At 66.9% G+C, this 55,985-nt stretch carries 53 protein-coding genes and 1 tRNA gene (2 of these 54 running past the window's edge); 35 read left to right on the top strand and 19 right to left on the bottom strand.

From position 1 onward, the window contains the following. From EYS42_RS06585 to EYS42_RS06525, 13 genes are all read left to right on the top strand, one after another. A protein-coding gene (locus EYS42_RS06585) for a response regulator (protein WP_130967043.1) crosses the window boundary here: on the top strand, positions 1-761 show its final stretch. Its footprint begins 1,072 nt before the window's first position; only the last 761 of its 1,833 coding nucleotides appear in the window; its start codon lies beyond the left edge, outside the window; its stop codon occupies positions 759-761. A 135-nt stretch (positions 762-896) separates the two neighbouring features. Continuing rightward, positions 897-1,451, top strand: coding sequence for a chemotaxis protein CheW (locus tag EYS42_RS06580; RefSeq protein ID WP_130967042.1), 555 nt, complete (start codon positions 897-899; stop codon positions 1,449-1,451). 10 nt (positions 1,452-1,461) lie between these two features. After that, positions 1,462-2,463: a methyl-accepting chemotaxis protein gene (locus EYS42_RS06575; RefSeq protein WP_130967041.1), complete on the top strand. Its 1,002-nt coding sequence runs from the start codon at positions 1,462-1,464 to the stop codon at positions 2,461-2,463. 17 nt (positions 2,464-2,480) lie between these two features. Continuing rightward, complete coding sequence (locus EYS42_RS06570) at positions 2,481-2,849, top strand: response regulator (protein WP_130967040.1); 369 nt, start codon at positions 2,481-2,483, stop codon at positions 2,847-2,849. Next, complete coding sequence (locus tag EYS42_RS06565; RefSeq protein ID WP_130967039.1) at positions 2,846-3,193, top strand: STAS domain-containing protein; 348 nt, start codon at positions 2,846-2,848, stop codon at positions 3,191-3,193. Before EYS42_RS06570 ends, EYS42_RS06565 begins: the two co-directional genes overlap by 4 nt. Further along, positions 3,190-5,436 (top strand): chemotaxis protein CheA, encoded by a 2,247-nt coding sequence (locus tag EYS42_RS06560; protein ID WP_130967038.1) that lies wholly within the window; start codon positions 3,190-3,192, stop codon positions 5,434-5,436. Before EYS42_RS06565 ends, EYS42_RS06560 begins: the two co-directional genes overlap by 4 nt. 18 nt (positions 5,437-5,454) lie before the next feature. Further along, positions 5,455-7,578 carry a methyl-accepting chemotaxis protein gene (locus EYS42_RS06555; protein ID WP_130967037.1) on the top strand — a complete coding sequence of 708 codons (2,124 nt, stop codon included), beginning with the start codon at positions 5,455-5,457 and terminating at the stop codon, positions 7,576-7,578. Positions 7,579-7,609: 31 nt separating this feature from the next. Continuing rightward, positions 7,610-10,225, top strand: coding sequence for a methyl-accepting chemotaxis protein (locus EYS42_RS17270; RefSeq protein ID WP_130967036.1), 2,616 nt, complete (start codon positions 7,610-7,612; stop codon positions 10,223-10,225). Between the two features lie 19 nt (positions 10,226-10,244). Further along, the gene (locus EYS42_RS06545) at positions 10,245-11,057 is read left to right on the top strand and encodes a CheR family methyltransferase (RefSeq protein ID WP_130967035.1); all 813 of its coding nucleotides are present in this window, start codon (positions 10,245-10,247) and stop codon (positions 11,055-11,057) included. Positions 11,058-11,064: 7 nt separating this feature from the next. Further along, positions 11,065-11,625, top strand: coding sequence for a chemotaxis protein CheD (locus tag EYS42_RS06540; protein WP_165456647.1), 561 nt, complete (start codon positions 11,065-11,067; stop codon positions 11,623-11,625). Between the two features lies 1 nt (position 11,626). After that, positions 11,627-12,757, top strand: a complete 1,131-nt coding sequence (locus EYS42_RS06535) for a protein-glutamate methylesterase/protein-glutamine glutaminase (RefSeq protein WP_130967033.1) — start codon at positions 11,627-11,629, stop codon at positions 12,755-12,757. Positions 12,758-12,902: 145 nt separating this feature from the next. After that, positions 12,903-13,244, top strand: coding sequence for a hypothetical protein (locus tag EYS42_RS06530; protein WP_130967032.1), 342 nt, complete (start codon positions 12,903-12,905; stop codon positions 13,242-13,244). Between the two features lie 87 nt (positions 13,245-13,331). Next, entirely contained in the window at positions 13,332-14,309 is a 978-nt protein-coding gene (locus tag EYS42_RS06525) for a DHH family phosphoesterase (RefSeq protein WP_130967031.1), read from the top strand. 3 nt (positions 14,310-14,312) lie between these two features. On the opposite strand, the gene EYS42_RS06520 is transcribed toward EYS42_RS06525, so the two are convergent. Beyond that, on the bottom strand, positions 14,313-15,218 hold the full coding sequence (locus tag EYS42_RS06520) for an alpha/beta fold hydrolase (RefSeq protein WP_130967030.1): 906 nt from the start codon (positions 15,216-15,218) through the stop codon (positions 14,313-14,315). Between the two features lie 163 nt (positions 15,219-15,381). Here EYS42_RS06520 and EYS42_RS06515 point away from each other — a divergent pair, with 163 nt between their 5' ends. The 4 genes from EYS42_RS06515 (at position 15,382) to EYS42_RS06500 (ending at position 22,094) form a co-directional block, all read left to right on the top strand. Further along, positions 15,382-16,557, top strand: coding sequence for an efflux RND transporter periplasmic adaptor subunit (locus EYS42_RS06515; RefSeq protein WP_245503531.1), 1,176 nt, complete (start codon positions 15,382-15,384; stop codon positions 16,555-16,557). A 10-nt stretch (positions 16,558-16,567) separates the two neighbouring features. Then, on the top strand, positions 16,568-19,654 hold the full coding sequence (locus EYS42_RS06510) for an efflux RND transporter permease subunit (protein ID WP_130967029.1): 3,087 nt from the start codon (positions 16,568-16,570) through the stop codon (positions 19,652-19,654). Positions 19,655-19,819: 165 nt separating this feature from the next. Continuing rightward, positions 19,820-20,980, top strand: coding sequence for a fatty acid desaturase family protein (locus tag EYS42_RS06505; protein WP_165456646.1), 1,161 nt, complete (start codon positions 19,820-19,822; stop codon positions 20,978-20,980). Beyond that, positions 20,973-22,094 carry a flavin reductase family protein gene (locus EYS42_RS06500; protein ID WP_165456645.1) on the top strand — a complete coding sequence of 374 codons (1,122 nt, stop codon included), beginning with the start codon at positions 20,973-20,975 and terminating at the stop codon, positions 22,092-22,094. The genes EYS42_RS06505 and EYS42_RS06500 overlap by 8 nt, the downstream gene beginning before the upstream one ends. An 87-nt stretch (positions 22,095-22,181) precedes the next feature. On the opposite strand, the gene EYS42_RS06495 is transcribed toward EYS42_RS06500, so the two are convergent. Further along, the gene (locus EYS42_RS06495) at positions 22,182-23,366 is read right to left on the bottom strand and encodes an acetyl-CoA C-acyltransferase family protein (protein WP_130967026.1); all 1,185 of its coding nucleotides are present in this window, start codon (positions 23,364-23,366) and stop codon (positions 22,182-22,184) included. Positions 23,367-23,508: 142 nt separating this feature from the next. On the opposite strand from EYS42_RS06495, the gene pgl reads away from it, so the two are divergent. Beyond that, entirely contained in the window at positions 23,509-24,270 is a 762-nt protein-coding gene (gene pgl, locus EYS42_RS06490; RefSeq protein WP_130967025.1) for a 6-phosphogluconolactonase, read from the top strand. Positions 24,271-24,291: 21 nt separating this feature from the next. Here pgl and EYS42_RS06485 read toward each other — a convergent pair whose 3' ends face one another. After that, on the bottom strand, positions 24,292-25,590 hold the full coding sequence (locus EYS42_RS06485; RefSeq protein WP_130967024.1) for a hemolysin family protein: 1,299 nt from the start codon (positions 25,588-25,590) through the stop codon (positions 24,292-24,294). A 72-nt stretch (positions 25,591-25,662) separates the two neighbouring features. On the opposite strand from EYS42_RS06485, the gene EYS42_RS06480 reads away from it, so the two are divergent. Together EYS42_RS06480 and EYS42_RS06475 are read left to right on the top strand one after the other, a co-directional pair. Continuing rightward, a complete protein-coding gene (locus tag EYS42_RS06480; protein WP_130967023.1) occupies positions 25,663-26,490 on the top strand; it encodes a symmetrical bis(5'-nucleosyl)-tetraphosphatase in 828 nt (275 codons plus the stop codon). 50 nt (positions 26,491-26,540) lie between these two features. Next, a tRNA-Ser gene (locus EYS42_RS06475) sits at positions 26,541-26,630 on the top strand. A gap of 60 nt (positions 26,631-26,690) precedes the next feature. Here EYS42_RS06475 and EYS42_RS06470 read toward each other — a convergent pair. Together EYS42_RS06470 and EYS42_RS06465 are read right to left on the bottom strand one after the other, a co-directional pair. Then, complete coding sequence (locus tag EYS42_RS06470; RefSeq protein ID WP_130967022.1) at positions 26,691-26,891, bottom strand: hypothetical protein; 201 nt, start codon at positions 26,889-26,891, stop codon at positions 26,691-26,693. A 96-nt stretch (positions 26,892-26,987) separates the two neighbouring features. Beyond that, positions 26,988-27,173: a hypothetical protein gene (locus EYS42_RS06465; protein ID WP_130967021.1), complete on the bottom strand. Its 186-nt coding sequence runs from the start codon at positions 27,171-27,173 to the stop codon at positions 26,988-26,990. A gap of 98 nt (positions 27,174-27,271) precedes the next feature. Here EYS42_RS06465 and EYS42_RS06460 point away from each other — a divergent pair, with 98 nt between their 5' ends. After that, positions 27,272-27,685, top strand: coding sequence for a hypothetical protein (locus EYS42_RS06460; RefSeq protein WP_130967020.1), 414 nt, complete (start codon positions 27,272-27,274; stop codon positions 27,683-27,685). Here EYS42_RS06460 and EYS42_RS06455 read toward each other — a convergent pair. Next, positions 27,625-28,842 (bottom strand): MFS transporter, encoded by a 1,218-nt coding sequence (locus tag EYS42_RS06455; RefSeq protein WP_165456644.1) that lies wholly within the window; start codon positions 28,840-28,842, stop codon positions 27,625-27,627. The two genes, EYS42_RS06460 and EYS42_RS06455, sit on opposite strands and share 61 nt — an antisense overlap. A 117-nt stretch (positions 28,843-28,959) precedes the next feature. Here EYS42_RS06455 and EYS42_RS06450 point away from each other — a divergent pair, with 117 nt between their 5' ends. Next, a complete protein-coding gene (locus EYS42_RS06450; protein ID WP_130967374.1) occupies positions 28,960-29,862 on the top strand; it encodes a LysR family transcriptional regulator in 903 nt (300 codons plus the stop codon). A 91-nt stretch (positions 29,863-29,953) separates the two neighbouring features. Here the strand turns inward: EYS42_RS06450 and EYS42_RS06445 are convergent, their stop codons facing one another. Further along, positions 29,954-30,682, bottom strand: coding sequence for a TetR/AcrR family transcriptional regulator (locus tag EYS42_RS06445; RefSeq protein ID WP_130967018.1), 729 nt, complete (start codon positions 30,680-30,682; stop codon positions 29,954-29,956). A gap of 134 nt (positions 30,683-30,816) precedes the next feature. On the opposite strand from EYS42_RS06445, the gene EYS42_RS06440 reads away from it, so the two are divergent. Further along, complete coding sequence (locus EYS42_RS06440) at positions 30,817-32,274, top strand: flavin-containing monooxygenase (protein WP_130967017.1); 1,458 nt, start codon at positions 30,817-30,819, stop codon at positions 32,272-32,274. A 14-nt stretch (positions 32,275-32,288) separates the two neighbouring features. Beyond that, positions 32,289-33,104 carry an SDR family NAD(P)-dependent oxidoreductase gene (locus EYS42_RS06435; RefSeq protein WP_130967016.1) on the top strand — a complete coding sequence of 272 codons (816 nt, stop codon included), beginning with the start codon at positions 32,289-32,291 and terminating at the stop codon, positions 33,102-33,104. Here the strand turns inward: EYS42_RS06435 and EYS42_RS06430 are convergent, their stop codons facing one another. The 9 genes from EYS42_RS06430 to EYS42_RS06390 form a co-directional block, all read right to left on the bottom strand. Beyond that, a complete protein-coding gene (locus EYS42_RS06430) occupies positions 33,105-34,400 on the bottom strand; it encodes an AMP-binding enzyme (RefSeq protein WP_130967015.1) in 1,296 nt (431 codons plus the stop codon). A 10-nt stretch (positions 34,401-34,410) separates the two neighbouring features. Then, positions 34,411-34,869: a hypothetical protein gene (locus EYS42_RS06425; protein WP_130967014.1), complete on the bottom strand. Its 459-nt coding sequence runs from the start codon at positions 34,867-34,869 to the stop codon at positions 34,411-34,413. 23 nt (positions 34,870-34,892) lie between these two features. Next, a complete protein-coding gene (locus EYS42_RS06420) occupies positions 34,893-35,279 on the bottom strand; it encodes a PAS domain-containing protein (RefSeq protein ID WP_245503529.1) in 387 nt (128 codons plus the stop codon). Between the two features lie 14 nt (positions 35,280-35,293). Beyond that, complete coding sequence (locus tag EYS42_RS06415; protein WP_130967013.1) at positions 35,294-37,138, bottom strand: ATP-binding protein; 1,845 nt, start codon at positions 37,136-37,138, stop codon at positions 35,294-35,296. 79 nt (positions 37,139-37,217) lie between these two features. Beyond that, a complete protein-coding gene (locus EYS42_RS06410) occupies positions 37,218-37,850 on the bottom strand; it encodes an FABP family protein (protein ID WP_130967012.1) in 633 nt (210 codons plus the stop codon). Positions 37,851-37,888: 38 nt separating this feature from the next. Beyond that, positions 37,889-40,183, bottom strand: coding sequence for an ATP-dependent DNA helicase (locus tag EYS42_RS06405; protein ID WP_130967011.1), 2,295 nt, complete (start codon positions 40,181-40,183; stop codon positions 37,889-37,891). A 41-nt stretch (positions 40,184-40,224) separates the two neighbouring features. Then, a complete protein-coding gene (locus tag EYS42_RS06400; protein ID WP_130967010.1) occupies positions 40,225-40,920 on the bottom strand; it encodes a general secretion pathway protein GspB in 696 nt (231 codons plus the stop codon). Continuing rightward, on the bottom strand, positions 40,904-42,682 hold the full coding sequence (locus EYS42_RS06395; RefSeq protein ID WP_245503528.1) for an ExeA family protein: 1,779 nt from the start codon (positions 42,680-42,682) through the stop codon (positions 40,904-40,906). The genes EYS42_RS06400 and EYS42_RS06395 overlap by 17 nt, the downstream gene beginning before the upstream one ends. 30 nt (positions 42,683-42,712) lie before the next feature. Further along, positions 42,713-43,933: a M20 aminoacylase family protein gene (locus EYS42_RS06390; protein ID WP_130967009.1), complete on the bottom strand. Its 1,221-nt coding sequence runs from the start codon at positions 43,931-43,933 to the stop codon at positions 42,713-42,715. Between the two features lie 304 nt (positions 43,934-44,237). On the opposite strand from EYS42_RS06390, the gene EYS42_RS06385 reads away from it, so the two are divergent. The 3 genes from EYS42_RS06385 to EYS42_RS06375 are packed head-to-tail and all read left to right on the top strand — an operon-like array spanning position 44,238 to position 46,590. Continuing rightward, a complete protein-coding gene (locus tag EYS42_RS06385; RefSeq protein ID WP_130967008.1) occupies positions 44,238-45,506 on the top strand; it encodes an ammonium transporter in 1,269 nt (422 codons plus the stop codon). Further along, entirely contained in the window at positions 45,484-46,230 is a 747-nt protein-coding gene (locus EYS42_RS06380; protein WP_130967007.1) for a hypothetical protein, read from the top strand. The genes EYS42_RS06385 and EYS42_RS06380 overlap by 23 nt, the downstream gene beginning before the upstream one ends. Positions 46,231-46,284: 54 nt before the next feature. Then, positions 46,285-46,590 (top strand): polyhydroxyalkanoic acid system family protein, encoded by a 306-nt coding sequence (locus EYS42_RS06375; protein ID WP_130967006.1) that lies wholly within the window; start codon positions 46,285-46,287, stop codon positions 46,588-46,590. A gap of 99 nt (positions 46,591-46,689) precedes the next feature. Here EYS42_RS06375 and EYS42_RS06370 read toward each other — a convergent pair whose 3' ends face one another. Beyond that, entirely contained in the window at positions 46,690-46,959 is a 270-nt protein-coding gene (locus tag EYS42_RS06370; RefSeq protein WP_130967005.1) for an acyl-CoA-binding protein, read from the bottom strand. A 48-nt stretch (positions 46,960-47,007) separates the two neighbouring features. Further along, positions 47,008-47,745, bottom strand: coding sequence for a TetR/AcrR family transcriptional regulator (locus EYS42_RS06365; protein ID WP_130967004.1), 738 nt, complete (start codon positions 47,743-47,745; stop codon positions 47,008-47,010). Positions 47,746-47,785: 40 nt separating this feature from the next. On the opposite strand from EYS42_RS06365, the gene EYS42_RS06360 reads away from it, so the two are divergent. The 7 genes from EYS42_RS06360 to EYS42_RS06330 all read left to right on the top strand — a co-directional run bounded on the left by EYS42_RS06360 (position 47,786) and on the right by EYS42_RS06330 (position 54,454). Continuing rightward, positions 47,786-48,694, top strand: coding sequence for an ABC transporter ATP-binding protein (locus tag EYS42_RS06360; RefSeq protein WP_130967003.1), 909 nt, complete (start codon positions 47,786-47,788; stop codon positions 48,692-48,694). Next, complete coding sequence (locus tag EYS42_RS06355; RefSeq protein WP_245503527.1) at positions 48,691-49,464, top strand: ABC transporter permease; 774 nt, start codon at positions 48,691-48,693, stop codon at positions 49,462-49,464. Before EYS42_RS06360 ends, EYS42_RS06355 begins: the two co-directional genes overlap by 4 nt. A gap of 56 nt (positions 49,465-49,520) precedes the next feature. Further along, on the top strand, positions 49,521-49,772 hold the full coding sequence (locus tag EYS42_RS06350) for a BolA family protein (protein ID WP_130967002.1): 252 nt from the start codon (positions 49,521-49,523) through the stop codon (positions 49,770-49,772). An 89-nt stretch (positions 49,773-49,861) separates the two neighbouring features. Next, on the top strand, positions 49,862-51,172 hold the full coding sequence (murA, locus tag EYS42_RS06345; protein ID WP_130967001.1) for a UDP-N-acetylglucosamine 1-carboxyvinyltransferase: 1,311 nt from the start codon (positions 49,862-49,864) through the stop codon (positions 51,170-51,172). Between the two features lie 5 nt (positions 51,173-51,177). Then, the gene (gene hisG, locus EYS42_RS06340; RefSeq protein WP_130967000.1) at positions 51,178-51,816 is read left to right on the top strand and encodes an ATP phosphoribosyltransferase; all 639 of its coding nucleotides are present in this window, start codon (positions 51,178-51,180) and stop codon (positions 51,814-51,816) included. Between the two features lie 67 nt (positions 51,817-51,883). After that, positions 51,884-53,197 (top strand): histidinol dehydrogenase, encoded by a 1,314-nt coding sequence (gene hisD, locus EYS42_RS06335; RefSeq protein WP_130966999.1) that lies wholly within the window; start codon positions 51,884-51,886, stop codon positions 53,195-53,197. A 177-nt stretch (positions 53,198-53,374) separates the two neighbouring features. Then, the gene (locus EYS42_RS06330) at positions 53,375-54,454 is read left to right on the top strand and encodes a helix-turn-helix transcriptional regulator (RefSeq protein ID WP_130966998.1); all 1,080 of its coding nucleotides are present in this window, start codon (positions 53,375-53,377) and stop codon (positions 54,452-54,454) included. Positions 54,455-54,519: 65 nt separating this feature from the next. Here the strand turns inward: EYS42_RS06330 and EYS42_RS06325 are convergent, their stop codons facing one another. Beyond that, positions 54,520-54,861 carry a hypothetical protein gene (locus EYS42_RS06325; RefSeq protein ID WP_130966997.1) on the bottom strand — a complete coding sequence of 114 codons (342 nt, stop codon included), beginning with the start codon at positions 54,859-54,861 and terminating at the stop codon, positions 54,520-54,522. A gap of 291 nt (positions 54,862-55,152) precedes the next feature. Between EYS42_RS06325 and hisC the strand changes: the two genes are divergently transcribed. Beyond that, on the top strand, positions 55,153-55,985 hold the 5' portion of the coding sequence (gene hisC / locus EYS42_RS06320; protein WP_130966996.1) for a histidinol-phosphate transaminase. It continues 280 nt past the right edge of the window; the window shows 833 of its 1,113 coding nt (coding positions 1-833); it begins with the start codon at positions 55,153-55,155; the stop codon falls past the right edge of the window.

The raw sequence follows: 55,985 nt of genomic DNA, 5'->3' as shown, positions 1-55,985 counted from the left end.
CGGTGTTGGGCTCGCCCCAGGCCCTGCGTTTGCAGCTGGACCCGGCCTTGCAGGGGCTGCGGGTGCTGGTGGTCGAAGACAACCTGCTGAACCAGGAAGTGGTGCGTGACCAGTTGCGTCGCATGGGCGCCGAGGCCAGCACGGCAGGCAGCTGTGGCGAGGCCCGGGCCATGCTGGTGCACGGCCCCTTTGATGTGGTGCTGGCCGACATGCAGCTGCCTGACGACACGGGCCTGGGCCTGGGCCGCTGGCTGCGTGAGCACCCGCGCCTGGCCGCACAACCGTTCATATTGCTCAGTGCCCACCTCTCGGCCGACGACCGGCAGGCGGCTCGGGCCCTGGGTGCGCTGGGCTGCCTGCTCAAGCCGCACGACCCGCTGGAACTGCAGGCCTTGCTGAGGCAACTGCCGGCACGCCGGCCGCAGGGGGCGGGCAGCACCACCCCGGCAGGCTCAGGCATCGAGCGTGCCCAGGCCGGCTTGCGGGCCTTGTCGGGGCTGGACCTCAAACTGCTGTTTCGCAGCGAATGGCCGGCCTTGCGCCTGGCTTTGCAGCGGGCCCAGGGCGCGGCTGAGCAACGCAAGGCCGTGCATGCCATCCGAGGCTCGCTGGCGGTGCTCGGCCATTCGCCCGAGTTGCTGGCGGCCCGCGCCCTGGAAGAGCAGTTGCTGGCCGGGCAGGCTTTGCAGTCGCCACAGCTGCAGTCTTTCCTGAACCAGATCGAAGTGATGCTGGGCCTGTGGCCACCCCATCCCGGGTGACGACCCGGGATCGGCCCCGGGCAGCAGCCCGATTCAATTTCCTGGCTGCATTGCCGAAAATTTGTCCAACGATTGCATGTTTTCGCCTTCTGGGCGGGGCATGCCCCCCACCCAGACCGTGTTGCCGGAGGCACCATGCATGTCGCAGACACCGGGCTTGATCGCCCCGCTCAGGTGGCCAAGGAGGCCCTGAGCAACCGCCGTACCGTTCAGGCGGGCACGGCGCAGTACCTCACGTTCCACTCCGCAGGGGCCACCTATGCCATGGGCATCGTGGCCATCAAGGAGATCATCGAGTACGGCGCCATCACCACCATCCCCTTGATGCCCGTGTTCATCCGCGGCGTCATCAACCTGCGGGGCGCGGTGGTGCCCGTGATCGACCTGTCGGCCCGGCTGGGCTTCGAGCCCGCCCAGCCGCATCGGCGCACCTGCATCGTCATTGTCGAGATGCGCCATGAAGACGAGATCTTCGAGATGGGCGTGGTGGTCGATGGCGTCAGCGAAGTCATCGAGCTGTCCGAGGCTGATCTGGAGCCACCGCCCACCTTTGGCGCCAACATCCGCAGCGACTTCATCCAGGCCATGGCCCGCATCCGCGGTCAGTTCGTGATCGTGATGAACCTGGGGCAGGTGTTGTCGATCGACGAGGTCTCGCACCTGGCCCGCATGGGGCAGGGCAGCGCTTGAGGGCCCGGCCATGAACATGTTTGCACGACGCACGCTCGATGCACTGGGCTGGCACCACAGCGAAGCGGCTGCGGCCCACATGGCCCAGCCTGATGGGCGCGAGCCCCTGGTCGAACTGATCGATGTGTGGTGCCGCCAGATCGACGCGGCCACCACGCATGGCACCAAGTCGGTTGACAGCCTCACGCAGGTGTTTGCCCAGATCGAGCGACAGCTGGCCGAGGCCATCGACATGACACAGTCGGCCGCCCAGGCCATGGGTGGGACAGGCGGCGGCATCGGCGGAGCAGCCGAACAGGCCCGCCACCGGCTGGAGCACGTGATCGGCCTGATCGAAGGCGCGGTGTCGGCCAACCACCAATTGTTCGACGCGGTGACCGAAGCCGTGCAGGCCGTGCGTGAGCTCAACGAGACCGCCGCCTCGGTGGAAAAGATCTCGCAGATGACCACGCTGCTGTCCATCAATGCCCGCATCGAAGCAGCCCGCGCTGGCGAGGCTGGCCAGGGCTTCTCGGTGGTGGCCGACGAGGTGCGCCGCCTGGCCGCGCAGTCGCGGCAGGAGTCGCAGACCATCATGGCCCGCGTGGCCCGCATCGAAAGCGTGATCCAGGACACGGCCAGCAAGGCCGAGGCCCTGCGCAAGCGCGACACCGAGCTGATCGAGCAAAGCCGCCAGGACATGGTGCAGATCCTCGATGAGCTCAATGCCCCGGTGCAGGGGGTGATGGACGCGGCCGATGCGCTGTGCCAGATCGGCCAGAGTACCCGCATGTCGGTCAGTGACGCGCTGGTGCAGTTCCAGTTCATGGACCGCATCGGCCAGCGCCTGGCCCACGTGCACTCCAGCCTGGCCTTGCTGGGCCAGGAGCTGCACACCGACTGGCCGCAAGCCCACCAGGTGGCCGAGCTGGACCGCCAGCTGCTGGCCTCCTACACCATGCAGGAAGAAAAGCGCACCCACCGCAACGAACCCGAACCAGCCGACGACAACGACGGCCTGGTGATGTTCTGACGCGCACGGAGGACCCTATGGCCAAATGCATCCTGATCGTTGACGACTCGTCGTCTGTCCGCACCGTGGTGGGCATTGCCCTGCGCGGCGCCGGCTACGAAGTGGTCGAGGCCGGAGACGGCGCCCAAGCCTTGCAGCAGCTCAATGGCCGCAAGGTGAACCTGATCATCAGCGACGTGAACATGCCGGTGATGGACGGGCTGACCTTCCTCAAGGAGGTCAAGAAGAGCGCGGCCCACAAGTTCGTGCCCGTGATGATGCTGACCACCGAATCGGCCGAAGAGAAGATGGCCATCGGCCGGGCCGAAGGGGCCCGCGCCTGGATGACCAAGCCCTTCAAGCCCGAGCAGATGCTGGCCGCTGTCCAGAAGCTGGTGCTGCCATGAGCGACGTGCGCCACCACCACGACGGGCAACAGCACCAGCTGGCGCTGATCGGCCCTCTGACCATTGCCGAAGCCGCGGAAACGCGCCAGGCCCTGCTGGCCACGCTCGATGCGGCCGAGCGCCAGGGCGATGTGGCCGTTGACCTCAGTGGCATCACCGACTTCGACACCGCTGGCGCGCAACTGCTGGTGGCCACCTCGCGCTGGTTGCGCCAGCGCGGACAGATTCCCCAGCTGAACGCGGCCTCGCCTTCGGTGCTGGCCGTGGCCCAGGCCCTGGGCGCTTCGGCCCCTGATCTGGTGTGCGGCTTTGGCCGCACCCCCACCCCGGGAGGTGTGCAATGAGCATGGACATGCAAGCCGCCGTGCAGGCCTTTCTGGTGGAGGGCCGCGAGCTGGCCCAGGAGCTTGAGCAGGGCCTGCTGAGCCTGGAACAAGGCCACGACCCGAACGATGCCAACCTGATCAACGCCATGTTCCGGGCGGCCCACACCATCAAGGGCTCGGCCGGCATCGTGGGCATCGACAGCCTGACCCGCTTCACGCACAAGGTCGAGACCCTGCTGGACCGCGTGCGCTCGGGCGAGCCGCTGCTCGATGGCGGCATGATCACCCAGCTGCTGCGTTGCTGTGACCACATCAACCGCCTGCTGGACCTGGCCGAGCGCGGTGACCCGCTGGGGCAGGAAGCCTCGGGCGACGAAGCGGCCTTGCTGGCCGGGCTCGATCCGGCCGCACCGGGGCAGCCCGCCGCGTCGGCCACAGTGTCGACGGGCGCCTCGCCTGCCGCACCCACCACGGCAGGCGCTGATGCCGCCCAGGGCTTTCGCCTGTGGGCCGTGTTCGGCCGCGACAGCCTGCGCGACGGCATGGACCCGGCCTCGGCCCTGATCTACCTGAGCGAGCGCGTGCACATCCAGCGCAGCGCGCTGGTCACGCCGCATGTGCCGCCGCTGGACAAGCTCGACGCCGAGGACTGCTGGGTGGCCCTGGCCCTGGAGGCCGACAGTGGCGTCATCGACGATGCGCGTGAAGCCTTCGAATTCTTCCTCGACCGCACGGTCATGGTGATGTTGCCGCTTGGTGCATCGCTGACCGAGGTGCACGAGGCCCTGGCCCCGGTGCGCGAGGCGCTGGGCGATGTGGCACCCACCGAATGGCTGGACAGCGGGCTGCTCAAGGCCGGTGAATGGGCCGCGTTGCCGGCCTTGCCAACCCCTGCCGCTGCATCCGCCGGTGGTTGGGAGCCTCATGCGCCCGCCACAGCGGCCACCACGGCGCCCACCACGGTGCCCACCAGCACGGCCACTTCGGCGACCCCATCAGCCACCTCGGGCGCCAGCGCCTCCCCGGCTGGCGGCAGCGCCCGCTTCGTGCGTGTGCCCGCCGAACGGCTGGACGAGCTGATCGTGCAGGTGGGCGAACTGGTGATCGCCAGTGCCGGGGTGGACGTGCTGGCGCGCGACACCCGCAACACCCGCCTGCAGGAAGCCGTGAGCGCCCTGATGCAGCTGGTCGATGGCATCCAGTCGGGCACGCTGCAGCTGCGCATGGTGCCCATTGGCGAGACCTTCAGCCGCTTCCAGCGCGTGGTGCGCGATGTTTCACGTGAGCTGGGCAAGTCCATCCAGCTGGAGATCGTGGGCGGTGACACCGAACTCGACAAGGCCATGGTCGAACGCATCGGTGACCCGCTGATGCACCTGGTGCGCAACGCCATGGACCACGGCCTGGAAACCCCCGAAGAGCGCCGCCGCACCGGCAAGCCCGAGATGGGCACGCTGCGGCTGCGCGCCTTCCACGAATCAGGCAATGTGGTGGTCGAGGTCAGTGACGACGGCCGCGGCCTGGACCGCGACCGCATCCTCCACAAGGCCTTGCAGAAGGGCCTGATCACCACCGCCGAGGGCCTGACCGACCCCGAGGTGTTCCAGCTGATCTTCGAGCCCGGGTTCTCCACCGCCGAGCAGGTCACCAACCTGTCGGGCCGTGGCGTGGGCATGGACGTGGTCAAGAAGAGCATCGAAGCGCTGCGTGGTGCCATCACGCTCAACTCCCGCAAGGGCGAAGGCACCTTGCTGCAGATGCGCCTGCCGCTCACCTTGGCCATCATCGACGGCTTCATGGTGGGCGTGGACCATGAGCGCTTCATCGTGCCGCTGGATGTGGTGGTGGAGTGCATCGAGCTGCCACCCGATGCCCTGGTGCCCGAGCGGCCCATGTACCTGAACCTGCGCGGCGAGGTGCTGCCTTATGTCAGCTTGCGCCAGACCTTCCAGATCGGCGGCGAGGTGACCCGCCGACCCAGCGTGGTCGTGGTGCGCTCAGGCGAGTTCAAGACCGGCATCCTGGTCGACACCTTGCACGGCGAGATCCAGACCGTGATCAAGCCCATGAGCGGCATCTTCAAGCACATGAAGTCAATTTGTGGCACCAGCATCCTGGGCACGGGCGACATCGCGCTCATTCTCGATGTGAACCAGCTGGTGCAGGGATCGGTCGACAAGGCCACCCGGATGGCTGCCGCGGCCGCCAGTGCCAGCACGCCCGCTGCCAGTGTGGCCGCGGCCAGCACCCACCACCTCTGAAGTACGAGGAGACCCCCCATGAGCATTCTGGACTTGCTTGCCAGTGGCACCCACCGCGAGGTGCAACAACGTTCGCGTCGCGCCCTTCAGGCCATTCAGGCCCACGAAGCCGCACCGACCCTGGACGCCGACGAGATCAGCGGCACAGCGGGCGATTACGCGGGCCTGCTGCGCCAGTGGCACGACATGGCCCATGCCCTGGACCAGCGCGTGCTGGCCTTGGCCGACGAGGTGCAGTGCCTGAAGCAGTCACAAGCTGCGGTCAGCGCCGAGAAGGCTTCGCTCGAGGCGGAACTGCAGGCCCTGGGTCGCTCTCAGGCCCTGATCAGCTTCGACCCGCATGGGATGGTGCTGGATGCCAACGAGAACTTCTGCAAGGTGTCGGGCTACACGGTCGATGAGATCCGCGGCAAGCACCACAGCCTGTTCATCTGCACTGCCGAGCGAGAAAGCCCGGAGTACCGCGAATTCTGGGCACGGCTGTCGCAAGGGCGGTTCGACGCCGGGCGCTACAAGCGCATCGGCAAGGGCGGGCGCGAGTTCTGGATCCAGGCCAGCTACAACCCCGTCATGGGCCCTGATGGCCATGTGATCAAGGTGGTCAAGATCGCCTCGGACATCACCGAGCACCGCATGCGCCAGGCCGACATGCAAGGACAGCTGGCGGCCATCAGTCGGTCGCAGGCGGTCATCGAGTTCGACCTCAAGGGCAACATCTTGACGGCCAATGACAACTTCCTGGCCACGGTGGGGTACAGCCTCGACGAAATCAAGGGGCGCCACCACAGCATGTTCGCTGAGCCTGCTTACCGCGATTCGCAGGACTACCGTGCCTTCTGGGAGCGACTGGGCGCAGGGCATTTCGACACAGGTCGCTACCTGCGCTTGGGCAAGGGCGGTCGACCGATCTGGATCCAGGCCACCTACAACCCGATCTTCGACCCCGACGGCCGGCCCGTGAAGGTGGTCAAGTTCGCCACCGACATCACCGAGCAGACCCTGGCCCAGCAGCGTTTCGAGGCCGATCTGGCCGCCGTGATCGACCGTGCGGCTCGCGGTGATTTCGCTGCACGCATGGAGTTGGCCGGTCGCACAGGCTTCTTCGAGCAGATGGGCCGCGCCACCAACGGCCTGCTCGACACGGTGGACCAAAGCCTGCAGAGCCTTCGCCGCTCACTGGCGGCCCTCTCGGAGGGCCACCTGGACCACGTCATGGAAGAGCAGTTCGAGGGCGTGTTTGCCGAGTTGAAGACATCGTTCAACAGCACGGTGCAGCAGCTGGCCCAGATCATTTCCGAGGTGCGCGGCAACGCAGAGGCGCTGGCCTCTGCCGCAACCCAGGTGTCAGGCACTTCGCAGAGCCTGGCCCAGGGCGCCAACGAGCAGGCCGCCAGCGTGGAAGAAACCTCGGCCGCGATGGAGGAGATGTCGCAGTCGATCTCGCAGAACGCCGACAACGCCAAGATCACCGATGGCATGGCCCGCAAGGCCGCGGGCGAGGCCAATGAAGGCGGGTCCGCTGTGGGCGCCACGGTCGATGCCATGAAGAGCATCGCCAACAAGATTGGCATCATCGACGACATCGCCTACCAGACCAACCTGCTGGCCCTGAACGCGGCCATCGAAGCGGCCCGTGCAGGCGAGCACGGCAAGGGCTTCGCGGTGGTGGCCGCCGAAGTGCGCAAGCTGGCCGAGCGCAGCCAGGTGGCCGCTCAGGAGATCGGCGAGCTGGCCACAGGCAGCGTGAAGACCGCCGAACGTGCAGGCACCTTGCTGGGCGAGATCGTGCCAGCCATCCGGCGCACCAGTGACCTGGTGCAGGAGATCACGGCCGCCAGCGACGAGCAGTCCACGGGCGTCGGCCAGATCAACACCGCCATGGCCCAACTCAGCCAGCTGACCCAGCAGAACGCAGCAGGCAGTGAAGAATTGGCCGCCACGGCCGAAGAGATGACGGCCCAGGCGGAGAAGCTGCGTCAGCTGATGGGCTTCTTCCTGTTGCCTGCGCAGATGCAGGGGACCATGCCTGGCTCCAGCCTCGAGCGCACACCATCGCCCTCGGCGGGGTGGCGCGCACCCGGGGCCCGACGAATCGAAACGGGTGCGACGCCCGATGACATGAAGTTCCGTCGCATGCAGTGAGACCGACCAACTGATTGCTAAGGGGCACCACATGGGCACGATCGACTTCTTCCTGTCACGCCATCACGAACAACTGGCCGCCTGGTCACGCGACGCGATGGGCAAGATCAAAGCGGGCCAGGAGGCCACAGCCCTCGACCTGAGCGCCTACCAGGGCTCGACACTGGTGTATGCGCAGCAGTTCGAGGCCTGGCGCGCGCTGGCAGTGCAACAGGCGAGCGAGTCTGCTGCGAAGCAGGCCACCGATGCACAACAGATCGTGGCCGCGCACGCCTGCCTGTCGGAGCGCGAGGCCACGCTGGACGCCATCAAGCGCTCGCAGGCCGTGATCGAGTTCGATCCCCACGGCACCATCGTCGATGCCAACCCGCTGTTCTGCCAGGCACTGGGTTACGCCCTTGACGAGATCCGGGGCAAGCACCACAGCCTGTTTGTCGAGCCCGCCTACCGCGACTCGGCTGCCTACCGCAGCTTCTGGGAGCGCCTGGGCAGTGGCACCTTCGATGCAGGTCAGTACAAGCGGATCGCCAAGGGAGGCCGCGAGGTCTGGATCCAGGCCAGCTACAACCCGGTCATGGGGCCTGACGGCAAGGTGGCCAAGGTGATCAAGGTGGCGGCCGACATCACAGCCGACAAGCTGCGCAATGCCGACTACGAAGGCCAGCTGGCCGCCATCGGCAAGTCGCAGGCCGTGATCGAGTTCGATCTGCAGGGCAACATCCTGCATGCCAACGACAACTTCTGCCGCACCCTGGGCTACAAGCTCGACGACATCAAGGGCCGGCACCACAGCCTGTTTGTCGAGCCGGCCTACCGTGAAAGCAACGAGTACCGCGCTTTCTGGGACCGCCTGGGGGCCGGCCAGTACGATTCAGGTCAGTACAAGCGCATCGGGCAAGGTGGGCGCGAGGTCTGGATCCAGGCCAGCTACAACCCCATCTTCGACATGAACGGCAAGCCGTTCAAGGTGGTCAAGTTCGCCACCGACATCACGGCAGAAAAGCTCAAGCAGGCCGATTTCCAGGGGCAGCTGGCCGCCATCGGTCGCTCGCAGGCCGTCATCGAGTTCGACCTCAAGGGCAACATCCTGCACGCCAACGAGAACTTCTGCCGCACGGTGGGGTACGCGCTGGACGAGATCCGTGGCAAGCACCACAGCCTGTTCGTCGACGCAGCCCACCGTGACAGCCTGGAGTACCGCAACTTCTGGGAGCGCCTGGGCAATGGCCAGTTCGAGGCCGGGCTGTTCCGTCGCGTGGGGCAGGGCGGCAAGGAGATCTGGATCCAGGCCAGCTACAACCCCATCCTGGACATGAACGGCAAGCCGTTCAAGGTGGTCAAGTACGCCAGCGATGTCACGGCCGCCACGGTGTCGACCCGCAACTTCGAGAAGGAGCTCGAACGCGTGGTGGGCGAAGCCAGCCAGGGCGACTTCGACCAGCGCTTCGAGGTCGAGAACAAGGACGGCGTGCAGCGCATGACCGCCGAAGGCATCAACCGCCTGCTTGAAGCCAGCCAGCAAGGGTTGCGTGAAGTGCAACGCCTCACGCAGCGCGCCGTGGCGGGTGATTTCTCGGCCCGCATTCCGCTGCAGGGGCGCAGTGGCTTCTTCCTCGAGATGGGGCAGGGCACCAACGACCTGATGGAAGTGGTCGAAAACGGCTTGCAGGCGGTCAACACCGCCCTCGATGCCTTGGCACGGGGCAACCTGGAACACACCATCGACGACGATTTCCAGGGCACCTTCGACGACCTCAAGCAGGCCTTCAACGACACGGTGTCCAAGCTGCGGCACATCATCAGCGAGGTGCGCAGCAACGCCGACGCGCTGGCCTCGGCCGCCACGCAGATCTCGGGCACTTCGCAGAGCCTGGCCCAGGGCGCCAACGAACAAGCCGCCAGCGTGGAAGAAACCTCGGCGGCCATGGAAGAAATGTCGGCCTCTATCGCCCAGAACGCCGACAACGCCAAGGTCACTGACGGCATGGCCCGCAAGGCCGCAGGTGAAGCCAACGAAGGCGGTGCGGCTGTGGGCGCGACGGTCGATGCCATGAAGAGCATCGCCAACAAGATCGGCATCATCGATGACATCGCCTACCAGACCAACCTGCTGGCCCTGAACGCCGCCATCGAGGCTGCGCGCGCGGGCGAGCACGGCAAGGGCTTCGCGGTGGTGGCCGCTGAAGTGCGCAAGCTGGCCGAGCGAAGCCAGGTGGCCGCACAGGAAATTGGCGAGCTGGCCGCTGGCAGCGTGAAGACGGCCGAGCGGGCTGGCTCCTTGCTGGGCGAGATCGTGCCAGCCATCCGCAAGACCAGCGACCTGGTGCAGGAAATCACGGCCGCCAGTGACGAGCAATCGACCGGCGTCAGCCAGATCAACACCGCCATGAGCCAGCTCACACAGCTCACGCAGCAAAACGCTGCCGGCAGTGAAGAGCTGGCCGCCACGGCCGAGGAAATGACGGCACAGGCCGAGAAGCTGCGCCAGACCATGGGCTTCTTCCAGGTGGGGCAGGCCGCGCTCGACGGTGCCGTGATGCCGATGTCGCCCCGAGGCGGCGCGTTCAGGGCCCCCGAGCCTCGCCGCAGCATGCCGGTGGACGACCACGGCGACGAAGGCAAGTTCCGCCGCATGACGGTGCGCTGATCCAAATCGGGGGCACACCATGCTGGGCGCAACCATCTCTGACAACGAGTTCGATCGGCTGCGGCGCTTTTTCGAAGGGGCCTCGGGCATCAAGCTGGCCGACAGCAAGAAAGTGCTGGTGTGCGGGCGCCTGTCCAAGCGCCTGCGCCACTGGGGCTTGCAGACCTACCGCGAGTACATCGACTTCATCGAGGCCAAAGGCCATGAAGACGAGCGACAGACCGCGGTCGATCTGCTCACCACCAACGAGACCCACTTCTTCCGTGAGCCCAAGCACTTCGACTTCCTGCGCGAAGAGCTGGCGCGCATGCAGCGCACGGGTCTCAAAGGGTCTTTGCGCTTGTGGAGTGCGGCCAGCTCCACCGGGGAAGAGGCCTACAGCCTGGCCATGACCCTGGCCGAAACGCTGGGCGATCGGCCCTGGCAGATCTTCGCTTCCGACCTCTCCACCAAAGTGCTGGACGATGCGCGGCGGGCCATCTACCCGGCCGTGCGGGCCGACGAAGTGCCGCGCCCCCTGGCCGTGAAGTACCTGCTGGAGGGCTTTGACGAGTACGAGGGCTACTACCGTGTCGAGCCCGGCCTGCGCAAGCGGGTCAGCTTCGCGCAGGTGAACCTGATGGAGCCCTTGCCTGCGATGGAGCCCTTCGACATGATCTTCCTGCGCAACGTGTTGATCTACTTCGACAACGCAGGCAAGAAGAAGATCGTCGAGTCACTGGTCAGGCGCCTCAAGCCCGGCGGGTTGCTTTTCATCGGCCACTCTGAAACCCTCGGAGGCATCACCGATGTCGTCAAGCCCGTGGTGCCCACCATCTACCGGCTCCCTTGAGCAGCCGGTGACCCGCAGGCGCCAGCCCTCTGATTCAGGGCAGGGCACGCGGGCACGTTCTTTCGAGACCACCGGCATGGTGGACGAAGGCCTCAATGGGCAGGCCTCGGTGTTCCTGAGGCCCGGTGACTGGTTCTTCGGGGCCGGCCCACACAAGGTCAGCACCATGCTGGGCTCGTGCGTGTCGGTGGTGATGTGGTCGCCCCGGCTCAGCCTGGGGGCCATGTGCCACTGCCTGCTGCCGACACGGCCTTTGCCGCGTGCAGTGCCCGCCATGTCGGCCGGGCATTACGTGGACGAGGCCCTTGACTGGATGGCACAGCACTTTCATGCCCACCACTGCCCCATGCGCAGCCTGGACATCGCCTTGGTGGGCGGGGCCACCGCGCACGACTCGTCGATCGGGGCGTCCAATGTGCGCAAAGCCCAGGCATGGCTGGACGCGCACGGTGTGAACCCCATGCAGATGGATGTCGGGGGGCGTGTGGTGCGCCGCCTGAGTTTCGGGCTGGCAGACGGCGCCCTCAACATTGCCCACGGCGGCCGCCTGGGCCCTTCGGAGGTGTGACATGCGAAGCGGACGCATCAAGGCCATGGTGGTCGACGACTCGGCGGTGGTCCGCCAGGTGGTGGGCGGCCTGCTGCAGGCCGACCCTGCCATCGAATTGCTGGGCACGTATTCGGACCCGCTGTTTGCCATGCGCGCCATGGAGCAGCATTGGCCCGACGTGATCGTGCTGGATGTGGAAATGCCACGCATGGACGGCATCACCTTCCTGCGCCAGATCATGGGCAAACGGCCCACGCCGGTGGTGATCTGCTCCACATTGACCACCAAAGGTGCGCCCACCACGCTGGAGGCGCTGCAGGCCGGTGCCTTCGAGATCGTGGAAAAGCCGACCACCGGCCTGAAGGACCACCTGCAAAGCAGCGGGCAGCACCTGGTCAACACCGTCAAGGCGGCTGCGGGCGCCAACATGACCGCGCTGTCGCGCAGGGCGTCTGCCCCTGCGGCGCCGGCGCCCGTGCCAACCGCGCGCCATGCGGACCCTGCGGGCCAGACCGTGCACGCCGCAGCCCTGCTGGGCACGCCCGTGCAGCGCGCCATGGTCGAGACCACCGAACGCATCGTGGCCATCGGCACCTCGACCGGGGGCACACAGGCCCTGGAGGTGCTGCTGGGGCGCCTGCCCCTGAACTGCCCGGGCGTGGTGGTGGTGCAGCACATGCCCGAACAGTTCACCCAGGCCTTTGCTTCACGGCTGGATTCGGTGTGCCAGATCCGTGTGAAACAGGCCGACGACGGCGACCGTGTGCTGCCCGGCCAGGCCTTGATCGCACCGGGCGGGCGCCACCTGCAGGTGCGCCGGCAAGGGGCCTACTACTACGCCGTCATCAAGGACGGCCCGCCCGTGTCGCGCCACCGCCCCAGCGTGAACGTGCTGTTCACCTCGGTGGCCCAGTGCGCTGGCCGCAACGCCACCGGCATCATCATGACCGGCATGGGCGACGACGGCGCACGGGGCCTGCTCGAGATGCACCAGGCCGGCGCCATCACCTATGCGCAAGACGAAGCCAGCTGCGTGGTGTTCGGCATGCCCAAGGAGGCCATCAAGCTCGGTGCAGCCGACCACGTCATGCCGCTCGACCAATTGCATGAGGCGGTGCTGGGCAAGGTGCCGCAGCGTGCACGGGCCTGAACGCAAGCGCCTGAACGCAAAGACCTGATTCAGGGGGGCTCCCCCCCGTCCTGGGGCACTCGCCAGCGGGGGTTACAAGAGGTTGCGATTTCTCTAACATCCGTGTGACGTTCAGAGACACGCACACCTTGTTCAGGTTCACCCCATGACCCACGCCTTTGCCCCCTTGCAGCTCGTGAGCCACCTGGCTCGCAAGCTCGTGGCCGGCCGACAGGCGAGCCCCGACACCCTGGGGCGCTGGTCGGTCCTTTACATCGACCCCAACGGCCAGCTGCAGAAAGTGGTGGCCGATGTGCAGGGCTATGCCCCGCACGACCGAACCGTGCTGCTGCAGGCTGCGCCGCGTGGCGACGGTCAGGGTGGCCAGGGGCTGCTGCGTGTCAAGCTCAACCGGATCGCCGAGGCGGTCGAGGTGCACAGCGGCCGCCGCGTGCTGCTCGATCGCTGGGTGAGTTTCGTGATGCAGCGCCGCGCCCTGGCGGCCTGATTGCGCTTATCCTTGAAGGTTGCGGGGCCCATGCGGCCCCTTCCTGCGTTCTGTCGGCTTCGTGCCGGCCTCAACCTTCGGCGCACCATGAGCACTGGTCTTTTCACCTCCCTGCCCGGGCTGGCGGTTCAGCCGTCCCGCGATGACCCCAACCCCCTGGTGCTGTATCACGGCAAGTGCCCCGATGGTTTTGGCGCTGCGCTGGCCGCCTGGTTGTATTTCGACGGGCAGGGCGAGTACGTGGGCGTGAGCCACGGCAAGGTCGGCAGCCTCGAAGACCTGCCCCCGGTGCAGGGCCGTGCGGTGTACATCCTCGACTTCTCGTTCGAGACTGGCATCATGCAGGCGCTCGACGAGCAGGCCGCCAAACTGGTCATGCTCGACCACCACAAGAGCGCCTACGACAAGCTGGGCCAGTTCCAGTGCCGATGCGGCGCGATCCACTTCGACATGAACCAGTCGGGGGCCATGCTGGCCTGGAAGTTCTTCTTCCCCGAGCGGGCCGTCCCCGATCTGGTGCGCTTCATCCAGGACCGCGACCTCTGGACCTGGGCTTTCCCCGACAGCGCAGCCTTCCTGGCCGCACTTGACCTGGAGCCCAACGAGTTCGAGCGCTGGGCCCAGATCGCCGCCTTCACCCCGGAAGAGTCGGCCGCCTTCACCCAGCGCGGCACGGCCATGAACGAGAAGTTCCTGGCCCTGTGCAAGGACATCTCCGAGGGGGCAGCCCCGTTGGTCTTCGACGGCCACACCGGCGTGATGGTGAACTGCCCCGGCGCCTTCACCAGTGAAGTGGGCAACATGCTGTCGGCGCAGTGCGGCACCTTTGCCCTGCTGTGGAGCGTCTCGAAAGACGGCACCGTGAAGGTGGGCCTGCGTGCCCAGGCCCCGTTCAATGCCATCCCGCTGGCCGAGGCCATGGGCGGTGGCGGGCACCCGCTGGCCTGCGGTTTCCGCATGGGCAAGGAGCGCCTGCCCGAATTGCTGTCGGGCACCTTCTGGTCCAATTCCGCGCGTGGGGCCGAGCAGGCCAGCCAGGCCGCGGCCGACCTGGCCCAGAGCTGAGTTTCAGCGGGCCTCGTTGAACCAGACCTGCAGCCGTCGGGCTGCAGCGTCCGGGTCGCACTGCATGAAACAGTGGTTGCCCGGAAACTCTTCCACCGTGACCTGCCGGTTGCTGGCGCCTAACTGGCGCGCCGACGGCAGGATGAATGGGAAGCTGTCGCTGGCGTGCAGCAGCAGCGTGGGCGTGTTCACGCGGCGCAGGGCCGACCACAGGCCCACCGGCGCACTGGCGAACACCTCGGCCTCTCGGCTGGGCGGGCATTTCAACTCCACCCCTTCGCCGTTGGCGGCTGGGCGCAGGGCGTGCTCGCCGAAGGCGGCCAGCGCCTCGTCGCTCCAGCCCTTGTAGGTGCCGCGGCCTCGCAGGCTGTCGATGGCGTCTTGCCGGCTGGGCCATTGGTGGCGGCGCTTGCGGGCCGCGCGGGCCAGCGGGCTGTGTTGCGCCATGCCGGTGGCTTCGGCCATCGTCATGGCCAGGGCCATGGCCGCCGGGAAGATCACCGGGTCCATCACGGCGGCGCGCTGGAACAGGGCGGGGCGCTCGGCCATCATCAGCAGGGTGAGCACGCCCCCGAAGCTGTGGCCCAGCGCGATGCGCGGCACGGCCCCGAAGGGCTTGCGCAGCGTCTCGAAGGCGTCGGCCGCCAGGGCCGCATTGAGGTTCCAGCCCTTGAAGCGCCCGCCCAGGTCGGTGTCGCCGTGGCCCTGCACGTCACACAGCCACAGGTCGACATGGGCCGACAACCGGCGCAGCAAGGGCTCGTACACCCGTCCGCAAAAGCTGTTGCCGTGCAGAACGTGCAGCAAAGGTTTGCCGCTGGGCACCGAGTGCCAGCCCCGCAGGGTGAAATCGTGCCCGGTGTCCCAGGCCCAGGGTTGCAGATCCAGCGGGCGGTTGGTGGCGGTCATGGGTGAGGGCCTGCAGACCCCAGAGGGTCGGCGATGAGTGCACATGCACTACCATCTTGCCACGCGCACCACCGCGGTGCTGACGCAGCCGCCGCATGTCGTCCGGGAACCCCAGTCTGTGCGGTATGGTGGCGGGCTGCCCCATTTTCACCTTCAGGGAACCATGTCGAAGCCCTCGTTCTGCAAACGCATGAAGCCTGTGTTCACCTTCGCCTGCACCGGCGCCTTGGCTGTTTGGCTCTCGGCTTGCGGTTCAGACACCTCGGCCCCGGCGGGCGCTGCCAGCGCCGCATCGGCGGCCAAGGCGGCGCTCACGGTGCAGACCGTGCGGCCCGAACGCAGCGAGTGGGTGGCCCAGTTGTCGGCCCATGGCGCAGTAGCTCCCTGGCAGGAAGTCATCGTGGGCGCCGAGGTGGGTGGCGTGCGCCTGACCGACGTGCTGGTCAATGTGGGTGACGTGGTGCGCAAGGGCCAGTTGCTCGCCGTGCTGCGGCAGGACGGGCTGCAGGCTGAACTGCTGGCGCTGCGTGCCCAGGTCAGCGAAGCGCAGGCCCTGCAGTTCGAGGCTCAGGCCAATGCCGAGCGTTCGCGCACCTTGCGCGACAGCGATGCCGTCAGCGCCCAGGAGTTGCAGCGCGCCTTGACGGCCCTGCAGACTGCCCAGGCCCGTGTCGAGGCCCTGAAAGCCCAGGTGGCCGCCCAGGAACTGCGCCTGGGGCAAAGCCGCATCGTGGCCCCTGACGATGGCCTGATTTCCAGCCGTGCAGCCACCGCCGGCAGCACCGCCCAACCCGGGCAGGAGCTGTTCCGCCTGATCCGTCAGGCCCGCCTGGAGTGGCGGGCTGAAGTGCCGTCGGCCGATCTGGCACGCATTCGCCCGGGCATGGACGTGGTATTGCAAGGCCCTGCCGGTGCGCCGGTGACGGGCCGGGTGCGGGCTGTGGCCCCGACGGTCGACGCCAGCACGCGCAACGGCATGGTGCAGGTCGACCTGCCCGTGGCAGCCACCCAGGCCAGCGGCCTGAAGGCCGGCATGTTCGCCAGCGGCCGCTTCGAGATCACCCGCAGCGCCGCGTTGCACCTGCCGCAGACGGCCGTGCTGCTCAAAGATGGGTTCGCCTACGTCTTCGTGGTGCGCGACGGTGTGGCCCAGCAGGCCAAGGTGCAGGTCGGTCGCCGCCAGGGTGATCGCGTCGAAGTGGTGCAGGGCCTGGAGGCCAACACCGATGTGGTGGCCGCCGGCGTGGGCTTCCTGGTCGATGGTGACCCGGTGCGCGTGGTGGGTTCTGCTCAGGGGGCTGCATCGGCTGCATCGGCCACCGCCGCCGCTGCCCGCTGAAAGGTCGCGCATGAACGTTTCGACCTGGTCGATCCGGAACCCGATTCCGGCCATCCTGCTGTTCATCGTGCTGTCGCTCGTGGGCCTGCTGGGCTTCGAGCGCATGAAGATCCAGAACTTCCCCGACATCGACCTGCCCACCGTGGTGGTCACGGCTTCGCTGCCCGGGGCTGCGCCGGCCCAGCTCGAAACCGAGGTGGCCCGCAAGATCGAGAACTCGATCGCCACGCTGCAGGGCGTCAAGCACATCTACACCAAGGTGCAAGATGGAGTGGCCACCGTGTCGGCCGAATTCCGCCTGGAAAAGCCCACGCAGGAAGCGGTCGACGACGTGCGCGACGCGGTGTCCCGCATCCGCGCCGACCTGCCTGGTGACCTGCGCGACCCGGTCATCACCAAGATGAACCTGGCCGGCACGCCGGTGCTGACCTACACGCTGGCCTCACCTCGCATGGACGAAGAGGCCCTGTCCTGGTTCATCGACAACACCCTCACCAAGCAGATGCTCACCGTCAAGGGCGTGGGCAGCGTGTCTCGGGTGGGTGGGGTCACGCGGGAGGTGCGCGTGGCGCTCGACCCCGCCCGCATGCTGGCCCTGCAGGTGACGGCGGCCGACATATCCCGCCAGTTGCGCAGCATCCAGCAGGACGCCTCGGGCGGCCGCATGGACCTGGCGCGTGGCGAACAGGCCGTGCGCACCGTGGGCACGGTGTCGTCGGCCGAAGAGCTGGCGCGCCTGGACATCACCCTGGCCGACGGGCGCCGTGTGCGCCTGGGCGACGTGGCCGATGTGCAGGACACCGTGGCCGAACGCCGCACCACCGCCCAGCTCGACGGCAAGCCCGTGGTGGCCTTCGAGATCGTGCGCGCCCTCAAGGCCGGCGAGGTCGATGTGGCCCAGGGCGTGGCCGCCCGGCTGGACGAGATCCGCAAGGCCCATCCCGACCTGGTCATCACCGAGGCCTTCAACTTCGTCACCCCGGTCGAAGAAAACTACGAAGGCTCGATGTACCTGCTGTACGAAGGCGCTTTCCTGGCCATCGTGGTGGTGTGGTTCTTCCTGCGTGACTGGCGGGCCACGCTGGTGTCGGCCACGGCCTTGCCCTTGTCGGTGCTGCCGGCTTTCGGCGTCATGTATTTCTCGGGCTTCAGCATCAACGTGGTGACGCTGCTGTCGCTGTCGCTGGTGGTGGGCATCCTGGTCGACGACGCCATCGTCGAGATCGAAAACATCATGCGCCACCTGCGCATGGGCAAGACGCCACTGGAAGCCGCACGCGAGGCGGCCGACGAGATCGGTCTGGCCGTGATCGCCACCACCTTCACCCTGATCGCCGTGTTCCTGCCCACCGCCTTCATGAGCGGCGTGGCCGGCAAGTTCTTCGTGCAGTTCGGCTGGACGGCGGCCATTGCCGTGTTCTTCTCGCTGGTGGTCGCCCGCATGCTCACGCCCATGATGGCGGCCTACCTGCTCAAGCCACCGCGCCATGAGGAAAGCGAGCCCCGCTGGATGAGCATCTACCTGGTCTGGGCCGCCTGGTGCCTCAAGCACCGGCTGCTGACCATGCTGGCCGTGGTGGGCTTCACCGTGGGCAGCTTCTTCCTGGTCACCCAGCTTCCCACGGGCTTCATCCCGCCCGACGACCTGTCGCAAACCCAGGTCACACTGACGCTGCCGCCGGGTAGCACGCTGGCGCAGACCCAGGCCGTGGCCGAGCAGGCCCGCCAGGTGGTGTCGCGCCACCCACAGGTGAAGATGGTGTACACCACCATCGGCGGCGGTGCCGCGGGCTCTGACCCCTTCATGTCGATGGGCGTGTCGGAAGTGCGCAAGGCCGTGCTGACGCTGAACATGACCCACCGCAACGAGCGCCCGGGCATCAGCAAGCAGGACATCGAAGGCGACCTGCGCAAGGCCCTGGTCGACCTGCCGGGTGTGCGCGTGAACATCGGCTTTGGCGGCTCGGCCGAAAAGTACGTGCTGGTGCTGGCCAGCGAAGACGGCGAGGCGCTGGGGCGCCATGCCGAAGTGGTGGCGCGCGAGTTGCGCACCATCCCCGGCATCGGCAATGTCACCAGCACCTCCAGCCTGGTGCGCCCTGAACTGATCATCCGCCCTGACCCGGCCCGTGCTGCCGATCTGGGTGTCAGCACCGCGGCCATGGCCGATGCCATCCGTGTGGCCACCCTGGGCGATTTCGACCAGTCGCTGGCCAAGCTCAACCTCAGCCAGCGTCAGGTGCCGATCGTGGTGCGCCTGAAAGACGAGGCCCGCACCGACCTGGAGCTGCTCTCGCGCCTGCCCGTGCCCGGCGCGCGCGGCCCTGTGCCGCTGGGCAATGTGGCCGACCTGTCGCTGGGCAGTGGCCCGGCCCAGATCGACCGCTACGACCGGCAGCGCAACATCAACTTCGAGGTCGAGCTGAACCAGCAGCCCCTGGGCGAGGTCGAGCGTCAGGCCCTGGCCTTGCCCAGCCTGAAAAAGCTGCCCCCCGGCGTGATGGTCACGGCCGTGGGCGATGCCGAGGCCATGGGCGAGCTGTTCGCCAGCTTCATGCTGGCCATTGGCACCGGCGTGCTGTGCATCTACATCGTGCTGGTGTTGCTGTTCAAGGGTTTCGTGCAGCCGCTCACCATCCTGGTGGCGCTGGTGCTGTCGGTGCCTGGCGCCTTCCTGGCGCTGTACGTCACGCACACGGCCTTCAGCATGCCCGCCATGATCGGCATGATCATGCTGATGGGCATCGCCACCAAGAACTCCATCTTGCTGGTCGATTACGTGCTGATCGCTCGGCACGAGCATGGCCTGAGCCGCTGGGAAGCCGTGATCGACGGGTGCCGCAAGCGCGCCCGCCCCATCGTCATGACCACCATCGCCATGGGTGCCGGCATGATGCCGATCGCCCTGGGCATTGGCGTCGACCCCAGCTTCCGGGCGCCCATGGCCATCGTCGTGATCGGCGGCCTGATCACCTCGACCTTCCTGAGCCTGCTGGTGATCCCGGTGGTGTTCACGCTGGTCGATGACCTGGTGGGCCTGCTCAACCGCCGCCGCGCTTTGCCAGCGGCTGGCCCGGAGCTTCGCCAGACGCCTTGAACCCTCGAATCGGTGCCTCCGGCTGGCGGTTTTCCAACCGTCTGTTGCAGGGGGGCTAGGGGATAGTCATTGGCCGGTATATTCCGGCGGCCTGTTACGCTCGCGCGCCAGACAACTGCTTGGTTGTCATGGCAGATGGCCCCCGCTCGCTTTCGCATTCCAAACATGAATCAACATCCCACTGAACAGGCTGCTGTGGCCAGTGCCCAGCTGGCCCTGTACGACCAGATCGAGGCCGAATTCGAGGCCATCAAGCGCAAGTACCGCGAGCAGCTGGGCCCTGACGATGTGGCGTACATCAAGGGGTTGCGCAGCTGGTCGCGCCGCTTCGAGGTGCTAGGGCGTGGCCTGCTGTGGGTCAGCAAAGAGCCCATCATGTTCTCGCTGGGCGTGTTCTTCGTCTGGTTGCACCGCAACATCGAAGCCATCGAAATCGGGCACAACGTGCTGCATGGGCAGTACGACGGCTTCCCCGAGATCCCGCAGTTCCACTCGCGCAATTTCAAGTGGAAGGCTCCGGTGGACGAAGAGGGCTGGCGCCGCGAACACAACGCGCTGCACCATGTGCACACCAATGTGTTCGAGAAGGACCCCGACCTGAACCACGGCATCCTGCGCATGAACGACCAGACGCCGTGGAACCCCATTCACCGCTGGCAGGTGCCCATCTACCTGCTGTGGGTGTACCCGCAGATTTTGTACGGGTTCAACAACCAGAACCTGGGGTTCGGCCAGCGTGACCGTGCCAGGAAGTTCCCCGAGGGCAACAAGGGCTACGCCACGGTCGACCACCCGGGCCAGACGGTGGCCGATCTTGAAAAGCGCCGCTGGCGCTCGGTGCTGCGCGTGACCTTCAAGGAATACCTGGTGTTCCCCTTGCTGGCTCTCGCCACGGGGTTCTCGTTCTGGAAGGTGTTCCTGGGCAACATGCTGGCCGATGGCATCAACAATTACTGGATCGCGATGACCATCCAGGCCACCCACTTCACGGCACCCCTGCAACCTGAAGAGGCCTTGAAGCACCGCGGCCACTGGTACATCAGCCAGCTCGATTCGTCGGTCAACTTCAAGGGCTCGCGCCGCATGAGCATCTTGTGGGGCCACCTGAATTACCAGGTCGAGCACCACCTGTTCCCCGACATCCCGTCGCGCCATTACCCGGCCATGTCGAAAGACGTGCGTGCCGTGTGCCAGAAGTACGGTCTGAACTACCAGGTCAACAAGACCTGGGGCCATGCCATTCGCAACTACGTGGCGCACATGTGGAAGTTCTCGAAGAAGCCCGAGGCCGACACGGGCCTGGGCGCTGGGGCTCGCCATGCTTGAGCGCACCCTGAACGCGGCCAGCCGCTGGGCCCTCGACCGTGTGGGCCACGAGCGCGTGGACTATGTGGTCAGCAACACCATGACCGAGTTCAACCGCAAGGTCATGCCCTTTTTGTGGACCTACGAGCTCAAGGCCGTGGTCGAGCAGGTGCTCGATGAAGCCACCGACGTGAAGACCTTCGTGCTGCGCCCGAACCAGCACTGGCAGGGCATGCTGGCCGGCCAGCACATCGAGGTACATGCCGAACTGAACGGGCAGGTGCACCACCGCTGCTACAGCCCCTCGGCCCGACCCGATGGCCGCATCTCGATCACCGTCAAGCGCCAGCCGGGCGGTGTGGTGTCGGAGTGGCTGCACACGCAGGTGCGTGCCGGCCAGGTGCTGAACCTGGGCAAGCCGCGAGGCCGATTCACCCTGGGCGATCAGCCCAAGGTGCTGATGCTGGCGGCCGGTTCGGGCATCACGCCCATCCATTCGATGATCACGCACCTGCTGTCGCGCCCGCTGGCGCAACGGCCCGACGTGAAGGTGATGGCGCAGTTCCGCCATGCCGACGACATCGTCTTCCAGCCCGACCTGCGTGACTGGGGCGCCCTGGGCCTGCCCGTGACGGTGGCTCTGAGCCAGCCGCAGGGCGTGACCGAAACCGATGGCCTGAAGGTGGTCACCCGCCTGGACGCCACCCAGATCATCCGCCGCTGCCCCGACGTGGCCCAGCGCCACGTGTACCTGTGCGGGCCTGACGGTTTCATGCAGCAGATGCTGGCCACGCTGGCCGAACTGGGCGTGCCGCAACGGAACATCCACACCGAGCGCTTCGAGATCGCCACCGCGGTTCAGCCCCCGGGCACCGACATCGACCTGGAAGGTGCCGAGGTGGTGTTCGAGCACATCAACATGGCCATCACCTTGAGCAAGGCCGACCAGGGCAAGACCTTGCTGCAGCTGGCCAACGAGCATGGCCTGCACCTGGAGCAAGGCTGTGGCAAGGGGGCCTGCGGCACCTGCAAGCTCACGGTGCACGAAGGCGAGGTCTGTGGCAACGTGCTGGGCAGCAGCGTGTACCTGTGCACCAGCTTCCCGGCCTCGCGCACGCTGGTGCTGGGCGCCTGACACGCTCTTTCACACCTGTCAGGGCTTGCGCCCAGGCCATGAAAAAGGGCTCCCGAGGGAGCCCTTTGCTTCGTCAGCGCGCCAGGATCACAGGCGTTCGATGACCATGGCAATGCCCTGGCCGCCACCAATGCACATGGTGATCAGCGCGTAGCGACCGCCGGTGCGTTGCAGTTCATAGATGGCCTTGGTGGTCAGGATGGCGCCGGTGGCACCCACAGGGTGGCCCAGCGAGATGCCCGAACCGTTGGGGTTGGTCTTGTCGGCGGGGAAACCCATTTCCTTGGACACGGCGCAGGCCTGGGCTGCAAAGGCTTCGTTCGACTCGATCAGGTCCAGGTCGGACACCTTCAGACCGGCCTTTTCCAGGGCCAGCTTCGAAGCGGGCACCGGGCCGATGCCCATGTACTCGGGCTCGACGCCAGCGTGGGCGTAGGACACCAGGCGGGCCAGGGGCTTGAGGCCCAGGGCCTTGGCCTTCTCGGCGCTGGCCATGACCACGGCGGCGGCACCGTCGTTCAGGGTCGAGGCATTGCCGGCCGTGACCGTGCCTTCTTCCTTCTTGAAGGCGGGTTTCATCTTGCCCAGCGCTTCGGTGGTGGTGTCGGCCTTCACGCCTTCGTCGGTGTCGAACAGCACCACGCCCTTGCGGGTCTTCAGTTCCACCGGAACGATCTGGTCCTTGAACAGGCCAGCGGCAATGGCCTTGGCGGCACGGGCTTGCGACTCGGTGGCGTAGGCGTCCTGCTGTTCGCGGCTGATGCCGTGGCGGGCGGCCACGTTTTCAGCGGTGATGCCCATGTGGATGTGCAGGCGGGGGTCATGCAGGGCGCCCAGCATGAAGTCCAGCATCTTGACGTCGCCCATGCGAGCGCCCCAGCGGTTGCTGGTGACCAGGTAAGCGCCACGGCTCATGGATTCGGCACCGGCGCCGATGGCCACGTCGCAGTCACCCAGCAGGATGGCCTGGGCGGCCGACACCACGGCCTGCAGGCCCGAACCGCACAGGCGGTTCACGTTGAAGGCGGGGGCCTCTTGCGGCACACCGGCGTTCAGGGCCGCCACACGGCTGATGTAGGCGTCTTGCGGCACGGTGGGGATCACGCTGCCCATGACGACATGGCCGACGTCCTGGGGCTTCACACCTGCACGCTCCAGCGCGGTCTTGATGACCAGGGCACCCAGGTCGGCCGGGGGGATGTCCTTGAGCGAGCCACCGAAAGAGCCAATGGCGGTGCGGGCTGCGCCCACGAAGACGACTTCACGAGTCATGGTGAGGGTTCCTTGAGAGAGGGGTCAAAAGGTGAACGGTGCCGCGCCAGGTGATCTGGCTCGGAACATTGTCAGATTATCGCGCCAACCGGCGCACTCGGGTGCGCTTGTTTCAACAGGCGGGCCGTCCTAGACTGCCTGCATGCCATGCCTGTCTGTTCACGCCAGCCCGGTGCTGCACACACGCCCCGATGCGCATGCCTTGGCCCATGCGGTGGCCCAGGCCGTGGCCGTTGGCCTGCAGGAGGCGCTCAGCGCAGGGCGCCGCGCCTCGCTGGTGGTCTCAGGGGGCAAAACCCCTGTGGCCATGTGGCAGGTGCTGCGCGACCTGCCGCTGGAGTGGGCGAGGGTGGACATCACCTTGGCCGACGAGCGGTGGGTGTCGCCGGATCACCCCGACAGCAATGGCGGCCTGGTGCAGCAGCACCTGCTGCAAGGGCGGGCCGCCTCGGCCTGCTGGTGGCCGCTGTACAACGGCCTGCCGCTGGCCGAGGCCTTGTCGGTGCAGGAGGCCTTGTTCCGTGCCCACTGGCGCCAACCCTTTGACGTGGTGGTGCTGGGCATGGGGGCCGATGCGCACACGGCCTCGTGGTTTCCTGGCGGCCAATGGCCTGAAGGCACGGGGTGGTTCATGGAGGTGCCTGCGCCGGCTGCACCCAATGTGGCGCAGCCGCGCCTGAGCTTCACGCCCGCGGCCTTGCTGGGCGCCCGGCACCTGCTGGTGCACACCCAGGGTGCCGACCGACAGGCCGTGCTGGCCCAGGCCATGATGCCACCGCCCGAGGGCGTCGAGGCGCAGGCGCAGTGGGTGTCACAACTTCCGATTGCCAGGGCATTGTGGGGGAGGGAAAGGGCCCGTGAGCCCTTGGCCCTGCCACCCACAGCGGTGTATTTCGCGCCTTGAGCGTGGGTCGATGTCCGGTGTTCAGTCGCCCTGGACCTCGGCCAGCCGCGAGGCCAGCACCTTGTCGATGCGCTTGCCGTCCATGTCGACCACCTCGAAGCGCCAGCCGTCCCATTCCACCTGGTCGGTGGTGCGGGGCAGGCGGCCCAGCAGCATCATCACCAGTCCGGCCAGGGTGTTGTAGCGACCACGGTCTTCATCGGGCAGCTCCTTCATCTCCAGGCGGTCTTTCAGCTCGGGCACCGGGATCAGGCCGTCGATCAGCCACGAGCCGTCGTCGCGCTGCACGGCCCAGGCGTTGTCTTCTTCCTCGGTGTTGAACTCGCCCGTGATGGCTTCCAGCACGTCGCGCAGCGTGATGACACCTTGCACTTCGCCGTATTCATCGACCACGAACACCATCTGCGAGCTCGAGGCGCGGAAGTGCTCCAGCAGCTCCATGCCCGACAGGGTCTCGGGCACGAACACGGCTGGCTGCATGCCTTGCTCCACGCTGGCGGTGCCAGCCGTGGCCATCTGCGTGAGCAACTCCTGGGCCGTGATCACACCCACCACATCGTCCAGGCTGCCGCGGCACACCGGGTAGCGCGAGTGTCCGTGCTCGGTGATCACGGCCAGGTTCTCGGCCAGCGGTGCTTCCAGGTTTAGCCAGGCCATGTCCGAGCGCGGGATCATCATGGAGCCAATCTGGCGGTCGTCCAGGCGGAACACATTGCGCACCATCTGGTGCTCGTGGGCCTCGATCACACCGGCATCCAGGCCTTCTTCCAGGCTGGCCGCGATCTCTTCTTCGGTCACGCTGCGGTTGCCGTTGTCCTTGATGCCCATCAGGCGCAGGGTGGCGTCTGTGGCGAAGGTGAGCAGCTTCACGAAGGGCTTGGTCAGGCTGGACAGCCAGCGCATGGGGATGGCCACCACGCGGGCCACCGGTTCGGGGTACATCTGGCCAATGCGCTTGGGCACCAGCTCACCGAAGATGATGGTGGCGAAGGTGATCACGATGACCACCAGGGCCGTGGCCGTGATGCTGGCGAAAGGTGCCACCACGGGCACATTGGCTGTCAGCCATTGCGCCAGTGGTGCCGAGAATGCAGCTTCACCGACGATACCGTTGAGCACGCCGATCGAGGTGATGCCGATCTGAACGGTGGACAGGTACTGCGTGGGGTTGTCCTGAAGGTCCATGGCGGCCTGGGCGCCATCGTCGCCGGCTTCGGTCATGACCTGCAGGCGGGCCTTGCGGCTGGAGGCCAGAGCCATTTCGGACATGGCAAAAAGGCCGTTGAGGAAGATCAGGAAAAGCAGTAACGCGAGGTCCATGAGGGGCACCAGCAAACGCTGGGCCAGCAGTGATGAGGTCGCCGATTTTACAGAATCCCTGAAAATGCCGGGATGATCTATCTGCTTGGTGACCTGCAAGGCTGCGGCAACCCGCTGGAACGCCTGCTCGACGAGGTGGCGTTTTCGCCTTCGAGAGACCACCTGTATGTGCTGGGTGACCTGGTGAACCGGGGCCCCGATTCATTGGGTGTGTTGCAGCGCCTGCGGGCGCTGGAGGGCGCGGCCACCTGCCTGCTGGGCAACCACGACCTGCACCTGCTGGCCGTGGCTCATGGGGTGCGGCAGCCCCACCGCAGCGACACGCTGGGCCCCATCCTGAATGCGCCCGACCGTGACGACTGGCTGAACTGGCTGCGCCAGCAGAAGCTGGCCGTGTGCGCCCATGGCTGGCTGATGGTGCATGCGGGCGTGCTGCCGCAGTGGGACACCGCCCAGACCCTGGCCCTGGCCGCCGAGGTGGAGGCCATGCTGCAAGGCCCTGACCTCGCCACCTTCCTGCCGCAGATGTACGGCAATACCCCGGCGCAATGGCACGATGGCCTGCAAGGCGTGGCGCGCTGGCGCTGTGTGGTGAACGCCCTGACACGGCTGCGATTTTGCAGCGCCGACGGCACCATGGAGTTCGCCACCAAGGAAGGCGTGGGCGGGGCCCCCGAGGGCTACATGCCCTGGTTCGAGGTGCCCGGCCGGCGCACCGCGCAGCAACCGGTCGCTTTTGGCCATTGGTCCACGCTGGGCCTGATCAACCGCGACAACCTGCTGGCACTCGACACCGGCTGCGTGTGGGGCGGCCAGCTCACGGCGGTGCGCCTCACGCCCGAAGGGCGCGAGGTGGTGCAGGTGCCTTGTGAACAGGCGTTGCAACCAGGCAAGCACTGAGCGTTTGGCCCAGATCTGCCTGCGCTTGGCCCTACAATGCGCAGCTTGAAGGGTGTGTGGCCGAGTGGTTGAAGGCACCGGTCTTGAAAACCGGCGAACGTTTGCGCGTTTCGTGAGTTCGAATCTCACCGCACCCGCCAAATGCAAACCCTCTGATGTTTTGTGACGTCAGAGGGTTTTTCCATTTCGCAGACCGCCGCTCAGAGCCCCGCCTGCTTCAATCGGTTCGCGTGGGGCACATACAGGGCCACCGGGTGCGGTGCAAAGGGGCCGATCAGGCCCAGCACCTGGTCCCGCATGGTCAGGCGCAGCAGCTGCACCAACGCATCCGAGGGGTCCAGCGGGTTGGTGATCTGGCGCGTGGCCGATGACGAGTACCAGCGGATCGGGTGCCCTGCCACGCTGGGCGACTTCGGGCCCCTGGCCGCAAAGGGTGGCTGCGGCCGCTAACGAGGCGCTGTCGGGCGAGGGCGTGCCCGTGGCCTGCCCCAGCAATTTCATGGCCGGGCCGCCCACTGCTGCAGTTGCTGCACCAGCTCTTCGCCCCGGAACTCGGTGGTCTGGGCCGGGTTGACCCGAGCGATGTCGACCGTGGCCCCCTCGCGGCGCAGTGCCTCAGGGATGCGACAGAAGTAGTCAACACCCAGGACATTTTCAAAGCCGGTGAAGCTGTGAACCAGCACGATGGGATGGTTCCACCATGTGGTGATGCGCGATGCCGGGTCAGGTCAAGGATGCGGCGGGTTAAGCTGGGTGCGATTTTTCTGACCCGATGCACCCCATGAACCAACTGATCCTGGGCGACCGCCTGTTCACCATCACCCGCCTGGTGCTGGATCTGACGGGCCGTCAGGCCACGCTCGACATCGAAACCGATGGGGGGCCCTACGTGTACCACCACGGCTTTGTGCTGGACACGCTGGACCCGGCCGCGCTGGGCGGGCAGGTGCTGGACCTGAGCCCGGGGGCCGAGCCTCGCCATGACGATGAGCCCTATGTGTTCGTTCAGGGACACGAGCCGCTGCACCGTTGCGTGTTGAAGTTCGGTGCCTTCAATGGCCAGCGGCTGGAGTTGATGCTGGAGGCCTGGTGGGCTGCCGAGGGAGATCAGTCCGCCCTGACGCCCCTGGCCTGTCACGGCTGGGCCGATGTGCTCACCCCGCAGGGCGCGGCTGAGGGCTGGCCGCTGGCCTGAGCCAGCGCCCTGTTCACGCTGCGCAGCAGCCCCATGAAGGCCAGCAGCATGGCCGCCAGGCCCGCACACAGGCCGAGCCAGCCGCCGTGGTCCCACAGCCAGCCGGCCGCGTAACCGAACACACTCGAGCCCACGTAGTAGCTCAGCAGGTACAGGGCTGTGGCCTGGCTTCGGTGCGGGCCGCTGTCCTGGCCGACACGCCCAGAGCACAGCGCGTGCAGTGTGAAGAAGCCCCAGGTCATGAGGCACAGCGCCAGCACGAAGCTGCCCAGGTGCGGCAGAGGGCTGATGACCAGGCCCAGACCCGTCAGGCCGCAGGCCGCCCATTGCACGCGGGCCCAGCCCCAGCGCCGCACCCAGCGCCCGCTCAGGCTGGACGAGGCCACACCGCACAGGTAGCACAGGAAGATCAGGCCCACCTGGGTGGTGCTCAGGCCAAAGGGCTCGCCCAGCAGCCGAAACCCGGCGTAGTTGTAGGTGGCCACGAACAGGCCGGAAGCCAGCCCACCGCACAGGAACAGGCGCCACAGCGTGGGGTGGGTGCGCAGCCAGGGCCAGGGCTTGGCTGATGCCTTCCGGGCCTGGGCCACCGTGGGACGCTGTGGCATGGCCCAGGCCACCACCGCCCACACCACCAGGGCCCCTGCGGCATGCAGGGTCAGGGCTTCTCGCCAGCCCAGCCAGTCGCTCAAGGCCGAGACACCCACACGACCGCTCATGCCGCCCAGGGCGGTGCCCGCCACATAAAGGCCCATGCCGGTGGCCAGGCGAGCCGGTGGTGTGGTGTCGGCCACATAGGCCATGGCCGTGGCAGGCACCGCGCCCAGGCACAGGCCCAGCACAGCCCGACACAGCACCAGCGTCCACCAGTGCGGGCTCCAGGCCGAGGCCAGCTGGCAGGCCATCGACAGGGCAAGGGCCCCCAGCATCAAGCTGCGTCGGTCGATGCCCTGTGCTTTCCAGGCCGTCAGCACGATGGACACGGCCAGCGTGGCGGTGGAGGACGACAAGGCCAGTGCACTGTCGGCCGGGCCGATGGCAAAGGCCTGGGCAAACACCGGCAGCAGGGGCTGCACGCCGTACAGCAGCGAGAAGCTGAGAAAGCCGATCAGGAAGGGGGCCAGGTCGGCACGGGTGCGTTCAACAGACAAGGCCACGGCAGCAGACGGCAAAGCGTTATCAAGGCAAGGCCTGCATTGTGGGAAGCCCCTTTGGCATATGTCCAATATATTGTTCGACTGGTATGGATATGTGAAACATATGAGGTTGCCATGATGGAGCTGCGTCACCTTCGATACTTTCTGGCCGTGGCCGACGAGGGCAATGTCACGCGGGCGGCAGCGCGCCTGGGCATCAGCCAGCCGCCCTTGAGCCAGCAGCTCAAGGAGCTGGAGGGCTGGCTGGGCGTGACGCTGTTCGTGCGTTCTCCCCAGGGCATGCAGCTCACGGCGGCTGGTGAAGCTTTCCAGGCCGAGGCCTTGCGCACCATGCAGGCGGCCGAGGTGGCGCGCCATGCGGCCGTGCGCGCAGCGCAGGGGCACACCGGGGTGCTGCGCGTGGGGTTCACCGGCTCTGCCTCGTTCCACCCGGCGGTGGCGGGCACCTTGCGGGATTTCCGTCGGCAGTGGCCACAGGTGCAACTGGAGCTGACCGAAACCAACACCACGCGCCTGACCGCCCACCTGAACCAGGGCCGCCTGGACTGCGCCTTCCTGCGCCCCGGGGCCAGCCTGACCGAGCCCCTGCAGGTGCTGAGACTGAAGGACGAAGCCATGAAGGTGGTGCTGCCCGTGTCGCACCCCCTGGCACACCTGCGGCGTGTGGGCCTGGCGCGGCTGGCGCACGACCCCTGGGTGCTGTTTCCCCGGTCGGTGGGCCTGAGCCTGTACGACGCCATCCTGGCGGCTTGCCAGCGGGCGGGTTTCGAACCACGGGTGGAGCAGACCGCGCCACAGATGGCCTCGGTCATTCACCTGGTGGCGGCCGAGATGGGCGTGTCGGTGGTCACGGCCTCGATGGGCCAGGTGCAGGCCCCGGGGGTGGTCTACCTCGACATCGTGGGCGCGGCACCCAAGGCCACCTTGGGGCTGGCCCGGCTGCCTGGTGAGCCGTCGCCCTGTGCGGCCAACTTCTGGCGCGTGTTCGACGAGGGCTGGCGCCTGGGGCGCAAGGCCTGATCGTTATCCACAGTTTCTGTGGACAAGTCTGTGGGGTGGCTTGGGACAGCCCGCCACAGCGCTTTCAAATCAAGGGTTTACCTTGGCGTGGTCAAGCGTTGATCGTCGCAGGGGCCGACACCTCGGTCTGCAGGCGCATCCACAGGCCTTCGAACACCATCAGGGCGGCCGCGATGCGGTCGGCCTTGCAGGGCGGGGCGGCCTGCAGCAAGGCCTGGGTCACGATCTGCACCACCACACCGATCATGGCCTGGCCCAGCAAGCGGGCCTGCTGAGGCTGGGGTTGCCATTGCGGCAGGTGCAGGCGCGTGGCCATCAGCAACAGGCCGGCAAATTGCTCGACACGGTGGCTGTATTCGGCATCGACCCGGGCGCTCACGCCCAGCACCTCCAGCCAGCACACCCGGGCCACCCGCTGGTCTTCCACCATGTCGAACACGAGTTCCAGCCCGCGGCGAATGCCGTCGATGGGCTGGCGCGCCTGCAAGGAACTCATCAGGGTGGGCACCAGGGCGTGTTGCAGGCGGTCGAATTCGCGGTGGTAGACGGCCAGCAGCAGGTCTTCCAGCGTTTCGAACGATTCATAGAAGTAGCGGTCGGTCAGGCGGGCTTCGCGGCACACCTGGCGCACGGTGGCCTGGCGGTAGCCCTGGGTGCCGAACAGGTTCAGCCCGGCCTGAAGAAAGGCCTCGCGTCGTTGCGCCTTGCGGGCATTCAGGTCAATGCCACCGTAGGTGCGCGCTTGCGGTGGCGCCGATTCGGTCGCACCGGGCGGTGCGGGCACGCTGTCGGGGGCAGGGGCTCGGGCAGGACGGGGCATGGCGCCATTGTGAGGTGGCTTGTCGTCACCTGCATCCTCCTTGTCGTTGCGAGCCCCGTGTTTCAGGGGAATTTTTGTGATGACAAGTGTCGTCAGATGTGTATGATGCCGCCATCGTTCAGCAGTGGTCTCCCATGAAACAGCACCTCGTCCTCATCATCGGCAGCGGCTTTGGTGGCCAGGCCGCCGCGGTCAACCTGCGTCGCATCGGCATCGATGATTTCGCCATCCTCGAGCGCCGCGCCTGGATGGGCGGCACCTGGAGCCAGAACAGCTATCCCGGCGCGGCGGTCGACGTGCAGTCTCCGCTGTATTCGCTGTCGTTCGAGCCCTACCCCTGGACGCAGATGTTCGCCGAGCAGCACGAGCTGGTTGAATACACCAACCACGTGCTGGCCAAGTACAAGCTGCGCGAGAAGACCGTGCTGAACGCCAATGTCACGCGGGTGGAGTGGGACGACAGCCGCCAGATGTGGCAAGTCTTCACCGAGCACTCGGGCACCTTCCTGGCCAAGTACCTGATCAATGCATCGGGCCCCTTGAGCACGCCGGTGATCCCCAACTTCAAGGGCCGTGACACCTTCAAGGGCCACAGCTTCCACACGAACGCGTGGGACCACAACTACGCCTACCAGGGCAAGCGCGTGGCCATCATCGGCAGCGGTGCCAGTGCCGCGCAGGTGATCCCGGCCATCGCCCCGGATGTGAAGCAGCTGCACGTGTTCCAGCGCACGCCCCATTGGGTGCTGCCGCGTCCCGACCGCAAGTTCTCGCCATGGCAGCGCAGCCTGCTGAAGGTCAAGCCCTTGTACATGCTGCTGCGCCGGGCGATCTACTGGAGCCTGGAGACCCGCATGATCGGCTTCAAGTACTCCAAGACCATGCTGAACCTGGTGGCCCAGCGCGAGGCGCTGCACCACATCAAGAAGCAGATCAAGGACCCGAAGATCCAGGCGGCTGTCACGCCCGACTTCACCATCGGCTGCAAGCGCATCATCTTGTCGAGCACGCTGTACCCCGCGCTGTGCCGCCCCAACGTGCAGTTGCACCCCAAGGACGATGGCATTGCCGAGATCAACGAGAAGGGCATCCTGACGGCCAAGGGCCAGCAGATCGACCTGGACCTGATCGTGTACTCCACGGGCTATGACGCCACCGATGGCGTGATCTCGTACCCGGTGGTGGGCAAGGGCGGCAAGACGGTGCAGGACTTCTGGGCCGAGTACCCGCGCGCTTACCTGGGCACCTGCATGCCGGGCTTCCCCAACCTGTTCGTGGTGACCGGCCCGAACACCGGCATCGGCCACACCTCGGCCATCTTCGTGATCGAGGCGCAGATGGAATACATCCGCCGTGCCATTGCGGCCACCGAGAAGCAGGGCGCCCGCTCGATCGAGGTCAAGGCCGAGGCCGAACGCGACTACACCGACATGATCCACCGCGAGATGAAGCAGACGGTGTGGCAATCGGGCGGCTGCAACAGCTGGTACAAAAGCAAGAGCGGCCATGTGATCGCCATGTTCCCCGGCTTCTCGTTCACCTTCCGCCAGCTGGCCAAAGCGTTCAAGCCGGCCCACCACCTGTTCAGCTGAGACCGGGGCCCGCCATGCGTGACTTCCAAGGCAAGGTGGTGGTGATCACGGGGGCTGCTTCCGGCATGGGGCGTGCCTATGCACTGGCCTTTGCCGCCGAAGGCGCGCGGGTGGCCCTCAATGATTTCGACCCGGTGGGCCTGGGGCAGACGGCCGAACTGCTGCGCCAGCGGGGGCACACCGAGGTGCTGACCGCTGCCTTCGATGTGGCCGATGAAGCCGCCATGCAGGGCTTTGCCGCACAGGTTCAGGCGCGTTTCGGCACGGCCCATGTGGTGATCAACAACGCTGGCATCGAGGGGGCGGCTCGGCCTGCGTGGCAGACCTCGCCGGCCGACCACCAGCGCATCATGCGCGTCAACCATTTCGGCGTGGTCAACGGCACACTGGCTTTTCTGCCCATGCTGATGGCGCAGGGCGAAGGGGCTGTGGTGAATGTGTCCAGCATCATGGGGCTGATCGGCTCACCCAGTCAAAGCGATTACTGCGCCAGCAAGTTTGCGGTGCGCGGCTTCACCGAGGCCCTGATGGTCGAGCTGCATGACAGCCCGGTCACGGTGCACCTGGTGCACCCGGGGGGTGTGGCCACCAACATTGCGCGCCGGCAGGAAAGCCAGGCGTTTGCGCAGCGTTACCTGACCGTGCCGCCCGACCAGATCGCGCAGCGCGTGATCCGCGGCATTCGGCGCAACGAGGCCAAGATCGTGTGTGGCCAGGATGCCTTCAAGACGTGGGTGGGCTCCAACCTGTTGCCGCATCGCTGGCTGACCGCCGTGGTCTGGCACGAGATCAAGGGCACGCTGGACAAGGCCGCGTACCGCCTGCGCTGATCAGCCCAGGGGCCAGTCGCACAGCTTGCCCATGCCGTTGCGCGGCAGGGCCTGACCCAGCGTGATGTGCACCGGCCGTGCGGGGGGCGCCAGGTGTTGCCGGGCCCAGGCCAGCAGCTGCTCGGGCAGGTCGGCCGGGGCATCGGGAGTGGGCACCACAAAGGCCTTGAGCCGGGGCTGGCCCTGAAGGTCGGCCAGTCGCACGGTGATGTCCTGCACACCAGGCAACTGGGCCAGCCGTGCCTGCACCAGGCCCAGGTGCACGTTCACACCCCCCACCTGCACCGCGCCGTCCACCCGCGGCCCCGGGGTGAAGCAACGCGCAGTGTCAGCGTCGGCCGGCGTGTCGTGGGCAGATGCCCAGTGCAAGGTGTCTTGAAGGGTGGTGCGCCGTGGCGCTGCCTCAGGCGTCAGGCCCTCACGTTGCAGGGTCTGCGGTTCGCCAGGCACACGGTGCCAGTGGGGGAACAGCGTATAGGCCTGCTGGGGCCATTCGCGCCAGCCGATGCCGGCGGTTTCCGAGCTGCCATACACATGCAGCAGTCGGTGCAGCCCGGCCTGCAGGCAGGCATCGCTCAGCTCGGGTGGACATGGGGCGGTCGAGCTGATGCCCACCACGCCGTCTGGCCACTCGGGCGTCGCCCGCAAGGCTGCGCGCCACCAGTCGGGAAAGCCCACCACCACATCGCCCGGCGCCAGCTGGCGGCCCAGGCCAATGGGGGGCAGGCCGGCCAGGTCCAGCACGGGCAGGGGCTGCTCGGGGCGCAGGGCGTGCGGCAGCAGCACGGTGAACAGGAAGCCGTAGATGTGGTGGCTGCGCACCGCGCTGACCACCCGCCGGGCCGGGCCGATCACGGTGGCCATGGCACACATTTCCTCCCACAGGTGGGGCAGGGCATGCCAGCAGCTGCGCGGCGTGCCGGTGCTGCCCGAGGTGCGAAAGCGCAGGCGTTCAGGGGGCTGTTGCCAATGCGAGCGGGCCATGGCCTGCCAGTGCGCCCAGCGGGGCTGCTCGAACAGTGCCTGCGCCTGGGCGAGCTCATGCAGGCCCAGGGTGTCGGCCAGGGCGGTGGTGAGCTGCAGCAGCTCCAGAGAGTCGGCGCCCAGGTCATGCACCCAGTGCCAATCGGGGGGCGGTGCCTCTGGCCCTGCCCCTGTCTGGCTGGTGGGCAGGGGCCAGCCGCCGGGCCGCAGCTGGGCCATTTCAGACAGCAGCAGGTCGCGCACCAGGCGGTCGATGGTGGCGGGTGTGTGCCAGTGCGGGACGGGTGACGTACGTGGCAGGTGGGCAGGCATGGCGCAGGGCTCAGGTGCGCCAGCTGGCTTTGAGGTGCTGCAGCCGCACGGCGGCCGATTCGTCGGTGATCACGGCCATCAGGCTGTCGAGCACATCGCCCAGCATCATCAGCGTCACGCCCAGGGCCACCGGAGCTTCTTCGGGGGCATGGTCGGCTTCGGGCAGCGTGATGCGGTAGTTCTCGCAGACCACGCCGGCGCTGCCTTGCTGCAGTTGCACCAGGGTGCGGATGTCGGGCGAGGCGCGGTCGAGGATGGTCAGCAGGTTCAGCCCGCCGGTGCCTTCGCCAAAACCCAATGGGGCCAGCAATTGTGCAGCCATCGGGTTCATGAGGTCGATGCTGCCGTCGCGCCGCGCCTTGACCAGACCCACCGGCGCCAGGTGGATGAACTGGAGCAGGGCCCGGTACTCGTCGACCAGGGCGGCATCGCCAGGCAGGGGCAGATCCTCGCGGAGCACGGGGGACATGGCGGTTCCTTGGGTGGATGAGGTCAGCGGTGGATGAGCACGAAGCGCAGGGGCTGGTCGGGTTCGCTGAGCAGTCGAAGGCGCACCCGGGTGGGGCGCATTCGGAACGTCAGCACATAGGGCAAGGTTTCGTCCAGCGACTGCCCCGCCGCTTCGGCATCGGCAAAGCGGGTCTCGACCAGGTAGTTGTTCAGGCAGGGAGCCAGCTCCAGGAACACATGCTGTCCGAGCACGGAGTCGCGGTCGAAAAAAGCCATCTGGCTTTCATGCCGGTTGTAGCGCTGGATGCGGCCATTGGGCAGGAAGCCGATCACGCCGTAGGGGAGCTCGTCGAGCAGGTCGGGCGGACTCTGGTTCAGCAGCCGGCACAGGCCGGGGGCGTCGAAGTGGGGGAGTTCCTGGGTGCTCATGAGGAAGGTCTCGGTCAGGATGAGGAAGAAGATGCAGGCGCGACGTCGGGCAGGGGGCCCAGGTGCACTGAAAACGTGGTGCCCTGGCCCAGGGTGCTGCGCACGGTGATCTGGCCGCCCATGCGCTCGACCAGTTCCTTGACGATCACCAGCCCCAGGCCCGTGCCCGGGATGGGACCTGAAGGGTTGGCTCTGAAAAACCGTGTGAACAGCTTGTCGAGGTGCTCGGGCGCCAGACCGATGCCGTGGTCTTCGACCTCGATGCGCCAGCTGCCCGGGGTGGGGTCGGGCAGTGCGCGCACATGCACGGCCCCGCCGTCGGGCGAGTACTTCACCGCGTTGGACAGCAGGTTGATCAGCACCTGCTCCAGCTTTTGGGCATGGCCCCAGACCAGCGGGCCGGCGGGGGGCCATTGCACGTCGAAGTGGCGGCCACCCCCTGGGTTCTGCACCACCTGCAGGGCCTTGTGCATGACCCCGCGCAGGTCGACCGCGCGCAGGGGAAACGCCTGTTCCCCCAGGTGGTCCATGCGGGACAGATCGAGCAGGTCGTTGATCAGCGAGGTCAGGCGCATGGCCTGCGAGAGCACGGTTTCGAGCAGGGGGCGTTGCTGTTCGCGCGTGTAGGCGCGGCTGAGCAGCAGTTCGGTGAAGCCGCAGATGCTGCCCAGGGGCGTGCGCAGTTCATGCGCGGCCTTGGCCAGGAATTCGCTGTGGGCCTGCTGCTGCTCTTCGGCCTGGGTCACGTCACGGAACAGGTACAGCCGCTCGGGGCTGGGGCCTCCCAGTGGGTGCACGCTGACCTCCAGGGCCCGAGGGCTTGGTCCCCCCACGTGCCAGCATTCGCTGTGCCCAGCCTCCGGCCATGTCCACGGCGGCGTTGCGGACGGATTGGAGGGCGGCTGAGTGGCCAGCAGTGGCAGGTGCCGGGGCAGTTCGTCACGCGGGCAGCCCTTGATGGTGTCCAGCCGGGTGCCGAACAGGCGTTCGAAAGCCGGGCTGGCCATCTGCACGCATTGCTGGGCATCGAGGGTGAGCAGGGCCATGGGGTTGCCGGCAAACACCCGCTCAAGCTCGATGTGGCGCACCCATGCGGCCTCTTCGGCCTCTTTGCGCAGGGTGACGTCGGTCTGGAGGGCGAAAAAGTGCGTGACCAGGCCGGTGGCGTCGTCGCGCACCGGGTGCATCTCGACCTGGTTCCAGAAAGGGGTGCCATCTTTGCGGAAGTTGCGAAGCACCACGGTGCAGTCGCGTTGCAGGGCGATGGCCTCGCGCAGCTGAAACACACCGGCCTGAGCGCGGTCTGAGCCTTGCAGGAAGCCGCAGTTGCGACCGATCACTTCATCGGCGTTGTAGCCTGTCAGGCGGGTGAAGCCCGGTGTGACGTGCACGATGGGGTTGCCGGGCAAGGTGGCGTCGGTCACCACCACGCCATTGACCGAGCGCGTGAGGGCCGACTCGATGATCAGGCGGAAGCGGTCTTCACGCGGGGGCAAGGGCGCGGGCGCCGGCAGCTCGGCCCGGGGCCACAAGCGCACATACCAGCCCTTGGGGCCTCCGGGGGGCAGGCGCAGCCAGGTCAGCTCGCCATCGGGCCACTCCTGCGCACCCAGGTGGCCTGTGGTGCTGGCGGTCAGCCACGGCAGAGGGGCGGGTTGAGGTTGCCGGCCCGACAGGGCTTGCGCCATCAGGGACTGGTCGACCGCCCCCTGCAGGCCCAGCCAATGTCGAGCCGCCTGATTGAGCATGAGCCCACCTGGCAACAGGTCACACCACACCCAGGCAGGCCATGGCGATTGCCGGGCTGCGGTGTCCAGCGTCTGCAACAGCGCTTCATGGCGTTCCGTGTCGGGAACCATGCACAGGCCTCGCGATCAGGGGCGATGCCTCAGTTTGTAGCAGAAAGCCCTGCTCGGGTGTGAGGGAATTGTGGGCGTTTCAGCCTGCAGCCAACGGATTCGGCGTGGGCTCGGCCACTTTGCTCAGCGTGTTGCGGTCTCGGTGGTGGAAGGGCTCGGTCTGGCCCTTGATGGCCATGATGGTGTCTTCGTCGTAGCTCCAGGTGCCGTCGTCGTTCACGGTGACGGTGATGCGGAACTCGTCGGTGCGGAAGGCATGCGCCAGGAAGGGGATGTCGCTGATGCCGCCGCCGCTGCGGGTGGCCACCAGCTCGAACTGGCGGGCGTCCGGGCTGGCCTGGCCCATGGCCAGCACGGTCTGGCCACGCGGGATGGTCAGGGTGTGGATCACGGTGCCGGTGGCTGGCTCCCACAGCCAGTAGCCCACCTGCTCGTGGTAGGTCTTGACCTGCTCGGGCTTGGTGACGTGGGTGTGGTAGCGCAGGCCGTACAGCAGTTGCGGGCCGTTGGTGACGGGGTCAACCGGCTGCAGGCTGATGCGCTCCACATAGGCCTGCTTGCGCGGGCCATCGGCCTTGGGCTTGATGTCCAGGCCTTTGGTGCCTTCCCAGACGCCCGCCAGGGCGCGCAGCGGGCCCAGGTTGGCCAGGGTGTTCGTGTCGGCTTTGGGCTCGGTGTAGATGTCGGCGGGGAAGGTGCGGGTGTCGCTCATGGGGCAGAGGGGAGGCAAGGGCAGAGGTGACCGCCATGCTAGCGCGGCTTGGGCGCGCTCCACCACCCAGGCCACAAGGCCTGCACTCGCGCCTGGGCAAATCGGTCATCCATCAGGTGCAGCACGCCCTCGTCCTGCGGGGTGCGGATCACCCGGCCTGCGGCCTGCACCACCTTCTGCAGCCCGGGGTAGAGGTAAGCCATGTCATGGCCTTGCCCTGTGCCGAACAGGGCGTCCATGCGTGCGGCGAAGGTGTCGTTCACGGGGTTCACCTGCGGCAGCCCCAGCGTGGCGATGAAGGCCCCGATCAGGCGACTGCCGGGCAGGTCGATGCCTTCCCCGAAGGCGCCACCCAGCACGGCAAAGCCGATGCCCTGGCCCTGCGGTGTGAATCGGGCCAGGAAGGCGGCCTGGTCGGCTTCGCGCATGCCGCGTTCCTGCCGCCATTGCGGGATGTCCGGGTGCGCGGCCTGCAGGGCCTCGCCGGCCTGGTGCATGAACTCGAAGCTGGAGAAGAACGCCAGGTAGTTGCCGGGGCGCTCGTGCCACTGCCGGGCCATGGTCTGCACGATGTGCGGCAGGCTGCGCGCGCGGTCTTTGTAGCGGGTGGACAGCCGGTGCGCCACTTGCACCTGCAGCTGCTCAGCGCGGAATGGGCTGGGCACGTCCAGGCACACGGTGTCGTCCGGCAGGCCCAGCAGCCGCTGGTGGTAGTGCCAGGGCTGCAGCGTGGCCGAGAACAGCACCAGGCTGTGGGCGGCTTCCAGCCGCGGGGCCAGGTGCGGGCCAGGCACCACGTTGCGCAGCGTGATGCGGCTCAGGGGCTTGGGGCCCTCGTGCGTGGTGTGCAGGTCGATCAGGCTGTGGCTGCCAAAGCGCTCTGCCAGGGTCTGCAAAGGCCAGGCATTGAGGAAGAAGGCCTGGCGTTGCGGGTCGATGTCGGTGGGGTGTTCGGCCTGGTGCTCGCCCAGGGCCTGCATGAGCTTGACCAGCGCGCGGTGCCAGCCTTCGGGCCAGGGCTCCAGCGGGTGGTAGGCGGCCGGGGCGCTGCGGTTGAGCCGGGCCCATTGGCGCTGCAGGCCGTCGGCTGCCTTGCGGATGGCCTCGGGCTGCGCCGGCCTGCGCAGGGCCAGCAGCTCGGTCTGCTCCAGCGCCACCGTGTGCATGCCGCGGGTGCGGTCGACCAGGTTGTGGGCCTCGTCCACCAGCAGCGCCACCTTCCAGCCTTCCTGCTGCTGCAGGGCGAACAGCAGGGCGCTGAGGTCGAACCAGTGGTTGTAGTCGCCCACCACCACGTCGCTCCAGCGGGCCAGCTCCTGCGCGAGGTAGTAGGGGCACACCTGGTGGTCCAGGGCCAGGGCGCGCACTTGCGCCTTGTCCAGGGCGTGGCCCTGCATGGCCGACTCGACGGCGGCCCGGCGGGCTTGAGGCAGGCGGTCGTAAAAGCCCCGGGCCAGGGGGCATGACTCGCCATGGCAGGCCTTGTCGGGGTGTTCACATGCCTTGTCTCGGGCCACCAGCTCCAGCGCTCGGCAGGCGTGGCCCGGCAACTGCTGCAGGGTGTCGAGTGCCAGCTGGCGCCCTGACGTCTTGGCCGTGAGAAAGAACACGCGGTCCAGCGCCTGCTCGGGCATGGCCTTGAGCGTGGCGAACACCGTGGCCACCGTCTTGCCGATGCCGGTGGAGGCCTGGGCCAGCAGCACACGCCCTTGCCGTGCCGCACGCCAGCAGGCCTCGGCCAGTTCGCGTTGGCCAGTGCGAAACCCTGCATGCGGAAAGCGCAGGTCCTGCAAGGCGCGGTCGCGGGCGCGGCGGTGTGCGTGCTCCTGGTCGGCCCAATGGCGGTAGCGTTCGCACAGCGACTGGAAGTGTTGGCGCAAGGCCTGCACGGTGTGGGCTTCGCTCAGTGCCGTTTCTTCCCCGTCGTCGATGTTCAGGTACACCAGGGCGATGTCGAGCAGGGCGGTGTCGGGCAGTCCTTGCTGCTGCGCCCACAAGGCCCCGTACACACGGGCCTGGGCCCAGTGCAGGGCGCGCAGGTTGGCCGGCTGGTTGCTCAAGGGGCCACGGTGGGTCTTGACCTCTTCGATGCGCTGGGCGGTGGGGTCGATGCCATCGGCGCGCCCCCGCACCAGCAGCCCGGCGTGTTCGCCTTGCAGGGGCGCTTCGCGCAGCCAATGTGCCGGTCGGCGCAAGGCCACCAGCGCGTGCCCTGCCATGCCTTCTTGCGCCGTGGGCGAGGGCGTGAAGCGCAGGTCGAGGTCACCCGCGCGGGCCGTGAACTCGCACAACGTGCGCACGGCCACAGGGTGGGGCGACAGGGGCGTGTCCATGGGCAAAGTCAGGCCGAGCGAAGGAGCATGCTCGGCCGGGCTCAGTACTGCACGGTGTGCGTGTGGCCCTTGTAGCGGAAGGTGGCCGATTTCAGCTCGATGCGCTGAAGCACCAGGTCAGGGGCCACGGTGTCACCCTCGCGCAGCAACTGGCCATTGACGATCAGCATGCGGCTGGCGGCATTGTCCGAATGCATGGCGCCTCCGAAGCTCAGGCGCGGGAACTGGGCCTTGAGCTCCTCGGGCAGGGGGGTGTCGGCCGTGCGCTGGGCCGAAGTGGCATGCGTGGCAGGCCCGGCGCGGGGGCGTTCAGGGGGGGCGACCGGTGGAGCGTCCTGGAAGTGGCGCGGCAGGTCGCGGGTGTCCGGTGGGGGCACCAGCACAGGCGGCGGGGCGGTGGTTTCGGGCCGGGTGGTGGGCGGTGTGGCTTGTGCGGAGCGTGTGGGTGCAGACAGGGTTGCTGCCGAAGGGGCTGCTGGTGGCGTGGCCTGAGCCATGGCAGGTGCTGCCGTCGGTGGCGGCGCTGTGCCGGTGGCAGCGTCCTGACCTGACCACAGCAGCAGCCCGATCACGGCCAACCCCAGCATCATGATGATGCCGATCAGCAGGCCATGCCCACCTGCCTGAGGCTGCAGGGCCAGGGGTTCGGCGGGCATGTGCTGGGCATCGAGGCCTGGCACGTCGCCACGGCCCCGCTGGGCTTCGGCCTTCTTCAGCGCTTCAAGGATGTAGGACATGACCGCCTCCGGTGGTGAGCAGACGGGGTTCGGGCACGCCAGTCAGTCGGTTGATCTGCATGAAGGTCATGGCGCCGGCCATGCCGTCGGGCTTGATGCCTTGCGACACCTGGAAGGCTGTCAGGCGGCTTTGCAGCACGGCGTCAAGGGTTTGTGCACCTGTGGGGGGCTCGGTCTGCTGCACGGTGGCCAGGCGTTGCGCCAGCCAGTCGACCGCCGGGCCTTTGCTGCCGGGCACCAGCTTCTGGCGGTAGCCCTCCGGAGCCTGCCAGAAGGTGCTGAACTGCCCGCGCCACGACAGGGCCAGGGCGGTCAGGCTCACGGTCTGGGCCTGCTCACCAAGCACCAGCGTGGCACTGCGGTCGGTCAGGCCCGTCAGCAAACCATACACGGTGCGGCCGTCATCGTCCAGCAGCGTCAGCACCACCGGGCGCTCGAGCTGGCGGATCAGTGCGAGCCCCGCACTGCTGCTGAAACAGGGCAGTTGCTGCTTCAGGGCCTGCGTGCAGATGTTGCGCGAGGGCAGGTCACGCGCCCAGCGTCGCGCCAGGGCTTGCAGCGCGTCGTCTTCCTTGCGCCAGGGCGCCTGGCTCAGGTCGAGCCGCTGGGGCAACGAGGTGCTGGCGGCTGAGCCAGACAAGGGGCTGGTGGCGGTCGAGGCCGCGGGGGCAGCGGTTGACGCCCCGCGAGCGATCGGGGTGACCGCCGATGCAGCCACCGATGCGGCAGAGGCTGCCACTGCTGTGCCGGGGGCGCTGGCCACCGGGCGCAGCCACAGGTGGGGCAGACTTTCTGACCAGCGCTGAGGGTGCTGCACCGCCAGCACCGCGCCGCCGGCGGCCAGCGCTGCTGCGCCCAGCACTGGCCAGGCCCAGCGGGGCATGCGTTGGCGGCTTTCGGGTGTGCTCAGGCGTGCCGGCAAGCGGTCCAGGTCGAACACCTCGGTGGCGGCCTTGTCGACCATGGCCTGGCTCACGCTGCGCTGGTTCAGCGCAAAGGCCCCCAGCAGGGCCCGGTCGCAGAGCAGGTTGATGCGGCGGGGCACACCGCCGGTCAACTGGTGCACGCGCGCAGCGGCGCGGGCCTCGAACAGCTCGCTGTCGGGCAGGCCCGCCACGGCCAGGCGGTGGCGTATGTACTGCGCGGTTTCCTTGGGTGACAGCGCATCGAGGTGATAGCGTGCGATCACGCGCTGGGCCAGTTGCTCCAGCGACGGTTGCTGCAGGATCTGCCGCAACTCTGGCTGGCCGATCAGCATGATCTGCAGCAGCTTGCGCTCGCTGGTTTCCAGGTTGGTCAGCAGGCGCAGCTGTTCCAGCACGGCGGGCTCCAGGTTCTGGGCCTCGTCGATGATCAGCACATTGTTCTGCCCGACCGCGTGCGTGCGCAGCAGGAACTGGTTCAGGGCGTCGATGCTGGCCTTGTTCGAATCGGGCGTGACCGGCACCGGGATGCGGAACTCTTCGCAGATGGCCTGCAGCAGTTCGGGCACCGACAGCTTCGGGTTGAAGATGTAGGCCACATTGCAGCGCCGGGGGATCTGCTCCAGAAAGGCCCGGCACACGGTGGTCTTGCCGGCGCCGATCTCGCCGGTCAGCAGCACGAAGCCGCCACCGCCGCTGACGCCGTACAGCAGGTGGGCCAGCGCCTCGCGGTGGCGCTCGCTCATGAACAGGTAGCGCGGATCGGGCGCGATGCTGAAGGGCTCGGCTTTCAGACCGAACCAGGCGGTGTACAGGCCCTGGGTGCCGTCGGTGCTCATGCGCAATTCATGCAGGGTTCACGCAGGGCGTCACGGTTGCGCCAGCCAGCGCTGCGCCAGGCGCACCCACAGCGAGGCACCCAGCGGGATCAGCTGGTCATTGAAGTCGTAGCTGGGGTTGTGCAGCGTGCAGGGGCCCAGGCCGTGGCCGCCCTCGCGGTGCGTGCCGTCGCCATTGCCGATCACGAAGTAGGCGCCCGGCTTGCCCTGCAGGAAGAAGCTGAAATCTTCGGCGCCCATGGTGGGCTCGAAAGCCTGGACGTGCTCGGCGCCCACCACCTCTTTCATCACCTCGCGCACGAACTCGGTTTCGTGGGTGTGGTTCACGGTGGGCGGGTAGTTGCGCGAGAACTCGAATTCGGCCGTGGCGCCGAAGGCGGCGCACAACTGCTCGGTCATCTCGCGCATGCGGCGCTCGATCAGGTCGAGCGTGTCGAGGGTGAAGGTGCGCACCGTGCCTTGCAGGGTCACATGGTCAGGCACCACATTGGTGGCTTCGCCGGCCTGGATCATGGTGACCGAGATCACGCCCGTTTCCACCGGCCGCAGATTGCGCGTCAGGATGGTCTGGAAAGCCTGCACCAGCTGGCAGGCCACAGGCACCGGGTCGATGCCGAAGTGCGGCATGGCCGCATGGCAGCCCTTGCCCACGATGCGGATGTGGAACTCGTTGCTGGAAGCGAAGCAGGGGCCGTCTTTGATGGCGAAGGTGCCAGCCGGCATGCCAGGCCAGTTGTGCATGCCGAAGATGGCGTCCATGGGGAAGCGCTCGAACAGGCCATCCTTCATCATTTCGCGGGCACCGCCACCGCCTTCTTCGGCGGGCTGGAAAACCAGCACCACACGGCCCGCAAAGCTGTCGCGGTGCGAGGCCAGGTGGCGAGCGGCGGCCAGCAGCATGGCGGTGTGGCCGTCATGGCCGCAGGCGTGCATCTTGCCGGCGTGGCGGCTGGCGTGGGCGAACTGGTTGCGCTCGGTCACGGGCAGGGCGTCCATGTCGGCGCGCAGCCCGATGGCACGTGGCCCGGGCAAGCCTTCGATCACGCCGACCACACCGGTGGTGCCCAGACCGCGGTGCACCTCGATGCCCCAGGCGCGCAGACGCTCGGCCACCAGGTCGCTGGTGCGCACCTCTTCGAAGCACAGCTCGGGGTGGGCGTGGATGTCACGACGCAAGGCCTGGATCTCAGCGGCCTGGCTGACGATCTCCGGCAGCAGACGGGGGCTGGGGGGCAGGCTGGCAGCGCTCATGAACGGCTTCGATGGTGGCAACCAAGTGATCTTACCCGGGCGGACGGCGGCTGGTGCGCACCCCCTGGTTCGGGTGGGGATTCCCGCCGCTGGGGGTGTTCTGGTCTGCAGTTTGCTAACTGTGAACAGAAGTTTCCAAACATCCGCACAACGTGCGCAGGACCGGTGCATGAGACAGACACCTCCAACGTCGACAAGAACGGGCAGGGATGGCACACACACAACACCCTCAGGGACAGGACCCAAGCAATCACGGGGAAGCAGACGGTCGGCCATTCGGTGGCTGGGCTGGCTGACGGGCGCCATGGCCACTTCGGCCATGGCGTCACCGTCGGTACCGCTCACACTGGAGTCGATGAAGCAGTCGGTCGACATGCTCTGGCTGGTGGCTGCCGGTGCGCTGGTGTTCTTCATGCAGGCAGGCTTTGCCTTCCTGGAGTCGGGCATGGCCCGCTCGAAGAACACGGTCAACGTCATCATGAAGAACTACTGCGACATGTGCTTTGGCGCTGTTGCGTTCTGGCTGGTGGGTTATGGCCTGATGTTTGGCGCCAACCCGTCAGGTTGGCTGGGCACCACGGCGTTTGCTCTGCACCATGTGCCCGAGGCCGAATACGGCATGCTGTTTTTCCAGACCATGTTCGCCGCCACCGCGGCCACCATCGTCAGTGGTGCGGTGGCCGAGCGCACGCGTTTTTCGGCCTACATCATTGGTTCGGTGGTCATCACGGGCGTGATCTACCCGGTGTTCGGTGCGTGGGCCTGGGGCAGCGTGTACGGGGGCACTGGCTGGCTGCGAGAGATGGGCTTCATCGACTTCGCAGGCTCCAGCGTCGTGCACGCGGTGGGTGGCTGGGCGGCCCTGGCGGCATTGCTGTGTGTGGGGCCACGCCTGGGGCGCTTCGGGCCTGATGGCCGGCCCCGCCAGATCCTGGGCCACAACCTCACCCTGGTGGCCCTGGGGGCCTTCATCCTGTGGATCGGCTGGTTCGGCTTCAATGCGGGCAGCACGGCATCGGCCTCCGTCAGCCTCGGGCGCATCGCGTTGAACACCCACCTGGGCGGCGCAGCCGGTGCTTTGGGCGCCATGGCCGTGCTGGTGCTGGGGCGTCAGCGTGTGCTGATGACCAGCACCATCAATGGCTCGATTGCAGGCCTGGTGGGAGTGACCGCAGGTTGCCACGTCATGGAGCCGGCTTTTGCATTGCTCACCGGGGCGGTGGCCGGGGGGCTCAGCGTGGTGGCGGCCCAGGTGCTCGACGCCCTTCGCATCGACGACGTGGTGGGCGCGGTGTCGGTGCATGTGGTGGGGGGTGTGTGGGGCACGTTGGCTGCAGGCCTGTTCAAGGCCGGTGACCTGTTCAACCCCCATCAGTTGGGCGTGCAGGCCCTGGGTTGCCTGGTGGCTTTCGCATGGGCCTTCGGTGGCTCGATGCTGATGTACCGCGTGATCAATCTGTTCGTGCCCCTGCGCGCGTCCACCCTGGACGAGCAGCGGGGCCTCGACTTCACGGAGCACTATGAACTGGGCTACCCGGAATTCCAGCAGGATGCCGTCCACCGTGGCAAGTGAGCAGGCCGACACTGTGCAGGAACCCTTGCGCCAGGCCCTGCTGTGGGCACTGGGGGGCTACCTCAGTGAGACGCAGGCCCAGCAGGCGCTGGGGCTTTGGCGCGCCTCTCCCCAGCAAGCCGCCCAGGCTTCGGCGCTGGCGGGTCTGAGTCGATACTGCCGCAGCGTGGCCCAGCAGTTCGGCTTGCAGGGGCGTGAGGCCGAGTTGCACCTGCGGATCGTGCGGGCCATCCAGGCCAGCGGGGCTGCCAGGCCGGTGACCGACGTGGCCACCAGCGAGCCTGCTGCGCGTCTCGACAAGGTCGACACCCGGCCTGCGCCGCTTGAAGATGCCCTGCACTCTCGCAGCGCCAACGATTCGGTGCCGCCTGGCCTGGCCAATCTGGCGGTGCAACGTTTTCTGGAGGCCATTGAAACGGTGGTCGAACGCGAGTGCAGTGCGCAGTACACCCCTCAGCGCTGGCGGCAGGGTCTGCTGCGCCACACGGCCCGTTTCCCCAAGCACCTGCAGTTGCAGGTGGCTGAATGGCTGTGGGGCCACGTCGACAGCTTGCCTGGTGACTGGCCTGCCCGTGGTGCGGGCACCCGGCTGATCAATGCGGCCTATGTGGCCCTGGCTGAGTGGGTGGGCCCGGTGCGGGCCGACGCCGCATTCACCCAGATCGTGAAGGGCTTTGAAAACAGCGCAGATCCGACACTTTCTGGCGTGCGAAGGTATTTATAGTTCCGCATTGCAGGCGCTTGTATCGGCCTGTGCAGATCGAAAGGTACCTTCGCCATGAGCGACATCAAGTTTCAGCAGTCCCACACCCTGGGCTTCGACAAGGCCCGGGAGCTGGCTGGTCAGTGGATGACCGAGGCCTCACAGAAGATGGGGTTGAACTGCCAGTGCCAGCAGGGTGAGCAGGCCGACACCATCACTTTCGAGCGCATGGGCGTGAACGGCACCCTGGTGGTTTCGGGCGACGCCTTCGACCTGAACATCAAGCTCGGCATGATGATGTCGGCTTTCAAACCCATGATCGAAGCCGAAGTGGCCAAGAACCTGGGGCGCATCATCGAAAAGGCCTCCAAGCAGGCCTGAACCCTTGTTGGGTGTCACGCCCCGCCGCGGGGCAGCAAAAAGGGCACCCTCGGGTGCCCTTTGTCCTGGTGCAGGCGGGGGGGTCACCCCCACGCAGGCTCATTTCTTGAGCGAGGTCTTCAGCGATTCGATCAGGTCGATGTAGGCCTGCTGGGCGGCTTCCTTGGTCTTGCCTTTCAGGCCGGCCCAGGCGTCGTACTTGGCGCGGCCCACGAAATCCATCATGCCAGGGCGGTCGCCCTGCACATCGCCCACGCTGCCTTGCTTGAACAGCGAGTAGATCTTCAGCAGGGTGTCGTTGTCGGGCTTGGCGGGCAGCAGCTTGGAGTCGGCCAGGGCTTGCTCGAAGCGGGCTTGCAGGTCGGACATGGGAGGGCTCCTACGGTCTCAGTGAGGGTTTCGAAAACGGAGGGCATCTTAACCCCCGTCGCTCGCAAGCCACCATGGGTCGGGGCCGAGGGCCTCCCCCCGGCTGAGGTGTTGCTGCAGGGTTTGCTGTTCCGTTGGCGGCAGGGCACTCAGCAACAACCCCAGGGCGCGCCACACGGCCCGCTCCACGGCCTGCGCGTCGGTCGGCCGCAAACGTTCTCGGGGGTCGAGCGCACCGTCCAGTCCCATGCAGTGGGTCAGCGAGGCCAGCATCGGGCCCATCCACAGCCGCAACTGGGCATCGGTGGGCGATGCGCTGTCCCACGCCAGGGCTTGAACCTGCCCCTGCAGCCAGGCGGCTTGCCGCCGGAGCAAGCCGGGCAGTTCATCTTCCAGCACACGTTGTCGGGCGACCAGGTCATTGAGGTCGCGGAACAGGAACCGGTGCCCCCAGGCCGCCTGTGCCACGCCGCGACAGGCGTCGGCCAGGCGGACCAAGGCAGGGCTGAAGCCCGCCTCGGTGTTGAGCAGGGGGGGCGCAGTGCCGCCCGTTGGGCCGAGGGTGTCGTTCCGCAGCACCTGTTCCACCTGCTGCCGGTAGCGCTCGAACAGGCCCTCGATCAAGGCATCGCGCGTGGGGTGGTGGTAGAACAGGTTGCCCGGGCTGATGCCCAGCTCGGCGCACAGCTGGCTGGTCGAGACGTTGGGCTCACCGAATCGGTTGAACATGGCCAGCGTCACATCGAGGATGCGCTCACTGGTTCGGCGGGGCTTTTTGGCAGGCATGGGCGAAAGGGCCGGTCACTTCCTACAATTGTCGCCTCACATGAATGCCATCTCCTTCCAGAACGTCACCAAGACCTACCAGGCCCCGGGTCGCGACGTGAAAGCCCTGCAGGGCGTCAGTTTCGACATCGCGCCTGGCGAATTCTTTGGCCTGCTGGGCCCCAACGGGGCCGGCAAGACCACCCTCATCAGCATCCTGGCGGGGCTGGCCCGCGCCAGCGGCGGACAGGTGCTGGTGCAGGGCCACGACGTGCGCCGTGATTACCAGGCCGCCCGCCGCAGCCTGGGCGTGGTGCCGCAGGAGCTGGTGTTCGACCCGTTTTTCTCGGTGCGCGAAACCCTGCGCAATCAGAGCGGCTACTTCGGCATTCGCCGCAACGACGACTGGATCGACGAGTTGCTGGCCAACCTGGGCCTGAGCGACAAGGCCGAGGCCAACATGCGCCAGCTCTCGGGCGGCATGAAGCGCCGGGTGCTGGTGGCCCAGGCCCTGGTGCACAAACCGCCCGTGATCGTTCTCGACGAGCCCACGGCCGGCGTCGACGTGGAGCTGCGCCAGACGCTGTGGCAGTTCATCGCGCGGCTCAACCGCGAAGGCCACACCGTGCTGCTGACCACGCATTACCTGGAAGAGGCCGAGGCCCTGTGCCACCGCATCGGCATGATCAAGCAGGGGCAGCTGGTGGCGCTGGACACCACCTCGGCGCTGCTGGCCGGCACGGCCCACGCCATGCTGCGCTTCAAGACCGACGACGCCCTGCCGGCCGCCCTGGCGGCTCAGGCCCGCATCACCGGCCGCGTGGTGCAACTGCCTGCGCAAGACGCCCACCACATCGAGCGCCTGCTGGCCACCTTGCGTGAAGCTGGCTGCCGCGTGGAAGACCTGGAAATCGGCCGGGCCGACCTGGAAGACGTCTTCTTGAACATCATGCAGGGGAAGAGCGCATGAACCTCGCCAACAGCTTTTCGGGCACCATGCCCCTGTTTCGCAAGGAAGTGCTGCGTTTCTGGAAGGTCAGTTTCCAGACCGTGGGGGCGCCTGTGCTCACGGCCGTGCTGTACCTGCTGATCTTCGGCCATGTGCTGCAGGACCATGTCGAGGTGTTCGAAGGCGTGGGCTACACGCGCTTCCTGATCCCGGGCCTGGTCATGATGAGCCTGCTGCAGAACGCGTTCGCCAACAGCTCGTCCTCGCTCATCCAGAGCAAGATCACGGGCAACCTGGTGTTTGTGCTGCTGACCCCGCTGTCGCACCGCGCCTGGTTCCTGGCCTATGTGGGCGCCTCGCTGGTGCGCGGCCTGGCCGTGGGCCTGGGCGTGTTCGCCGTCACCGCCTGGTTCGCGCCACCCGGGCTGGCCGAGCCGGTGTGGGCCGTCGTGTTTGCCGTGCTGGGTGGCACCCTGCTGGGCGCCCTGGGCCTGATTGCCGGCCTGTGGGCCGAGAAGTTCGACCAGATGGCGGCTTTCCAGAACTTCATCATCATGCCCATGACCTTTTTGTCGGGCGTGTTCTATTCGGTGCACTCGCTGCCGGCCTTCTGGCAGGGCCTGTCGCACCTCAACCCCTTCTTCTACCTGATCGATGGGTTCCGGCGCGGCTTCTTCGGCGTGAGCGATGTTTCGCCCTGGCTGTCGCTGGCGGTGGTGGGCGGCGCCACCCTGGCCGTTTCGGCCCTGGCCCTGCACCTCCTGCGCATCGGGTACAAAATCCGGCATTGACCGCACAGCGCCCCGACGGCGCCTGCGCATTTCATATCTCGAAAGAATCAGCCCCCATGGCCAACCCCACGCCCGACGAAGTCAAGCAATACATCGCCGCCGGCCTGCCCTGTGACCACCTGGTCGTCGAGGGTGACGGCCAGCACTTTTACGCCACCATCGTGGCCGCCGAATTCGACGGCCTGACCCGCATCAAGCGCCACCAGCGCGTCTATCAGGCGCTGGGCGATAGAATGCGGGCCGAGATTCACGCCTTGTCGATGAAGACCCTGACCCCGGCCGAATGGGCCCAGCAAGGTCAGGCCTGAGCCGCACGGCCCCCTGGTCCTCTCTTTCAGCACCAACTTTTTCAAGGCGCGACCCCGCCGAGGCGGAGGCTTCGCGCCCTTTGCGCTTCATGGACAAACTCCTGATCCGTGGTGGCCGTCGCCTGCAAGGCGAGGTGACCATCTCCGGCGCCAAGAACGCCGCCCTGCCTGACCTCTGCGCCACCCTGCTGAGCGCCGAGCCCGTGACCCTGGCCAATGTGCCCCAGCTGCAGGACGTGAACACCACGATCAAGCTGCTGGCCAACATGGGTGTGGCCGTGCAGCGCGCCGCCGACCGCGGCGACGACCAGCACGACGTCATCACGCTGGACGCTGGCAAGGTGCACAACCCCGAGGCCCCTTACGAGCTGGTCAAGACCATGCGCGCGTCCATCCTGGTGCTGGGCCCGCTGCTGGCCCGATTCGGCCGCGCCCGCGTGTCGCTGCCCGGTGGTTGCGCCATCGGCTCGCGCCCGGTCGACCAGCACATCAAGGGCCTGCAGGCCATGGGTGCGCACATCGTGGTCGAGCACGGCTACATCGAGGCCCGTGGCCCCCTGGGTGCCGATGGCCAACCGGGCCGCCTCAAGGGCGCCCGCATCACCACCGACATGGTCACCGTCACGGGCACCGAAAACCTGATGATGGCGGCCACGCTGGCCGAGGGTGAAACCATCCTCGAAAACGCCGCCCAAGAGCCCGAAATCGTCGACCTGGCCAACCTGCTGATCGCCATGGGCGCCCGCATCGAAGGGCAGGGCACCCACCGCATCCGCATCCAGGGTGTCGATGCCTTGCATGGCCTGACCCCGGCCCAGGCCCACCAGATCATCCCTGACCGCATCGAGACCGGCACCTTCCTGTGCGCCGTGGGCGCTGCCGGTGGCGATGTCACGCTCCGTCGCACCGATGCCGAACAGCTCGAGGCCGTCATCGACAAGCTGCGCGAAGCCGGTGTCACGGTCGAGCCGGGTGCCGATTTCATCCGCGTGAGCGCCAGCGGTCGCCCCAAGGCCGTCGGTTTCCGCACCAAGGAACACCCGGGCTTCCCCACCGACATGCAGGCCCAGTTCATGGCGCTCAACTGCGTGGCCGAAGGCTCGGCCGCCATCCACGAGACCATCTTCGAAAACCGGTTCATGCACGTCAACGAGCTGATCCGCCTGGGCGCCAGGGTCGAGGTCGACGGCCACACCGCCGTGGTCACGGGCGTGCCCGCGCTGTCGGGCGCCACCGTCATGGCCACCGACCTGCGCGCTTCGGCCAGCCTGGTCATTGCCGGCCTGGTGGCCGAAGGCGAGACCCTGGTCGATCGCATCTACCACCTCGACCGTGGCTATGACCGCATGGAAGCCAAGCTGCGCGGCATTGGCGCCGACATCGAACGCGTGAAGGGCTGAACCCCATGATCACTCTTGCCCTGTCCAAAGGCCGCATCTTCGAAGAGACCCTGCCGCTGCTGGCTGCCGCTGGCATCGAGGTGCTGGAAGACCCCGAAAAGTCGCGCAAGCTGATCCTGCCGACCAACCGCGACGACGTGCGTGTGGTGCTGGTGCGCGCCACCGACGTGCCCACCTACGTGGAACATGGCGGTGCCGACCTGGGCGTGGCGGGCAAAGACGTGCTGATCGAGCATGGTGGCGACAACCTGTACCAGCCGCTGGACCTGAACATCGCCAAGTGCCGCATGAGCGTGGCCGTGCGCCATGACTTCGATTACGAAGCCGCCGTGCGCCAGGGCTCGCGCATCCGCGTGGCCACCAAGTACACCACCATTGCGCGCCAGCACTTCGCCGACAAGGGCGTGCACGTCGACCTGATCAAGCTGTATGGCTCGATGGAGCTGGCCCCCTTGACCGGCCTGGCCGACGCCATTGTCGACCTGGTGTCCACCGGCAGCACGCTCAAGGCCAACAAGCTGGTCGAGGTCGAGCACATCATGGACATCAGCTCGCGCCTGGTGGTCAACCAGGCCGCGCTCAAGCTCAAGCGCGAGCCGCTGCGCGCCATGATCGAGGCCTTCCAGACCGCCATCCCGGCCTGATGGCCCTTTGAGCCGGGGCTGACCCCACGCGCCACGTGCCTGCCTGTTTTCTGCGATCCTTGTGCCCATGACTGTCCAGATCCGCACCCTCGCCACCACCCAGCCTGACTTCGAAGCCGCCTTCCAGCAGGTGCTGCACTGGTCGGCCGAGACGGATTCGGCCATCGAAGACCGTGTGGGTGCCATCCTGGCCGACGTGCGCCTGCGCGGTGATGCCGCCGTGCTGGAGTACACGGGCCGTTTTGACCACGTGCAGGCCGACACCATGGCCGCGCTGGAAATGGGGCAGGCCGAACTCAAGGCCGCCTTCGACAGCCTGCCGGCCGTGCAGCGTGAAGCCCTGGAAAGCGCCGCGCGACGGGTGCGCAGTTACCACGAACGCCAGAAAGAGGCCTGTGGCCTGAGCTGGCAGTACCGTGACGAAGACGGCACCCTGCTGGGCCAGAAGGTCACGCCGCTCGACCGCGTGGGCATCTATGTGCCCGGTGGCAAGGCCGCCTACCCCTCGTCGGTGCTGATGAACGCCATCCCTGCCCATGTGGCCGGTGTGGGCGAGATCATCATGGTCGTGCCCACCCCCCGCGGCGAGAAGAACCCGCTGGTGCTGGCCGCTGCCTACGTGGCCGGTGTCACCCGCGCCTTCACGATTGGCGGCGCACAGGCCGTGGCCGCACTGGCTTATGGCACCGCCACCGTGCCCAAAGTCGACAAGATCACCGGCCCCGGCAACGCCTACGTGGCCAGCGCCAAGAAGCATGTGTTCGGCACCGTGGGCATCGACATGATCGCCGGCCCCAGCGAGATCCTGGTGCTGGCCGATGGCTCCACGCCGCCCGACTGGGTGGCCATGGACCTGTTCAGCCAGGCCGAACACGACGAACTGGCGCAAAGCATTTTGCTGTGCCCCGACGCGGCCTACATCGCGAAGGTGCAGGCCGAGATCGACCGCCTGCTGCCCACCATGCCCCGCGCCGAGATCATCCGCGCCTCGCTGGAAGGGCGCGGTGCGCTGATCCTGACCCGCAGCATGGAAGAAGCCTGCGACATCAGCAACCGCATCGCCCCCGAGCACCTGGAAGTGTCGAGCAACGACCCGCACCGTTGGGAGCCCCTGCTCAAGCACGCCGGCGCCATCTTCCTGGGCGCCTACACCAGCGAAAGCCTGGGCGACTACTGCGCCGGCCCCAACCACGTGCTGCCCACCTCGGGCACGGCCCGTTTCAGCTCGCCGCTGGGCGTGTACGACTTCCAGAAGCGCAGCAGCCTGATCGAGGTCAGCGAAGCGGGCGCCCAGGTGCTGGGCAAGACCGCGGCCGTGCTGGCCTACGGCGAAGGCCTGCAGGCGCACGCCCAGGCGGCCGAGTTCCGGCTCAAGCGCTGAGTTTCGGCGTGTTCCCCACACAAGTGAAACACACGGTAAACAGTCGCTGAGCGACTCGCCCGCTCTGACAAGGCTTCCCTAGAATCAGAAAGCTCCGGCAGCCCACCCGCTCACGAGGTGGACACCGCGGTGCAGTGATTCATGACCTGACATTCGGTCATTCAAGGGGGGAATGTCTTGAGTCTCACGACGAGCTTTGTGCCGCCGGAGAGTGGCTTCGTGTTTGCGGTCATCCGACAGATCCGGCAACACTTGCTGTTGCATGGGCGCCCGTGGGCTTCAGTCGAACAAGAGGCCAACGGCTGGCTGCAGAGCCAGCACGCGCCAGCAGGCAGGGCCTACAACCTCAGCGCCTTGCTGTCTGCTTTTCAACGAACGACCTCAGGCCTGCCGGCCGTCTGGGCGCTCGCCCGAAGCTTGGGCCTTGCGCAGTGGGGGGCGGTGGGGTACGGTCTCATGACGGCACCTCATGCCCTGGCTGCCATTCAGCTCGACCAGCGCGTGCAATCACTCACGCCCTGTGGGCTGAGGTTCATGGCGCATGCGCCTTCCTCCACGCAGCCATCAGAAGAGTGGGCGGTCACTGCCTTGGGGCCGGATGAGGGGGAGGGGCTGGCGTTCTGGCTGTTTGTGTGTGGCTGTCGCCAGTCTTTGCTTGAGGCCGTGGGCGGCGTGGATCAACGCGTACGCCGTGTGCAGTTGCCTGCTGCGCATGATGCCCAGGTGGCTGACTTACTGCACGCGGCTGGCATGCGCGTGGCCTTCTCTGAAGGGGCCTACCAGGAGTGGCACCTCGAAAACGCGCTGGTGCGTGCCAACCCGAATGCGCACCCCGAAGTTCATCAGGCTGTTTGCCAGAGCGTGGCGGTGTTCAGCGTGCTGCCTGCTGACTTGGATCGCTCCGGTCGAGAGCCCCTTCGGCGAGCTGTTCGCGCGGCAATTCGCACAGACCTGGACCGCGGCCTCGTGCCCACGCTGCACTCGTTGGCACCAAGGCTCCAGCGGATGACCGGCGATGCACAAGTCGGGTTGCGGCAGTTGCAGCGGCGTCTCGCTGCCAGTGAACTCAGTTTCCGTGAAGAGGTGGCAGAGGTTCGCAGGGAGCGAGCGCTTGATCAGCTGCGCCATTCGAATCACACCTTGGCTCAGATCGCAGCCGAGGCCGGCTACGCAGAGCTCAGTTCCTTCCACCGCGCTGTGCGCCGATGGACGGGGCTCAGCCCCGTGACGTACCGAGCGCAAGGCCCTGCGGCATGACCCTTGGGTAGCGAAAAGGCCTCGCGCCCTTGGGTGCGAGGCCTTGTCTCGAGCTGTTGATCTGATCAGCGGGTGATCGAGACCACTCGGCAAAGAAGCTTGTCTTTCGTGTAGGCGATGGTGACGGTGGCGCCTTGAGCCTTGGCGTCTGCCAGAACGCGGTAGGCGTCACTGACATCATTGCCGCCCACATAGAAAGACTTGCGCGAGGTATTCAGTTCGCACGGGATCTTGGTGCCGCCGAGGAACAGACCTTCGGCACCCTCAGCACCGTTGCTTGGGAAATAGGTCAGGGTGGTGCCAGCCAAGGTGCCCGTCCAGGTGTACTCGGCTTGAAGCTGTGCGAACGAAGAGGCCGACAGGGTGGCGAGGGCGGCCACGGCCAGGGTGCGGATGGTTTTGTGCATGAATGGCTCCTTGAGTCTGTTGAATGGTGGCCAGCAGGCATGGCCTGTTGGTCAAACTTGCCCGCCGTCTGTTCGTTGTCGTCAAGCGCGTTCGTTGGTCAGCAGGCAGCGCTGATCTTGAATGGTCACTGTTGCTCTGTCAGTGTCTGTTCATGTCATCAGGGTGACCGGTTGCGACCCATGGATTTCACCTCGTGGCATTTGGCCTGTGGGGGCAACGGTGTGCCGCCCAGCAGTTCAGGCATGGCATGAGACAATCCGCGCCTGATTTTCGGAATCCGAGCTCTCTGAATGAGTTTTCCTTCAACTGTGCTGAACACCTTCCGCCCTGACGTGCTGGCCATGCACGCCTATGTGGTGCAAAGCGCTGCGGGCTACATCAAGCTCGACGCGATGGAGAACCCGTTCGAGCTGCCTGCACACCTGCAAGCCGCCCTGGGGGAGCGCCTGGGCCGTGTGGCCTTGAACCGTTACCCCGGCGCCCGGGTGTTCGACCTGCATCAGGCCCTGCGCACCCACGCCCGCATCCCGGCCGAGATGGGCCTTGTGCTCGGCAATGGCTCTGACGAACTGATCTCCCTGCTGTCTGTGGCCTGCGCGCGCCCAGGCGCGGTGGCCCTGGCGCCGCTGCCCGGTTTCGTCATGTACGAAGCCTTTGCCAGGCAGACCGGCATGAAGTTCGTGGGCGTGCCGCTCACGGCCGATTTCGAGCTGGACACTGCCGCCATGGTGGCTGCCGTGCGTGAGCACGGCCCGGCGCTGACCTACCTGGCCTACCCGAACAACCCCACGGCCAACTTGTGGGACGAAGTCGCCATGCAGGCCGTGGTCGATGCCGTGGCCGCCAATGGCACGGGCCTGGTCGTGATCGACGAGGCCTACCAGCCCTTTGCCAGTCGCTCTTGGTTTGACAAGCTGGCCTCCCAGCCGCATGTGCTGCTGATGCGCACGCTCTCCAAGTTTGGCCTGGCCGGTGTGCGCCTGGGCTACATGGTGGGCCGTGCCGACCTGATCGAGCAGGTCGAGAAGGTGCGCCCGCCCTACAACGTGAGCGTGCTCAACATCGAGGCGGCCCTGTTCGCCCTGGAGCACGCCGACGAATTCGCCCGCCAGGCCGAGACCAT

Source organism: Aquabacterium lacunae, assembly GCF_004310865.1.
Lineage (GTDB): Bacteria > Pseudomonadota > Gammaproteobacteria > Burkholderiales > Burkholderiaceae_C > Aquabacterium > Aquabacterium lacunae.
This window is presented reverse-complemented; position numbering and strand designations above follow the sequence as displayed.

Bases quoted from the DNA above. Each gene is read 5' to 3' on its own strand.
- EYS42_RS06460 (WP_130967020.1), top strand. From the start codon at position 27,272: ATGAACCAACTGATCCTGGGCGACCGCCTGTTCACCATCACCCGCCTG.
- EYS42_RS06395 (WP_245503528.1), bottom strand. From the start codon at position 42,682: ATGAGCACCGACGGCACCCAGGGCCTGTACACCGCCTGGTTCGGTCTG.
- EYS42_RS06515 (WP_245503531.1), top strand. From the start codon at position 15,382: ATGTCGAAGCCCTCGTTCTGCAAACGCATGAAGCCTGTGTTCACCTTC.
- hisG (WP_130967000.1), top strand. From the start codon at position 51,178: ATGATCACTCTTGCCCTGTCCAAAGGCCGCATCTTCGAAGAGACCCTG.
- EYS42_RS06580 (WP_130967042.1), top strand. From the start codon at position 897: ATGCATGTCGCAGACACCGGGCTTGATCGCCCCGCTCAGGTGGCCAAG.
- EYS42_RS06555 (WP_130967037.1), top strand. From the start codon at position 5,455: ATGAGCATTCTGGACTTGCTTGCCAGTGGCACCCACCGCGAGGTGCAA.
- EYS42_RS06360 (WP_130967003.1), top strand. From the start codon at position 47,786: ATGAATGCCATCTCCTTCCAGAACGTCACCAAGACCTACCAGGCCCCG.
- EYS42_RS06435 (WP_130967016.1), top strand. From the start codon at position 32,289: ATGCGTGACTTCCAAGGCAAGGTGGTGGTGATCACGGGGGCTGCTTCC.
- EYS42_RS06410 (WP_130967012.1), bottom strand. From the start codon at position 37,850: ATGAGCGACACCCGCACCTTCCCCGCCGACATCTACACCGAGCCCAAA.
- EYS42_RS06325 (WP_130966997.1), bottom strand. From the start codon at position 54,861: ATGCACAAAACCATCCGCACCCTGGCCGTGGCCGCCCTCGCCACCCTG.
- EYS42_RS17270 (WP_130967036.1), top strand. From the start codon at position 7,610: ATGGGCACGATCGACTTCTTCCTGTCACGCCATCACGAACAACTGGCC.
- EYS42_RS06370 (WP_130967005.1), bottom strand. From the start codon at position 46,959: ATGTCCGACCTGCAAGCCCGCTTCGAGCAAGCCCTGGCCGACTCCAAG.
- EYS42_RS06350 (WP_130967002.1), top strand. From the start codon at position 49,521: ATGGCCAACCCCACGCCCGACGAAGTCAAGCAATACATCGCCGCCGGC.
- EYS42_RS06500 (WP_165456645.1), top strand. From the start codon at position 20,973: ATGCTTGAGCGCACCCTGAACGCGGCCAGCCGCTGGGCCCTCGACCGT.
- EYS42_RS06420 (WP_245503529.1), bottom strand. From the start codon at position 35,279: ATGAGCACCCAGGAACTCCCCCACTTCGACGCCCCCGGCCTGTGCCGG.
- EYS42_RS06425 (WP_130967014.1), bottom strand. From the start codon at position 34,869: ATGTCCCCCGTGCTCCGCGAGGATCTGCCCCTGCCTGGCGATGCCGCC.
- EYS42_RS06530 (WP_130967032.1), top strand. From the start codon at position 12,903: ATGACCCACGCCTTTGCCCCCTTGCAGCTCGTGAGCCACCTGGCTCGC.
- EYS42_RS06430 (WP_130967015.1), bottom strand. From the start codon at position 34,400: ATGCCTGCCCACCTGCCACGTACGTCACCCGTCCCGCACTGGCACACA.
- pgl (WP_130967025.1), top strand. From the start codon at position 23,509: ATGCCATGCCTGTCTGTTCACGCCAGCCCGGTGCTGCACACACGCCCC.
- EYS42_RS06365 (WP_130967004.1), bottom strand. From the start codon at position 47,745: ATGCCTGCCAAAAAGCCCCGCCGAACCAGTGAGCGCATCCTCGATGTG.
- EYS42_RS06575 (WP_130967041.1), top strand. From the start codon at position 1,462: ATGAACATGTTTGCACGACGCACGCTCGATGCACTGGGCTGGCACCAC.
- EYS42_RS06380 (WP_130967007.1), top strand. From the start codon at position 45,484: ATGCCGTCCACCGTGGCAAGTGAGCAGGCCGACACTGTGCAGGAACCC.
- EYS42_RS06400 (WP_130967010.1), bottom strand. From the start codon at position 40,920: ATGTCCTACATCCTTGAAGCGCTGAAGAAGGCCGAAGCCCAGCGGGGC.
- EYS42_RS06480 (WP_130967023.1), top strand. From the start codon at position 25,663: ATGATCTATCTGCTTGGTGACCTGCAAGGCTGCGGCAACCCGCTGGAA.
- EYS42_RS06570 (WP_130967040.1), top strand. From the start codon at position 2,481: ATGGCCAAATGCATCCTGATCGTTGACGACTCGTCGTCTGTCCGCACC.
- EYS42_RS06560 (WP_130967038.1), top strand. From the start codon at position 3,190: ATGAGCATGGACATGCAAGCCGCCGTGCAGGCCTTTCTGGTGGAGGGC.
- EYS42_RS06565 (WP_130967039.1), top strand. From the start codon at position 2,846: ATGAGCGACGTGCGCCACCACCACGACGGGCAACAGCACCAGCTGGCG.
- EYS42_RS06525 (WP_130967031.1), top strand. From the start codon at position 13,332: ATGAGCACTGGTCTTTTCACCTCCCTGCCCGGGCTGGCGGTTCAGCCG.
- EYS42_RS06495 (WP_130967026.1), bottom strand. From the start codon at position 23,366: ATGACTCGTGAAGTCGTCTTCGTGGGCGCAGCCCGCACCGCCATTGGC.
- murA (WP_130967001.1), top strand. From the start codon at position 49,862: ATGGACAAACTCCTGATCCGTGGTGGCCGTCGCCTGCAAGGCGAGGTG.
- EYS42_RS06545 (WP_130967035.1), top strand. From the start codon at position 10,245: ATGCTGGGCGCAACCATCTCTGACAACGAGTTCGATCGGCTGCGGCGC.
- EYS42_RS06510 (WP_130967029.1), top strand. From the start codon at position 16,568: ATGAACGTTTCGACCTGGTCGATCCGGAACCCGATTCCGGCCATCCTG.
- EYS42_RS06505 (WP_165456646.1), top strand. From the start codon at position 19,820: ATGAATCAACATCCCACTGAACAGGCTGCTGTGGCCAGTGCCCAGCTG.
- EYS42_RS06390 (WP_130967009.1), bottom strand. From the start codon at position 43,933: ATGAGCGCTGCCAGCCTGCCCCCCAGCCCCCGTCTGCTGCCGGAGATC.
- hisD (WP_130966999.1), top strand. From the start codon at position 51,884: ATGACTGTCCAGATCCGCACCCTCGCCACCACCCAGCCTGACTTCGAA.
- EYS42_RS06445 (WP_130967018.1), bottom strand. From the start codon at position 30,682: ATGCCCCGTCCTGCCCGAGCCCCTGCCCCCGACAGCGTGCCCGCACCG.
- EYS42_RS06520 (WP_130967030.1), bottom strand. From the start codon at position 15,218: ATGACCGCCACCAACCGCCCGCTGGATCTGCAACCCTGGGCCTGGGAC.
- EYS42_RS06450 (WP_130967374.1), top strand. From the start codon at position 28,960: ATGGAGCTGCGTCACCTTCGATACTTTCTGGCCGTGGCCGACGAGGGC.
- EYS42_RS06485 (WP_130967024.1), bottom strand. From the start codon at position 25,590: ATGGACCTCGCGTTACTGCTTTTCCTGATCTTCCTCAACGGCCTTTTT.
- EYS42_RS06375 (WP_130967006.1), top strand. From the start codon at position 46,285: ATGAGCGACATCAAGTTTCAGCAGTCCCACACCCTGGGCTTCGACAAG.
- EYS42_RS06440 (WP_130967017.1), top strand. From the start codon at position 30,817: ATGAAACAGCACCTCGTCCTCATCATCGGCAGCGGCTTTGGTGGCCAG.
- EYS42_RS06415 (WP_130967013.1), bottom strand. From the start codon at position 37,138: ATGGTTCCCGACACGGAACGCCATGAAGCGCTGTTGCAGACGCTGGAC.
- EYS42_RS06355 (WP_245503527.1), top strand. From the start codon at position 48,691: ATGAACCTCGCCAACAGCTTTTCGGGCACCATGCCCCTGTTTCGCAAG.
- EYS42_RS06535 (WP_130967033.1), top strand. From the start codon at position 11,627: ATGCGAAGCGGACGCATCAAGGCCATGGTGGTCGACGACTCGGCGGTG.
- EYS42_RS06405 (WP_130967011.1), bottom strand. From the start codon at position 40,183: ATGGACACGCCCCTGTCGCCCCACCCTGTGGCCGTGCGCACGTTGTGC.
- EYS42_RS06385 (WP_130967008.1), top strand. From the start codon at position 44,238: ATGGCCACTTCGGCCATGGCGTCACCGTCGGTACCGCTCACACTGGAG.